The following is a 42,688-nucleotide window of genomic DNA, read 5'->3' as shown; positions in this document are numbered from 1 at the left end:
CAGACGGTGCTGCTATCCCTGGTATGGACCGGAGCCGCGGCCGGTATCGCCTTCCGCGTCTGGTGGATCAAGGCCCCACGCTGGCTCTACACCCTGTGCTACATCGCCCTGGGCTGGGCGGCGGTCTTCTACCTGCCCGACTTCGCCCGCACCGGCGGCACCACCACCGTCGCCCTCATCCTCGCCGGCGGCCTGCTCTACACCGCAGGTGCCCTCGTCTACGGACTCAAACGCCCCAACCCCTCACCGCGCTGCTTCGGCTTCCACGAGGTCTTCCACGCCCTCACCATCGCGGCCTTCACCACGCACTACACAGCCATCCTCCTGGCAGCCACCTAACGAGTGCCGCAGTCACTGAGCGCACGAGGGCCTTGAAGACCGGGCGACAGCTGTCGCCTCTACGTGCCGACCTTCCCGGCCCTCGCCCGCCGCCGCATCCGATGACGGTCGACGATCTGCTGTTCCGCATGGAGCCAGGGATGCTCCACTCCAGCTCCTTGCGATCGTCAGCTCGTGCCTGGGGCAGCCCAGCCGGAGCGGACCGCCTTCACTTGCCCTGGCTCTGGGACAACGCCAAGGCCGCATACGGCTGGTTGCTGAATCGGGCCCATGAGATGCCGTCGCACCTCATCGCACGGCTGATCGCGCAGGAGGTGGCAAGGATCGGTGGCCGGGAGGTGTCCGTGCTGCTTCAGGACAACGAGCAGCTGATACTCATGCCGCTGACCGGCCCGGGGCTGCTGACCGGGGCGCCGCAGCCGATCGGCGCATCCCCGGCCGGCGCCGCTTTCTTGGAGGCGCGGATCGTCGAAGTGGTGCAGGACGGCGGAACCCGGATGTTTCGACGAACGCGAGGTCGACCGGGAGCGCTGGGGGTACGAGGTCCCGCTCGCGCATCCGGATACGGAAGGCCCGAAGACCGGCACAGTCCTCGAAGGCGTGCTCCTCGTATGCTGCGGCGCGAGCCAGGAGGGTGGCTCTGTGGTCGCGGTCCAGGGTGGTGCTGGCCTCGCCCGTCGCTCCTTGGCCAGGGCGGTAGACGCGGTGGTGGCGGCGAGGTCACCCCAGTTGCGGAAGGCATCGAGCACTTCGCGCTGGGTGCCGCGCGCTGCTGGCTCGCCGAGGGAGGACTCGCCGGTAAACCAGGCGAGGGCGTCCCGGGAGGTAACCCGGTGGCCTGGTACCGGGAGCCGTGCACGGCACCCGGCGACCCGGGGGTGCCGCCCGGTGCGGTCATCGGGCTGGCCGTGTGCGGGAACCGCGCGGACGCCGCCCTGCTGCCCTCGGCGAAGGAACTGCCCGCCGACTGGCTACTGGAACGCACCCGATCCGAGCGCCCGCGGCATGTCCGCGTCGGCGCATTCCGGTTGCTCGACGCGTGCGGCGGCGTCGTGGCGCTACGGGCGGCGGTCGGTTTGTTCCAGGACCAAGACTTGAAGCTGCGCACCTGGGCCGCGCAATCAGCGCAGCGCTGGCATCCGTCACCGGACGCGGGGCGAGGCGACAAGGAGGTGGGTGAACTGCTCGACCGGGGCCGACACCCCTTCAGCGACCACGAGCTGCGCCGACGCAAGTGGGAAGCCGGGGTGGACAGCTGAGACTGCGCCGCGGTCCGGGACTCTGCTCAGAACTTGCCGTCCGGTGGCCTTGGCGGATTCGGCGGCCGCGTTCACTGGGAGCCCTGGGATCTCAGGGCTCTCGCGTGAGCGGCTGTGCGTGGCGTCAGCGTGCGAACTTTTCGATGGCCTCTGGGGTGACGGGGGTGAAGAAGTTGACGAGGTTGCCGTCGGGGTCACGGAACAGCAGTGAACGGTTACCCCAGGGCATGGTGGTGGGCTTGGTGACGAAGTCGGTGACGAAGCTGGTCAGGTTGTTGTAAGTGCTGTCCACGTCGTCGACGAGGAACTCGGTGATCACGCTGTGGTTGTCCGCCGGGCGGGCGGAGCCCGGGGCGAACAGTGGGACGGTGCGGGTGCTCCCGATCGCGAGGGTGGCGCCTGCGGTGTTGAGTTCGGCGAAGTCTTCGTTGGCCCACGTCGCCTGCGCCCCTGTGGCGCGCTCGTAGAACTCGACGAGGCGCGCTACGTCGCCGGTGATGATGCGGATCGAGATGAAGTCCATGGGATCTCCTTGGCTGTGCTGGAGGCGTACACGTCGCAGGTTAGAAGAAATACTGGACAGAATCGGTCCTGTATTCGCGTTAGGCTGTGAACATGCCTCGACCCACCGGCCGCGTGCTGACACTCCTGGAGCTGTTGCAGTCGGGCGGCACGCGGACTGTGGCCGAGCTCGCCGACCGTCTCGGCGTCGAAGGGCGCACGGTGCGGCGGTATGTGGACCAGCTGGTCGACCTGGACGTGCCCGTGGAGTCGGTGCGCGGTCGCTACGGCGGGTACCGGCTGGCTCCCGGGTACCGCTTGCCTCCGCTCATGCTCAGCGACGACGAAGCGCTGGCCGTGCTGCTCGGCCTGATCGCCGGCCGCCGGGCAGGGCTGACGACGACGGAGCGCACGGCAAACGAGACGGCGTCGGCGAAGATCCGGCGAGTGCTGCCCAAGCACATCGCCCGTCGTCTCGACCCACTCCTGGAATCTCTCGCCTTCACAGACCAGCCCGGCGAGTTCGACACCCCGGACGCCGGGGTCCTGCTTACCCTCGCCGATGCGGTGCGCCACCGGCGACCGGTCTCGATCCGCTACACCGACCGTGACGGACGGCCCAGCGAACGCACACTGCACGCATACGGGATCGTCGCCCATGCGGGCCGTTGGTACGTCACGGGCAAGGACGCCCGGATCGGCGAGGATCGAACCCTCCGGCTCGATCGCATCGCGGACGCGCGGACCCTGCCCGGCTCATTCGAAGCGCCAGTGGGTCCCGCTCCTGCACAGCGCGTGTTGTCAGGATTCGCCACGGCCGGGTACCGGCATGAGGTGACGTTGCGGATCCACGGGACGGTTGAGCAGATCCGCGCCCGCCTTCCCATCAGCGTCGCGAGCGTCGAGGAGCACGAGCCCGCGGCCGGCGAGGACCGAACGACCGAGCGCTGGCTGCGCGTCGAACTGCGGGCAGAGCGGCTCGACTGGTTGCCTCCAGTGCTCGCGGCACTCGACCGGCCGTTCGTCATCGACCGCCCCGATGAACTCCGCGAACTTGTCGTCGCGCTCGCCGATCGCCTCACGTCCTATGCTCGCCGAGTCTGACAGCGAGGAACCCATGTCATGGGATGGCACGCCTAGAGGCAGCCGGTGCTCAGAGCGGCTCCCAGCAGCGATCGACGCGACGGCTCAGCCGGCCAAGCGCACGACCGTGGCGACCAGGTATCTCCGGTAGGCGCCGGCCCGCCGCGGGCCCCGCTGCCGAGGGCCAACGAAACCGTCGCGGGCAGGGCTGCCCGTCGGCGGCCGGGCCGATCGGCTGGTGCCAAGTCACGGCACATCCTGTCCCGTTGCCCAGCCGGTGCCATCGTTCGCTCCGAGAACCGATAGCGAGAGTGCGACGAATCGCGGGAACGGTCTCGTGCCCTGTCTGCTGGCCCGAGACCGCGCCGGCCAGGGCACCGGTGGCGGCACTCGACGAGCTGCTCAGCTGTGCTACGCCGGCAACGTGACCACATGCGAGTCCAGCCGGGGTGCGGGCAGAAGGCTCTTCCAGAGCGGGTGGCCGGGCCATGCGGCCTCCTCGACGCTCCTGACGGTCAGGTCGGGAGGCAAAGGCGATGACCCGGGCCGTGGAGCGGTTGCTGTCGAGTCGGACGCCGAAGCCGTCTACCGCTCGCTCGCGGACCTTGCCCACCTCGACGACAGTGTCCTTTTGTCAGAGCGACTCGCGGAGAGCCGGCAGCAGCGTCTCCTGGGCCCATCGGAGGAACGGTTTCTGGTGGCCGCCGCCGACCTGGACCAGCGCTATCTCGTCGAAACCGGCGTCCGCATAGGGGCGCACCGCCGCGACGAAGTCGTTCACGTCCTTGCCGCAGGGAATGGACGCGGCGACGTCTTCCTGGCGGACGAACTGCGTGGCGCCGTCGAAGGCGTCCGTTCCAGGCAGGTCCGCGTTCACCCTCCGCGCGCGATCTTGGGAAGGTGACGGGTCAAGGGTTGGGGGTCGCGCGGCTCGACGTAGGGCTCTGCGTCGAGCGGTTGGCCGCCCTCGTGGGCCCGGGTGCGTTCGGCTTCCGCGCTGTACTCCAGGCCCAGGAGCAGGGCGATGTTGGAGATCCACAGCCAGATCAGGAAGACGATGATCCCGGCAAAGGTGCCGTAGGTCTTGTTGTAGCTGCTGAAGTTCGCGACGTAGACGGCGAAGAGGGCCGATGCGAGGACCCAGATGCCGACACTCAGCAGGCTGCCGCGGGTGATCCACGCGAAGCCGTGTCGGACGTTGGGGGCGGCCCAGTGCAGGACGGCGACGACCAGCGCGAACAGGATGATCATGACCGGCCATTTGGCGTAGTTCCAGACGGTCACGGCCGTGTCGCCGAGGCCCAGGATGCTGCCGGTCTTGCGCGCGAGGCTGCCGGTGAACACGATGCCGACCGAGATCGCGGCCATGGCGACGACGATGAAGACCGTGATCGAGAACCGGATGGGCAGTGTCTTCCACGCGGGGCGTCCTTCGCCGACGTCGTAGACGGCGTTGCCGGCCCGCATGAAGGCCGCCACGTATCCGGACGCCGACCGGAGGGCGACCGCGACTCCGATGATCAGGGGGATCACTGCCTTGTTGCCGCTGGCCTGCACCTGAGCGACGATGCTGGTCAGCGTGGAGCGGACGGCACCAGGTGCCACGCTGGTGATGTTGTCGGTAAGGGACTTGGCTGTCGACTTGCCCAGCAGGCGACGATCGAGACGAGAGCCAGCAGGGCCGGGAAGATCGCGAGAATCGCGTAGTAGGTGAGTGCCGCCGCCAGGTCGGGCAGGTTGTCGGCCTTGTACTCCCTGAACGTGCGTTTCAGGATCTCGCGTGACGATCCGCGGGGGAGATCCGACGGTTTCCCGGGTGCCTGCTCGGCCCGACTGGCTCCGTGAGCGGTGGCACCGCGCTCGGGTTCTCGTTCTGCCATCGTTGGTCTCCTCCGCTCATGAGGACGCAGGCCGTACGGCCCGTTCCGCGGATCCTTGCCAGTTCAGAACGCATTTTCGGCCGCCGCTCTGTATGCACCATATGCCGCAAATCGCTCAGCGTGTTCGAGGACTGCGCCGTTCGCTCAACCGCGCCCGGCCGCTACACGCCGTTCGACGAGCCAGGTTGAGGTGGTCACTGACAGTTACGGCGCGCAACCCCGCGCTCGGCTCCGTGGCGGGAATGGCTTCTCTGTGGCGGGGCAGGGGCCAAAGCGAGGGCCCGGATCCTGAGAGAAGGGAAACGGCCATGTCCACGGATGCCATCGTGCTGCTGAAGGAAGACCACAAGGCCGTACGCAAGCTCTTCCGCGACTTCGAGGCGGCCGGCGAGCGCGCCACGAAGACGAAGAGCAGGCTGGTCCGGCAGATCATCGAAGAGCTGACCGCACACACCTACATCGAGAACCAGGTCATGTACCCACGGGTGCGGGAACTGGTGCCCGAGGTGGACGGCGACGTCCTGGAGGGCTACGAGGAACACCACGTGGCGGACGTGCTCTGCGCCGAACTCGCGCTGATGAGTCCGCGGGACGAACGCTTCGACGCCAAGACCACGGTCCTGATCGAGTCGATGAACCATCACATGGGAGAGGAGGAAGGGGAGTGGTTCCCCAAAGTGCGCGCCGCCCTGGGACGCAAGGAACTACAGGAGATCGGCGAGGAGTTGCTGGAAGCCAAGCAGAAGGCGCCGCGCAATCCCGCCCATCCCCGCGCACTCAAGAAGGCGGCCGACGCGCTGTTCAGGTGAGCCGCTTCGCGGCAGCGGACACACGGGCGAAGGCGACCGGTGTTTCGGGCACATCCGCCGGTGCCGACGGGGCAGAGCTTCGCGAGGCGCTCGGCCGGTGACTCGGCCGGCTTGCGCGGCAGATGGGGCACTCCTGACGCCTATTGGTTGGCGAGCATGCCGCGGCGCAGACGGCTGAGTGTCCGGGAAAGCAGGCGGGAGATGTGCATCTGGGAGTAGCCGAGTTCGTCCCCGATCTCGGCCTGGGTCATGTCCTGGCCGAACCGCAGCTGCAGGATCAGGCGTTCCCGGTCGTCGAGCCCGGCCAGCAAAGGCGCGAGGGCTTGGAAGTCCTCCACCAGATCCAGGGTTGGGTCCGGGGCGCCGATGGTGTCGGCGTAGGAGCGGCCGGTGCCTTCGCCGTCGCTGCCCTCGGTGCCTGTGGGCAGGTCGATCGAACCGGCGGTGTAGCCGTTCGCGGCCACCAGGCCGTCGATGACCTCGTCCTCGGTGAGCTCCAGGTGTGCGGCGAGTTCGGCGACGGTGGGCGGGGCGTCCAGCACCGCCGTCAGACGTTCCTTCGCCTTGGCCAGTTGCACGCGCAACTCCTGCAGGCGGCGCGGCACATGTACCGCCCACGTGGTGTCACGGAAATGGCGTTTCATCTCTCCGACGATGTAGGGAATCGCGAAGGTGGTGAACTCCACCTCCCGGCTCAGGTCGAACCGGTCGATCGCCTTGATCAACCCGACAGCGCCGACCTGGAGTATGTCCTCCTGCTCCTCGGTGCCCCGTCCCTGGAACCGCCGCGCCGAGAATCGCACCAGCGACATGTTCATCTCGATCAGCGTGCCGCGCACGTACGAGTACTCCGCGGTGCCCTCGTCCAGGGACCGCAACCGATCGAGGAACAGCTTCGACAGCTGTCGGGCATCCCTCGCGGTGACCTTCCTCGCGTCTTCGACGACCGGAAGTCCGCCCACGGGTGGAACGATGTGGCCAGGCTGCGCCGGCGTCGTGGTGGTTCCTGTCCCGTGCGTCGGTACCGTCATGCGATCGCCCAACGTTCGCCGAGTGTGTCAACGTCGCCTACCCGACACGAGTCGTGGCACGCATCATCGAAGTCCCGTGCGTCAGTTCGCCGTTGGGGCTTCACCACTCGGTATCAGCCAGCAGAGGCCCGAGGGGGCCCAGGTCGAGGCCGAGGTCCGACCTGCTCAGACCATGGTGCTCGCACAGTTCGGTCATGGTGCGGTCGAGCATCATCAGGGCCGTGCCCAGCGCCTCCTCCTGGTCCTCGGTGAGGCCGCCCTCATCGATGCGCCGGATCGCCTGGCGCTCCATCAGCTGGCGAAGGAGCTCGACCAGGGTCAGCACGAGGGAGACCAGGTCACGAGCTGCGTGATCGGGATCGACGTTCACACGGGGCGCGTTCACAGCGGACCCCCGTCACTCCAGGGGGCCGGCACGCGTTCACTGACCGACGCGAGGAGGGCGTGCAGGGACAGACGGATCAACGGGACCTCGGCGATCGCGATCACCAGGTCGCCACTGATCACGACGCCCGTTCCCAGGACGCGGTCGAGGAGGTCGACGAGAGGAACGCCGATGGGCGCGCCGGCCTCCGGACCGGACCAGGCCACGACGCCGGAGCCGGCGGCGCTCACGTCCGGCTGCCGGCGCGCTCGGGGCTGTCGTCCGGTGCCTCTACTGGCTCGGTGAACGAGTAAGGCACCCAGGGACCGGAGACCTCGACCTCCACGTCTGCCGACGCCGCGTCGGCGCCCGCACGTTGCAGGACCGTGGCCAGGTCCAGCGCGCGCCCGCGGTCGACCAGGTAGGCGGCGTTCATCAGCTGAAGACGGTCCTTCCCGGTGATCTGCGGGCTGTGCGGGCGTCGTTGCACGGACTCGACGGCGAGGGCACTCGCCGCGCGGTGGACCCGTGCTGCCGCGGCGACCGCCTGCTCGTGCCGGGCCACGCGCTCGCGCTCGCGTCCACGGACGCGCGTGAGGTAGGCGCGCCCGGCCCCCGCCTGCCCACCCGGGGCGTCCTGGGGAGCCGACGGCGCACTCGCCGTCCCGGTCTGCCGTAGCGACACCTTGACCGCCCATTCCTCGCGTCCCCGCACGCGTGTCAGCGCCGCGTGGAAATGGGGCAGCCGGGCGCAGAGCGCGGCCCGTGCGCGGGCCTCGCCGTTGAACAACGTGGCCAGGGGCAGTGGCACCACGGGGCCGTGCTCCGCGGCGGCCGTCACCGTTCGATGATGGGTCCGAGCACAGCTCTCCAACTCGCCTGGGTCCGCCAGCCGTTGCTTCAGAACTTCCTCGCTGAATCGGCTCGACGGGACGTCCTGAACGACAGCCGACAGCAGGTCGTCGAGCCTGAGCAGCGTGACCGGACCGCCCTCGGGATGACCTGCGCCTGAGGGCAGTTCGGCGAAGGCGCCCGCGTGGCACACCGCGAAGACCCACAGTGCGGAGGCGACGTCGGAGCACGGCTGATCGGCGGACCTGCCCGGGGTCGTCCGGGGCAGCCCCGGCATCACGACCCCTCCCCGGTCTCGCCGCCGTCATCGTCCCCGGCGCCCTCTTCCAGCGCCGCGACGCGTTCCCGGAGCTCCCGGTTCTCCTGGGCGAGCGCGCTCTCGGCGGCACGCGACGAGAGCGCGGGGTCCGTCTCCCACCAGTCGATCCCTGCGCGTTTGGCCGTCTCCACCGACGAGACGAACAACCGGAGCCGAATGGTGAGCAGTTCGATGTCGAGGAGGTCGATCTTGATGTCTCCCGCGATGACGATGCCCTTGTCGAGCACGCGTTCGAGGATGTCGGCAAGGTTCGTGGTGGACGGGCCGGGAGTGTAGGCGGCCGACCCGGCAGGGGTGAAGTCCAGTTGCGTCATGGACCGCACCCACCCTTATACGTCGTCGCGCTCATTCTCGTCCTCGTCTTCGTCCTCGACCTCTTCGTCTTCGTCCCAGTCGTCCTCCTCCTGGGCGTCCTCGCCGTCCTCGTCCTCGTCCTCGTCCTCTTCCTCGTACTCGTCGTCTTCGCGCTCGTCGTCCTCGAGCCCCTCTTCATGGGTGCGGACGACCTCGCCGTCACGGATCTCGCCGCGCCAGCCCTCGACCTCCTCCTCGACGCCGAGCGTGACGTAGCGGCCGAAGTGCTTGAGGTCCAGGCGCAGTCGCCGGCCCTGCGCCCGCCACAGGTTTCCCGTCTTCTCGAAGAAGCCGGCGGGGAAGTACTCGACGACGACGAGGATCCGCGTCAGGTTCGGACCGAGTTCGTGGAAGCTGACCGCGCCGTGGGTGCTTCCCTTGGCGCCCTCGGACGTCCAGACGATGCGTTCGTCCGGCACCTGCTCCTGAATGGTGGCCTTCCAACTGCGGCTGGACGGGCCCACCTTGACGTTCCAGTCCGACTCCGTCTCGTCGTTCTGCGACACGCTGCGGACGCCCTTGGTGAAGCTGCTGAACTCCTCGAACTGGGTCCAGTGGTCGTACGCGGTGCGCACGGGGACGCCGACATCGAGGAACTCCACGATGTTCGTCGCCTTGATGGTGCTGCCCTTGCCCTTGCCGCCGCCCCCGCCTCCGGAGAACGTGTCCTTCACCTTGCCCACGACGCTGTCCTTGGTGTCCTTGACCTTCTGCGACATCAGCGCCTTGACCGGGTTCTCGCCGCGCAGCACGCGCGAACCCGCCTCGGCCAGGCCCCCTTCGCCCTCCGCCATGTCGTGGAGGCGGTCGGTGAGGTCCGTGATCACGTCGCCGGCCTTGTCGATCCAGCCTTGGGTCGCGCCGCTGAGGTACCGGTTGAGTTCCTGGCGAAGGTCATCCAGCCCGCTGGGGCCTTCGGCGTCCTCGTCCGCGGGCTTCTTCTTCGTCTGCTGTGCCATGGCCGGTCACCGCCCCTGTCGTGAGCCGCGGGCGCGGCTGCCCGAGGCGGTCTTCTTCGATGTGGCCTTCTTCGCCGCGGTCTTGCGCGCCGGGGCCTTGTCGGCTGACTTCTTCCGTGCCGGGGCGGTCTTCTTCGACGCCGCCTTCTTGGCGGGAGCCGCCTTCTTCGATGCCGCCTTCTTCGCCGCGGTCTTCTTGGCGGCCCGCGGTGGCCTCCTGCGTCTGCCGGTGCCGCGGTCCCGCTCTTCGCCGGAGGGACGCCGTCGCCGCGGCTTCTCCTCTTCCTCCTCGTCGGACGCTTCCTCGTCCTCCGGTGCCTCCTCCTCGCCCTCCTCGCCCTCCTCGGGCTCGTCGCCCTCTTCGGGCTCGTCCTCGGGCCATTCCTCGTCGACGGCACCGTTCCCTCGTGCGCGCAGCTTGTCGGCGAGGGAGGTGAAGTAGCGTTCGCTGGAGGAGGAGGCCGCGGACCGGGCCGCGGTCAGAAGCTCGCCGCGGATCTGCTCGCGCAGCGGCTCCAGCTTGGGATTCTCACGGAGCTGCCGGAGGCCCTCGTTGGCCAGTTGCTGCGGCGCGAGGCCGAACCGGCGCCCGGCCAGATAGGTGGCGATGGCGAAGGCCAGTTTCGCCTTCTGCGTACGCCCGAGGACGTATCCTCCGGCGATCGCCGCGGCCACAGCCGTCCTGCACGGTGTGTCCATCAGGGTGTCCCTCCGGGGTGGCGAGCGCGGGTGCGGCTCACTTGGTGGTCGAGCAGGTCCAGCAGCCGTTCCTCCGCCCGCTCGAAGTGTTCGGAGTCGATCTCGCCCTCATCGAAGGCCTTGTTGAGTGCGCCGAGCTGGGCTCGGATCACCGCCGGGTCGTACGCCTCCCGTTCGGCGGCGTCCAGGATCACGCCGGAGACCCAGCTCACGCCGTGAACGGGCGCCAAGGGCAGGAGCAGCAGCCCCTTGAGAAGGCCCATGTCACACCGGCTCCGGTACGACTGCGACTGCGAAGCTGTAGCAGGGGAGTGGGCCGGTGAGCTGCAGGACGGCGTGTGCCATGTGGCGGTTGGCCAGCCTGCCGGTCTCCGCGCGGAACTGCTCCACGGCGTCGGCCCGGATGAGGAACGACATGTTGAGCACGCACCCGGTCACCTCGGGCCCTTTGCGGACGTCGTCGGCCAGCGGGGTCAGTACGGCTGACACCTGGGCTGCGGCCTGCGCGGCGCGCCGTCCGATGGCCGTCGCGATGGCCTCCCCGAGGCGGAGGTTGATCTCGTATCCGGGTCGGCGCCGCGCCTGATGACGCAGCTGCTGCACCCGGGGATCCTGCTGCACGATCTCGGCGAGGTCGCCCTCCGCGGCGCTCACCTTGACGTTCATCTCCACACGGTCCGCCACGCGGTCCAGGGCCGCCTCGTACTCCTTGCCGCCCTCTTCCAGTCGGGCGCGGACCGCGTCCTCGTCGGCGACCACCACGCCGAAGCGCATCGGGAGCACCGGCCCCTGGTCGGCGAACGCCATGAGCACGTTCTGATGCGCCTGCAGGTCCCTGCGGTACGCGCGCAGATGGTCCGGGGCGGCGCTCACCACCGCGGTCACGCGGTTCGCCACGACGCGCCGAAGCGCGGCCGGTGGTTTGCCGACACCCCGCAGGCCGGCCGGGATACGCGGCGAAGCACCGGCCACGCCGTAGATGTACACGCCCACAGCTCAGTCCTCCTCGGTGCGTCGTCCTGAACGTGCCCTGCTGCTTCCGGCGCGTGAGCCGGAGCGGCGATGGGACGACCGCTTGCCGTCGTCCTCGTCGTCGCCGTCCACGCCGAGGACCTCCTTGGCCTTCTTGCCGACCGAACGCGCCGCCTTCTTCGCGCCCGCCTTGCCAGCGCTCTTGGCCGCACCGGAACTCGCGCCCCCGAAGAGCTCGGGAACCGTCCGGCTGCTGGCGTCGTGCTCCAGGTCGAGGCGGTTGCACGCCTCGGCGAACCGCAGATAGGTGTCGACGCTGGCCACGACTATTCGCGCGTCGATCTTGAGGATCTCGATGCCGACCAGGGAGACCCTCACGAACGCGTCGATGACGATGCCGCGATCGAGGATCAGGTCCAGGACGTCGTACAGGGTCCCCGCCCGGGGAGCGCAGACAACTTCGTCGGTGATGACGGTCACGGCGGCACGTTCCTTGGGTTGGCGTCAGAGGGGGAAGGTCAGTCGTCAGCTTCGGACCGGCGGTAGCGACGCGTCCGGTGATAGCTCCGCACCGTCCCGTCGGGACCCAGCTCCACCTCGTACGTGGCCATGAGACTGGTGGTGTCCGGGATGCGGGGAACCTCCACCACGTCGACTCCCACACGCCAGCCGTCGTCATCCGTCCGGGCCACGGACGAGGCGCCGTCCACCGGGTGACGGATCAGCCCGGCGAGGCTGTCGGCAGCGGACTCGGCAGCGTCGGCCGCGCTCGACACGCGGTGCGAGCGGGACGCTGGCCGGCGGTTCGCAGGCCGGCTACGGGCGGGACGCTGTTCTGCCATGCCTCAGAGTCTCCGGACTCTCCGACGACGCCGCACGCCGTGCTGACCCATCGGTGTGGGCCGTCATTGCCGGGTCGGGAAGGGCTGACGCGCACCCTGCGCCGGCCGGTGAGCGGGGCGGATCGGCGGCCGTCATCGGTTGATCCCGGAAGCAGGGTGACGCCGATCGTGCCAGGGGCTTCTGGCCCTGTCGGCATGGACGGCGAGCCCAGGGGCATGCGGGCTGCTACGGAAGTCCGTCAGCGGGGCCATGCGGGCGGCTCGCCGCTCGGCGACGCATAGGAGTGGAGCGGGCTGGCGTGTCCGCTCCGGCAGCGGCATCCGCCGCGGTGCTGCCGGTATACCGGTTCCCTGACCCGGCGGAGGGGGTGGCGAGGATGGCAGGCGTCATGGCGACGGTGCGGTGTCTGCTGGTCTGGTGGGCCCTGTTGTTCGTGCTCTTTCTCGTGTTCATCTCCACCGTCACCGAGGCGGAGTTGGGCCTCGGGGCCGCCGGGGCTCTGCTGGGTGCCGTCGGCGCGGACGCGGTGCGCCGGGCCGAGCACCCAGGACTGGGCGGCCTGCGCGCGCTGGCCCCCGCAGCGGCGTCCTTTCCTGCGGCGCTGCTCCAGGAGACGGGCCGGCTGGCGGTGGCGGTGATCCGGCGACTGCGCGGAGGGCAGAACGCGGGAGGGACGGTGCGGCTGAGTGTGGATCCCGGCGTAAGCCCGGCTGCCGCAGCGGCGCTTCTGTCGGCCAGCCCCGGCGCCTGCGTGATCGACATCAGACCGGCCGAAGGACCGCAGAAGGGTGCGGAGTTGACGATGCACCTGCTCGACTTCCCGGTGTCGCCGGTGGAGCGGGCCCTGCCTGGACGGCGGTTGACGTGAACGTCTGGCTGGTCGCCGCGTGCGTTCTGCTGGCCGCGGGCATGGGTCCGTGCCTGTGGCGCGCGTGCACCGGTGACCCGGCGCAGCGGCTCATGGGAATCACCCTGGGCGGCACGGTTGCCGTCGGCGTCTGCCTGCTGGTCGCGCGCGGCGTCCAGCGGACCTCGTACGTCGACGTGGCGCTGGTGCTCGCGGTGCTCTCCCCGGCCGGAACGCTGGTGTTCTGCCGGTGTCTCGCAGGCGGAGGCCGTCCCGAGGCCCGCAAAGCCCGCACCCGGAGGAGTTGACATGGAGGCACGGCACGCGGTCGTCCTCGTCCTGCTGTTCTGCGGGCTGGCGGCGTTCCTGATCTCGGCCGTCGCGCTGCTGGTACTGCCAGGGCCGTACCAGCGTCTGCACGCCTTGACGCCGGCGACCTCCTTGGGGCTGCCGCTGATGGCCGCCGCCTTGGCCGTGGACACCGGGCCGGGCCGGGCGGCGGTCAAGTTCCTGGTGATCGGCGCCTTGGTGGCGGTGACCGGCCCGGCCGTCGGCATCGCGATCGGCCGGACGGTCACGGAGACGTCGGCCGTGGACGCCACGGCTTCGGGCACCGGCAGCGAGCCGCCGGCATGACGGGGATCTCCGCGGGGGTCGACGCCCTGGTCGTGATCGCGCTGGTGCTGGTCACCGCCGCGGCCACCGCCGCCGTCCTCACGCGCGACCCCGTACGCCAGGCAGCCGTCCTGGCGGGCCTGGGGCTGTGTCTGACCGTGCTGTTCGTCGTGGTCCAGGCGCCCGACGTCGCCCTGTCCCAACTGGCCGTCGGCACCGCGCTGACCCCGCTGCTGATCCTGGTGGCGGTGCGGAAGGTCCGCAGGGCCGGCCGTCGCGACGATGCCGGGCGCGGTGACCGTCCCCGCAAGGGCGGGTGAACGGTGACCCGCCGAGTGCGCACCGCGTTCTTCCTGGCCGCCGCGGCGGTCTTCGCCGTCGCGTTCGTCTGGGCGTCCACCGGCCTTCCCGCGTTCGGCACCGCTCACCATCCCTATGGCAGCAGGGCTGTCGACGCCTCGGTCCGGCGGCACACCGCCAACGTGGTGTCCTCCATCAACTTCGACCAGCGGGCTCTGGACACCCTGGGGGAGGAGTCGATCCTGTTCGGCGCCGTGCTGGGCGCGGTTGTGCTGCTGCGCCAGGCCCGTGACGAGGACCGCGAGGACCCCGTGCCCGGGCGGGTCCTGCCCACCACACTGCTGCTCGGCGCGGGACTGCTGCCCGTGACGCTGCTCGTCGGCGTCTACGTCGTCGGACACGGCCAGCTCAGCCCCGGCGGCGGATTCCAGGGCGGAGTGGTGCTGGCCACCGGTCTGCACCTCGCCTATCTCGCCGCCGACTACCGGGTGCTGCGCCGCGTGCGGCCGCTGGCGGCTCTCGGCGCGGTCGACGCCGCCGCCGCGGGCGCCTTCACCGCACTCGGCCTGGCCGGCCTCGTCGCGGGTGCGGCGTACCTGCAGAACGTCCTGCCGCTGGGCACCTTCAACCAGCTCGCCTCGGGCGGACTGGTGCCTCTGGTGAACGCCGCCGTCGGCGTGGAGGTCGCCTCCGGCGTCGTGGTGCTCCTCGCCCAGTTCCTCGACCAGGCCGTGGAGATCGAGTCCCCGCAGGAGGACCGCCTCCCACCGGACGGCTCACAGGCGCCAGACGACCGTCACCCGCCGGAGGCGCCGTGAATCTGCTCCCCTTCCTCGCCGCCGGCTGGATCTTCCTCGTCGGCGTGTACGGCATGGTCACCAGCAGGAACCTCGTCCACGCCGTCGGCTGCCTCGCCGTGGCGCAGTCCTCCACCTACGTGCTGCTGCTCGGCGTCGGGTTCCGCAGGGCCGCCACCGCGCCGGTGTTCTCCGACGTCCCGGTGGGCACACCGGTCGTCGACCCCGTGGTCCAGGCCCTCGTCCTCACGGACGTCGTCGTCGGCGCGACGGTGACGGCGCTGCTGCTCAGCCTCGTCATCCAGGTCCGCAAACGCTACGGGACACTCGATCCCGAAGAGCTGACCGGGCTCAGGGGGTGAGCCGGCGGCCGTGATCCGCACCGTCGATCTGCTGCCGCTGACCGTGGCCGCGCCGCTCATCGGCGCGGCCGTGCTGGTCGTCGCGGGACGGCTGCTGCCGCGGGCCGTCACCGACGCGGTGGCCTGTGCCTTCGGCGTCCTCACGTGTGTGACGGCCACGGCGGCCTGGGCGCGGGCCGGGCACGGCAGGGTGGTGTCCTGGGCCGGCGGCTGGCACATCGCGCAAGGCCACAGCGTCGGCATCGTGCTCGTCGGCGACCGCCTGGGAATCGGTCTGGCCCTCCTCGCGGCGCTGCTCGTGCTCGCGGCCCTGGCCTACTCCTGGCGCTACTTCGACGAGCCTCCGGCCCGCCATCCGGGAGCCTTTCCGGCGCTCCTGCTGCTGTTCGACGCCGGCATGTGCGGATTCGCCCTCACCGGCGACCTGTTCAACGCCTTCGTCTTCTTCGAGCTGATGGGCGTCGTGGCCTACGCGCTCACCGGGTACAGGATCGAGGACCCCCGACCCCTGCACGGCGCGCTGACCTTCGGGATCGTCAACTCCCTCGCCGCTTATGCCTCGCTCCTGGGCATCGGACTGATCTACGCGCGCACCGGGGAGCTGGGCATGGCGCAGATCGGTGCCGAGCTTGCCCGGCACCGGCCCGACGCGCTCCTGGTCACCGCGTTCGTCCTGATCGTCACGAGCCTGCTCGTCAAGGCGGCGATCGTGCCGTTCCACTTCTGGTTGCCCGACGCGCACGCCGTGGCACCGACTCCCGTGTGCATGCTGCTATCCGGAGTGATGGTGGAGTTGGGCGTGTACGGCACGGCCCGCGTCTACACCACGATCTTCGCCGGCGCCCACGGCATCCCGCCGGGGGCGTTCCGGCACACCATGATCGCCGCGGGAGCGGTGACCGCGCTGCTCGGGGCCGTGGTGTGCTGGCAGCAGCGCCACATCAAGCGGCTCCTGGCGTTCTCCACCATCGGGCACACCGGTCTGTTCCTGCTCGGGCTCGGTCTTCTCAGCCCGGAAGGGGCCGCCGGCACCGCCCTGTACGTGGCGGGGCACGCCGGGGCCAAGGCGGCGCTGTTCGGTTTGGCCGGCGTGCTGCTCGACCGATACGGGTCGGTGGACGAGCACACCCTGTACGGCCGGGGCCGTGAACTGCGCGGCGCGGGAGTGCTGTTTCTGGTCGGAGGACTGGCTCTGGCCGGACTGCCGCCCTTCGGGATCGCGTTGGGCAAGGCGGTCGCCGAGCACGCGGCGGCCGAGCAGTCCCCGTGGCTGCCGGCCCTGTACGTCCTGGTGTCCGCGGTCACCGGCGGCGCGGTACTGCGAGTCGGCCTGCGGGTCTTCTTCGGGACGGGTCCCGCGCCCAGGCGCAGCCACGCCGACGTCGAGACCAGCGGTGAAGGTGAGGAGCCCGAACTGCGCGACCCCCAAAGGTCCGTTCCCCGCACCATGACCGCCGTTCCCGCCCTGCTGCTGGCCGGCTGCCTGTGCGTCGGGGCCGTGCCGGCGGTGGGCGCCGCCCTCGCCGCGGGGGCCGCGGCCTTCATCGACCACGCCGGGTACCTGGCGAACGTTCTGGCTCTGCCCGCGCCGCCCCCACCCGCCGTTCCCGACACCGGGTGGACCACGACGGGCGTACTGCTCGGCCTGCTGTCCACCGGGCTGGCCCTGGCGCTGGCCGCGACGGCCGTCCTGGCACCGGGCTCGCGACGGGCTCCCGTACGCCGGGCACGTACACTCGCGGAGCGCCTGGAGCGGCGGGCCGTGATGCCCGTGCGCCGCCTGCACTCCGGCTTGCTCGGCGACTACATCATGTGGCTGACGGCCGGGGTCGCGGTGCTTCTGGTGGCGATCGGCGCACAGATGTAGCTCCGCAGCGCGGTCGCTGACCACCTTGGGTCCGGTGGCCATCAGGGACGATACTGAGGGTCCAGGCCCGCGGGCTGGAGACCTCCGGCCACTGCGCGCCCCACGTGCACGGCCGCGTGTCCGGCAGGGCGCGAGCTCCCGCCGGACAGCCACACAGAGTGACGCATCGCAGCTCACCGTGCCTGGCCTGTGTTTCCGGATCGCCGGGCTGGGAAGTCGCCACCTATGGATCACTCGAAGGCGTCGAATCGCGTCGCGCCGGTCGCCCATGCCGACTGATCGACGGCATCGGCGCACCGGCCGCACGGTGCGCGGACAGGCGATCGCGCTGCCGCGCCACCGCCCCGGGAGGCCCGCATGACCGCCGCTGCCCTGCAGCCCAGCCCCTTTGCCGGCCTGTGGACGCTCCCCGGCGTGTATGCCCCGCAGGCCGACACGATCCTGCTCGCGCGGGCACTTCGGGCGGAAGGCGTGCGAACGGGCACGGACGTCCTGGACCTGGGCACGGGCAGCGGCGCCCTCGCCGTGCTCGCCGCCTCGATGGGCGCCCAGGTCTCCGCCACGGACATCTCCTGGCGGGCGGTGGTCACGGCGAAGGTCAACGCCGCACGCGCGGGGCAGCGCGTGCGGGTCCGGCACGGCGACCTGTCGCTGCCCTGGCCCGGCCGGAGCTTCGACGTCGTGGTCAGCAACCCGCCGTACGTGCCCGCCCCGGCGAAACGGCCCCCGCTGTCGGGCCCGGCCCGGGCCTGGGACGCAGGACACGACGGCCGGCACGTGGTGGACAGGATCTGCTCGCGGGCTCCCTCCCTCCTGAGCCCGAACGGTGTGCTGTTGCTCGTCCACTCCCAGCTGTGCGACAGCGAGACCACGTTGGAGCGGCTGACGGACGCGGGCCTGGCCTGCTCGGTCACCGACCGCGCCCGGGTGCCCCTCGGCCCGGTCCTCAGCCGGCGCCTGCCGTGGCTGCGGGACCAGGGCCTGATGGGCCCCGACGAGGACAAGGAAGAGCTGGTGATCATCCGTGCCGAACGCACCTGACCCGCGTATACCGCGGCGCGTGACCGTCGACCGCGACGGCCCGGTGCTGATCGAGGGGCCCGTGGAGGTCGTCGCCGAGGACGGCACCGCGGTCGTCTCCGACCGGTTCGTCGTCGCGATATGCACATGCCGCCGCAGCCGGACCTATCCGTGGTGCGACACCAGTCACCGCGCCCACCAGAAGGCAGCGCCCGACGCCGTGCACCACGCACCGGGGAAGCAGCAAGACGCATCGGGAGAGCGGCAAGGCGAAGGCGAACAGGGCCGCCCGCGATCGAGAGGCCACCGATGAACGTCGCCGCTCACCATCCCGTGCGGCCTCCGCAGCTGCCCGCCCCCCGCGGTGCGCTGTCCGCAGGTCTGGCGAACGCCCTGACCGACGCGCGGTGCGCCGCACCGGAGCCCGCCGCAGCGGCCGAGGCCGACGCGTACGGGGAAGATCTCCAACTCGCCCTCTACCTGCTGTACGAGCTGCACTACCGCGGTTTCGCCGACGTCGCGGAGGACCGGGAGTGGGACCCCGGGTTGATGCCGCTGCGGCAAGCTCTGGAAGAGCGTTTCCTGTCCGCGTTGCGTGCCGACGTGCCCCGCCGGACCGCCGACGAGGCGTTCGGCGATCTGCTGGTGGAGTCCACCGACCACAGCCGCAGCGTGGCGTATCACCTCGAACACCATGGTGAGCCCTGGCAGTTGCGCGAGTACGCGGTGCTGCGCTCGCTGTACCACCTCAAGGAGGCCGACCCGCACGCGTGGGTCATACCCCGGCTGCGGGGCCGGGCGAAGGCCGGGATGGTGGCCGTCGAGTACGACGAGTTCGGCGCCGGTAGGGCGGAGAACATCCACGCCCAGCTCTTCGCCGACCTCATGGCCGACCTCGAACTCCGCACGGACTACGGCCACTACCTCGCGGTGGCACCGGCCGCCGTGCTGGCAACGGTCAACGTCATGACGCTCTTCGGCCTGCGTCGGGAGCTGCGAGGGGCGCTGGTAGGGCATTTCGCGTCGGTGGAGGTCACCTCGTCGCCCGCGTCGCGCCGCCTCGCGGCGGCGATGCGGCGTACGCAGGCGGGACCTGCCGCGGAGCACTTCTACGCCGAACACGTCGAAGCGGACGCCGTGCACGAGCAGGTCGTGCGCCGTGAGGTGGTCGGCGGCCTGCTCGCCGACGAACCGGATCTCGACGCGGACGTGGCCTTCGGGGCGGACGTCACCGCCTTCCTCGACAACCGGGTGGCCGACCATCTGCTGGCCGCCTGGCGGGAGGGCAGCTCCGCCCTGGCGACCGGCCGTCTGTCGGTCCGGTCCGGTCCGGTCCGCGGATGAGCGGGCTAGGTGTATTGACCCGCAGGGTTGTTGACTCGAGTGATGGGTGGTTGGCCGCCGAGTGCGGTGTGGGCGCGGTGGTGGTTGTAGGTGTGGAGGAAGTCTGCCAGGGCGGCGGTTCGCTCGGTGGTGCTGGTGTAGGGCCGTAGGTAGGCCCATTCCTCGAGCAGGGTGCGGTTGAAGCGTTCGACCTTGCCGTTGGTCTGTGGCCGGTAGGGACGAATGTGCTGGTGGGCGATGCCGGCCGCGGTCAGGGCGCGGGTGAAGAGCTTGGATTTGTAGCAGGAGCCGTTGTCGGTCAGGACGCGTTCGACGGTGATGCCGAGGGCGGTGAAGAAGGCGTGGGCTCTGGTCCAGAAGGCAATCGCGGTGTGCTGGCGTTCGTCGGGGAGGATCTCGCTGTAGGCCAGGCGGGAGTGGTCGTCGACGGCGGAGTGGACGAAGCTGTAGCCGATCACCGGCTTGCTGCTTTTGCGTAGGTTGGTGGTGGCCTGCCGGTTGCGGGCACCGGCGCTTCTGCCGACAGTGCGCCAGCCGCCGCCGTCGGGGATGTTGCCGAGTTTCTTGATGTCGACGTGGACCAGTTCGCCCGGCCGCTCGCGTTCGTAGCGCCGTATCGGCTCGCCGGTGGGCCGGTCCAGCCAGGCGAGCCGGTTCAGGCCGTGACGGGCCAGGATCCGGTGCACGGTCGAGGCAGGCAGGCCCAGGATCGGGCCGATCCGAGCGGCGGCCTGTCCTACGTCGCGGGCCCTGACGGGTCGGTTTATCGGACGCGGACGGCATCACAGGACGAACCAGAGCTCGACAAGGTAGCCGACGACCTGCGGCATTTCCTGGAACTGCTGGAGGCATCCCTGACGCGGTTCATTGCCGACGGCGAGCCTGGAACTCTTTAGGTCAGCCCGCAGGGCGTTTGGCCTTCCCGCCTCGACGAGGGTGCACCGGGCGGTGGCGGCTGAGAACACGCTGCTCACTCACCCCGTGTGTCGGCCGGCGCCTGCGGTGCATCCAGTCGCCAAAGACGACAGCGCACGGCGGGGCTCCGGCCCTGCTTCCTCGATGGCGCCGGCGCGACACCTCGACGCTCTCGCGGTCGCCTGCCGCTGTCGCCTTCGAGGAGGGGGTGGCCCGGTGATGCCGGAGCCGAACGACGAGAACCGTTGCCGCCGCGAGCAGACCCGCGCCGAAGGCACCCACCAGCCCCGCGGTGTGCAACACCCTTTCCGCCGCAGCGCCGAGGAAGTAACCCGCGAGGACGTTTCCCACACCCCACACGAGTGAGGCAGCGGCGCTGAAGGCCAGAAACCGGCGGTAGCGCATGTCGGCCGCACCCGCTGCGAAAGGAAGGAAGGAACGCACGACTCCGACGAAGCGGCCGGTGAAGACGGCCACCCCGCCGTGGCGCAGCAGGAAGTCCCGGGCGTGGTCGATGCCACTGACGGGACGGAGGCGGCGGCGCAACCGGTCTGCGCTGCGCCGGTGTTTGTACCAGTGGCCCAGGGCGAAGCCGGCGCTGTCGCCTATGACTCCTCCGCCGACGACGGCGGCGGCCAGAGCGACCGGATCGAGTTCTCCCTGGCCGGCCAAGGCTCCGGCGAGCAAGATGAGGGTCTCGCCGGGGAGCACAACTCCTGTGAAGGCGCTGGTCTCCCCGACGGTGAGGGCGAACACGATGACGTAGGACCAGGGGCCGGCGGTCTCGACGAACGCGTTGAGGTTCATCGGGGGTGGTTCGCTGTCATGCGCTCGGTTCCTGGATCAGCCGCCCGGTGAAGGGCTTTTCCGGCGACGACGTCGTACAGCAGGCGCCGGACGCGGGTGACACAGAGTGCCGGGGAGTTCATCGTGGGTCACGGACAGTCGGAGGGACCGGACCGGGCCCGGCTGCCCCGCCGCTCGCGGGGGGCCAGCCGCCGACGTACACCTCTTGTTCTGCGCGGACGAGGTGCATCACGGCGTTGATCAGGGCCAGATGCGTGAGTGCCTGGGGGAAGTTGCCGAGGTGCCGGCCTGTCCCGGGGTCGAGCTCCTCCGCGTACAGGCCGAGCGGGCTGGATGCTGCGAGCAAGCGTTCGCACAGTGCTTGGGCGCGCCCGGTCTCGCCTATTTCGACCAGGGCGGAGACGAGCCAGAACGAGCAGGCGAGGAAGCTTCCCTCGGCTCCGTTCAAACCGTCGTCGGTGGTCTCGGTGCGGTACCGCAGGACGAGACCGTCCTCGGTGAGCTCGTCCGCGATGGCCAGGACCGTGCTGCGCAAACGGGGGTCGTCGCACGGCAGGAAACGGAAGAGGGGGAGGAGCAGCAGGGAGGCGTCCAACCCGTCGGCGCCGTAGTACTGGGTGAGGCGGCCTCGCTCGTCAACGGCGTTGGCGAGGACGTCGGCGTGGATCTCCGCGGCGGCCGCGTGCCAGCGCGCGGCGCGGTCGGTGTCCCCGCGTAGCGCGGCGAGCCGTGAGCCGCGGTCGGCGGCAACCCAGCACATGACCTTCGAGTGGGTGAAGTGACGCGGTTCGCCCCGCACTTCCCAGATGCCGCGATCGGGTTTGCGCCAGCGATCGAGAGCGGCCTCGACGGCGACCAGGACGAGACGCCAGGAGCGTTCGGACAGCGCGTCCCTGTTGCGGGTGTGTTGATAGACGCAATCAACCACCGCGCCATAGATGTCGTGCTGATCCTGGTCGTGGGCGGCGTTGCCTATGCGCACGGGCCGGGAGCCGTCGTAGCCGGAAAGATGACTCAGCAGCGACTCGGTCACTTCCCGGGCGCCGTCGACGCCGTAGAGCACCTGAAGTTCGCCCGGTGTGCCCTCGTGGCCGGGGGCCTCGAGGGTGTCGGCGAGGAAAGCGAGGAAGTCGTCGGCCTCAGAATCCAGACCCAGGCTGTGCAGGGCCCAGAGTGTGAAGGACGCGTCGCGGATCCAGGTGTAGCGGTAGTCCCAATTGCGCTCGCCGCCCGGCTGCTCGGGCAGAGAAGTGGTCGAGGCGGCCAGGAGAGCACCCGTGGGTGTGTAGGTGAGGGCTTTGAGTGTGAGGGCGCTGCGTTGCAGTGGTTCCCGCCAGGTGTGGTCCGGGAAGGCGGCCGCATCCAGCCATTCGCGCCAGAAGCGCTCGGTGTGTGCCAGCATCTCGCGCGCTTCAAGGAGGTCGGCCGGCAGCGGGCGAGTGCCCCAGCCCAGGGCGGCGAAGCACGATTCCCCGGCCTGCAGGCGGTGTCGGGCGTGCACGGCCCGGCCCTCATGCCCGAGCCGTAGGTCCCCGCTCATCCGCAGCCGAACGGGGTCCGAGATGGTGGTCGCGGCCTCCTCGTAGCCTGCTGCGGTGTACTCCCAGGTCGCGCCGGTCCGGCCGTAGTCAAAACTCGGTTCGCAAGCAAGAGCGGTCTCCACGCTGCCGTACACGCAGGTGGCGATCCTGATCAGGACGTGTTCGGCGTCGAAGTCGCCCGGTGTGCGGCGATGGACGATCGAGCGTTCCTGCCTGCGGTGCCAGGGGCCGACAGCGAGGAAATCGGTGACGACCAGCCAGCCTGTGCGCGTCTGCCAGGTGGTCTCCAGGACTTTGGTCCCGGGAAGATAGCGGCGACTGGCGGGGACCTGTGCATCGGCGGGACCCAGCCGGAAAGATCCAGCGGATCGGTCGAGTAGCGTGCCGAACACACTGGGATCGTGCGGGCGAGGAAGGCACAGCCACTCCACCGCTCCGCCCGGTGCCACGAGGCAGGTGTTCTCGCAGTCCGACAGAATCGCGTAATCGGCGATGGCGGGAAAGGAATGCGGGGCGGCGGCCGGACCGAAGGAGCCGTCGGCTGTCGGCATAGTCCCTGTCGACGGACGGTCCGCGGAGGCGACTCGTGGCAAGGGTATGACGGCGTAGCCCTTGTCCGAAGATGCTTCCCTCGATGCAGCGTCGGGAGACTGCATGCCGATCTCCTGTTCAGCCGGTGGCGTCGGCACGATGGGGCTGGCTGGAGTCCCTCGAGCCGGTTCAATTCATCGGGAAGAAACTGGAGGGTGTCCTCCGAATATTCCGGATGTGATCGGAGTCATGGCCGAGGGCTTCCCGGAGGTGCGACACGTGGTCCGGTTCGCCGCGGGGACCTTCTTCGGCCGGGGCGAAGGAGTCGAACCCCGCAAGTCCGCGGGACGGCGTGCCGCCCCTGCGGCGTCCGGCGCCCGCGGGTGCGGTCCGGGGCCCAGGAAGGGTCAGGCGCTGGGCGAGATACCACCCCATCCCCGCCAGGCCGATGCCTGCGGCGGCGCCGAGCAGGAGCCTGGTGGTCATCAGGAGCGTGGCAGACGCCTCCAGGCACAGTGCGGCGCCCAGAGCGAGCCGCCGTGCAATGGTGGCGCGGGCGCGAGATCCACGGCGCGCCTCTCCAGCGTCGCCGCCGCCCGTCGCAGGTGTTCTCCGCATGTTGTCCTCCCGGCACCAGCGATCGCCTCGCCAGTACATTCGCACTCCTGCGTTCGTAAAAGTGGAGAACGGCCTCCGTATTCCCCTGAGGGAGGTGCATCGCGCCACGCCCCGATTCCCTCGAGAGCCCAGCGGCGACCCTCCAGGTGCGGGCCTATCTGGAGGATCTCCTCCGGTCGTATGCTGGTTCCCGTGGTGGAACTGCAGCGAGAGAGGCATCGCGGCCGAGGCCTGCGCGCCGACGCGGAGCGCAACCGCGAACGCCTGGTGAAGGCGGCCCAGAGTGTCTTCGCCGAAGGCGGTCTCAACGTCGCGCTCGATGAGGTCGCGACCCGTGCCGGAGTGGGCATCGCCACCCTCTACCGCAGGTTTCCGACGCGGGAGGAACTGGTGGCCGCCGCGTTCGAGGCCAAGCTCACGGACTACGCCGTCGCTGCCGAGGAGGCCCTCACGCGGCGTGATCCGTGGGATTCGTTCGTCGAGCTCGTCGAACGAATCTGTGCCATGCAGGCCGACGACCGCGGATTCACCGACCTGATCACCATGTCGCTCCCCCCCGCGAAGCATTCGGCTGAACTGCGGGATCGGGGGCGCCGCGCCGCCATGAAGGTCATCGGCCGTGCGCAGGAAGCCGGGGCGCTGCGTGAGGACCTTGTCCTGGAGGACCTGGCGCTCTTGTTGATGGCCAACGCCGGCGTGGTGCGCGCCACCCGTGACGTCGCCCCCCACGCATGGCGGAGGTGGCTGGCTTTCATGCTTGACGGTCTGCGGGTGGCCCCGCGCGGGGCATTCCGGCCAGGACCGATGCCTGCTCCTCCCACCCCCGCGCAGATGGCCAGAATTCTCAACGGCAATGTCTTGACCCAGGGCGGGGCCGGTCCGGTCCACGAGTAGATCCACCCTCGTACCGGGCCTGGGCCGACGGCCGCGTCCCGGGTCGCGGTGGTGCGCCCTGACTCGGATGTCGTCGCCCCGGGCTGTCTCGGGCTGCGGGAACAGTGGTGGACCCTGGAGAGCGCGTTCCTGCCGTGGCTGTGGCCGTCTCGGCCGCCCTGGGGGTCGCCGCGATGTACGTGCCAGCGCTGCGCACCCTGCTCGAACGCAGCCGCTGAACGGCTGGGAGCTTCTCCCGCCAGTCGTCGCCTTCGTCGTGGGGCTGACCGCAGGGCACCGGAGCCTGCGCGCTAGAGCGAGCGACGGGATCCGCCAACGCTGCCTGTGGAGGAGCGAAGGCGGCTGTCAGCCGGGGGTCGGTCCGGGCCTGACCGACTCGCCGGCCGTGACCTTTGTCTAATGAGTTGTGCACGGTCGGCCACGACGAGCGTTCCCGGCGCCGACGTGTCCATCGGCCTCGGCGGCCTGGTGACCACCACTGGGGGCAGGCGTTTGGTCCCCTGAGCAGCTCGTTCTACGACTCCATGTCGTTCAGGTCGTACCGCCGCCTTGGCAGACTTCCTCCACACCTACAACCACCACCGCAGCCACACCGCACTCGCCGGCCAACCACCCATCACCCGAGTCAACAACCTCCCGGGTCAATACACCTAGACCTGCCGCAGCGGCAGGTGGGTAGCCGAGCTGCCGGCCCGCAGGCCGACGATCGAGCCGAGGTCGGACAGGAACTGGTCGCTGGCGAGCTCGACGAGCGGGGCAGAGCATCCAAGTGATGTTCCGCTACTACGCCAGGTTCCTCGTCGGTGCGCAGGAGTACGCCAACGACCGCATCGGCGACTCCATGCGCCGCTGGGCAGGGACGGCAGAACCCACCGAAGGCGTCCCGCGGCGAATCCGGCCCGGAAATGCCCCGGAATAGCCGGTCAGAGGTGGGACAGCGGTGGCAGATATCGGGAGAATACCGGGCGCCACGCTGCGGCGACGTTGACCGCAGCCACGGGGGCGCCCAACCTGCCTCGCGGTCAGGTCAGGCACCGCGTCGATGCGTTCTAGAAGAAGCCGAGCTTTCTTCGGGGAGTACGAGACGAGCAAGTTCTTGGTCTGCTGGCAGTACAGCGGTGGCACTCCGCTGACCTGCGCAAACGTGTGAGGCGGGCGCTTGAGTCCCGTCGCTGGCCCGGGAATGGTCCGGATCTTGAACGATGCTCTTCCTCGGAGCGGGGCTTTCCGCTCCCGAACCAGTCGACATCCGCTGTCGGAGGACGACCCTCCGACGGGATCAGCCAGGCGTCGAGGTATTGGGAAGCACGGCCTTCGCATCGGCCGCCCGATCACGGCCGCCACCTACGACTACCTGAACCCGGCGGCCCCCGAGTACAGCCGCTTCATGCTCCGGCAGATCTACTTCCGGCCGTTGACCAACCTGCTGGCCCGCACGGCCGCGGCACCCGACTGGTTCGGGGTGGCGAAATGCCAGATGCGCGGCAGGTGGCTGTCATGGCTGACGTTGCCGGCCATGACGGAGGACGACAACGAAGGCACCTTCGGCCTGACGCCCCTCACCGGCGGCTTCCTGCGCCTCGCTCCTGGCCTGAGCAGGGGTACCATCCGACCGCCCGCGCACGCGGCGGATGGAACACGGCGGACGACTCGCTGCGTGCCATCCTGCAGAAGGACGGACTCGCTCAAGTCCGGCCCTGGTCCGAGGACGTGGCCGGGACCGTCACGGCCCGTCCCATCGGCTCGGTGCGTATCGGTGACGACCCGGCCGGCAGCGCGCTGGGCGACTCGCACGAACTCCGCCGCCACAGGGGCCTGTTCGTCACCGACGGTTCGGCGGTTCCGGCATCGCTCACCGTCAACCCGTCGCTGACCATCGCGGCCCTCGCGGAACGGGCCGTCCCCGCGATCGTGTCCCGCGCCCGGGAAGCGGCCGCCGACGTCACCTACGGCGCGCCGCTGCCGCCCTCGGCCACCTGACCGCCGCCGGCGGACCGGAGCACCCGTGTGAGCGTACGGGTGCCCCGGTCCCTCTGCCGCGCTCAGTCCTACTGGGGCGTCAGGAGCCGCACGGTGGCCGCGCTCGCGTACAGGTCCACCGGCCCGGTGTCCGCGGTGCGCACTTGGAGGTGGGTGTCCGCCGCCGCGGGCACCGCTCCCTGGATGGTCAGCGTCTGCGGCGTGTCCGTCAGCTGGACGGTCTGACTGGACAGGTCCTGCTGGCCGTTCCAGAAGTCCAGGTAGACGGAGCCGGTGCCCTGGAGTGTGACGGAGGCCTGATAACTCTGGCCGGACGGCAACTGCGACGCCGGATCCACCCAGATCCAGGTGTTGGACGCCGCGGAGGACTGGGTCCAGCGCACCGCGCTCGCACCCGCAGGCGTGGTCGCGGCGGCCACGGTGCCGGGGACGGACCCCACCCCGTTCTGCACCGGTCCCTGCCAGCCGAGCTGACCGGTGGGCGTGTCGCCGAGCAGGTTCGGTCCGGTGGGCGCGAGGATCACGGGCTTGCGTCCCGGGGGGAACTCCAGAGGGCCGGCGGGGTAGGACGGCGGCGCGTCGGCGGCCGCCGAGGCCCATGAGGTGTCCGCGGTGGGCGTCAGGGTGAAAGCCAGCCGCGTGGTGGCTGGCCGGCCGGCGGGAGCGTCGCTGCCGGTGAGCAGGGACGCGGGCAGCCAGCCGCGCGACCAGGCCCTGCCGTTCACCGTCACGCCGTGCACGTAGGTGGTGGTCGACGCGCCCGGTGCGGACAGCTGCAGCCGATGCCCCCCGGGCAGGTCGAACTCGGCCTGGGAGAAGATCGGCGCCCCGAGCGCGAGCACCGGCGTCCCGGGGGTAGCCGGGTACAGGCCCAGGCTGCACCAGACGAACCACGAACTCATCGCACCGAGGTCGTCGTTGCCGGGTTCGCCGCCGGGCGTGTCCGCGTAGACCGAGGTGAGCAGCCGGTGCACGATCTCCTCGCTCTTGTAGGGCGCCCCCGCGTAGGAGTAGATCCACGGGGTGCCGAACGCCGGTTCGTTGCCGGCCCATTCGTAGGGCTGGTTGGGGCCGGCGTTGAGCTGCTGGAAGTAGGTGTCCAGCCGCTCGACGGCGGCTTGATCACCCCCCATCGCGGTGATCAGGCCCTGGATGTTCTGCGGGATCGACCAGGTGTACTGGGCGGCGTTGCCCTCCTGGAAGCCCGACTGGCCGAACGCGCCCATCCCGTCGGTCGTCGGATCGAACTGCGGGAACTGGCCGTCGCCGTCGCGCGGCTGGATGTAGCCGGTGGCGGTGTTGAAGATGTTCGTCCAGTTCTGGGACCGCTGCAGGAACGTCCGGTAGGTCGCGTCCTGCCCCAGGGACTTGGCGAGTTGCGCGATGCCGAAGTCCGCGGTCGCGTACTCGATGGTCTCCGAGGCGCCGTTGTCCGTCGGGGACAGGGAACTCTGCGTGGTGTTGGGCACGTAGCCCAGCGACTGGTAGGGCGCGAGCTGCGGCCGCTCGACGTACCAGCCCTGGCCCATCTCGGCCGGCGACGCCGGGACCTGCGTGGCACCCTTCACCATGGCGTCCAGTGCGGCGCGGGCGTCGAAGTCCCTCGCGCCCATGGCGTACGCCTCGGCCAGCATCGGGTCGGCGGCATCACCGTTCATGACGTCGGTGTAGTCGTTGGCGAAGCCCCACTTGGGCAACCAGCCGCCCTGCGCCTGGTCGTTGAGCAGCGAGGTCATCATCTGGCCGGTCTGCTCCGGGGCGATCACGGCGAGCAGCGGGATCTCCGATCGGTAGACGTCCCAGCCGGAGAAGTTGGCGTACTGAACGGCGCCGTGGGCGGTCCGGTGGACCTTGTCGTCGAACCCGAGGTAGTCCCCGTTGGCGTCGGAGAAGATGGTCGGCTCCAGCATCGTGTGGTAGAGCGCGGTGTAGAACTCCTGCCGCTGAGCGGCGGTTCCGCCACCGATGCGGATCCGGGACAGCATGCTCTTCCACTGCGCATACGTGCGGCCGGCCACGGCGTCGACGCTCCAGCCGGGGTCCTCCTGTGCCAGGTTGGCGGCCGCGTTGTCCTGGCTGACGTAGGAGAGGGCCACCTTCATCGTGACCTGCTGCCGGGAGGTGGTGTCGAAACTGACCCAGGCTCCCGAACCCAGTCCGTCCGTGCCCGCCACCTGCGTCCGCGACTGCGCACCCTTCGCCTCGACTCCGCGCGGCGCCACCGGCGTCCCCGTGCCGGCGCCGGCCGGCTTGCCGTCGGGTCCCGCGGGCACCCGCCCGCTTCCGGGGCCGCGTGTGCTCGCCTTGCTGGTGCCGGGCGACTTCACCACCTCGTCCTGGCGGATGGACGCGGCGGAGGCCAGCAGGTCCACCGGGCCCGTTCCCGCGGTGCGCACCTGGAACTGCGGTGCGCCGATGGAGCCGGTAGGGATGGTGGTGTCCACGGTCAGCGTGACCGGGGTAGACGTGAGGTTCACGGGCGTGCCGCCCACGTCCTGACGGCCGTTGTAGAAGTTCAGGTAGACATTGCCGGTTCCTTGCAGGGTGACGCTCGCCTGGTAGCCGGCGCCCTGGGTCAGGCCGGCCGGGGTCGCCTGGATCCAGGTGTTGGCCAGCGCGTTGCTCTGCTTCCAGGACACCGCGCTGCTGCCGTCGGGCGCGGTCGCGGGGCCGACGGCCGCCGCGGTGCCGCCACTGGCCACCTCGTGGTAGCTCCAGGAAAGGTCGCCGGTGGGCTGGGTGAAGACGTTGGGCCCGGCCGGGGCTGTGTGCCATGTGCCGTACGAGGAGAAGGGCTGGGAGAAAGTGGCGACGAAGTGCACCGGATACGTGCCGGGCGAGCCGCAGAACTGGCCGGCGGTCTCGGTGCCCGTCACCGTGCGGTCGCCCACGACCTGGATGTTGGCGCTCTGGTTGCCGGACTGGGCCTGACCCATCTTGAACAGCAGGTTGGCGGCCGTCGTCGCGGGATAGGTGAAGCGGCCGATGCCGGTGCGCTCGGTGGCGGCCAGGTCGGCCTGCACGGCCGCGGGTGTACCGGGGTCGAGAGTGACTCCGTAGGAGCCGGGCGCGGCGTGCTCGTGAGCGTGCTGGAAGGCCGAGGTCGTGGCCGCCGGGTCGGCGCCCAGCGGTCCGACGGTTGGCAGGACGGGGAAGTCGCCGTAGGCGCCGCAGCCGGGGCCCGACATGTGCGTGAGGGCGAAGCCCGTGGTCGACGAGTCGTCGTAGTTGTAGCCGCCGCCGTCCGGCCGTGACGGGGTGTCAGGACTGAATGACACCATGCCGAAAGGGGCGGTCGCCCCGGGGTAGCTGTCGACCTGTCCGACCGTGGCCCCGCCGGAGCCCGTGCCGATCAGAGGGTCGACCAGCGCCGCGGGATCGCCGACCAGAGGATCAACGGCGTGCGACGCGGCCAAGGGCAGCGGGCCGGCCGCGGCGGTTCCGGCACCGCCCGTGGCCAATGTCCCGGCCGCGGCCACGGCGACCACCAGGGCTTTCAGGCGGCGGTGTTGCGGTTGTCCGTGACGAAGGGGCATGCGAGGGGCCTTTCGCTCTGACAACGTTATCGAGCAGGTTGTATCCCCGTGCCGTGTCCCCCCACAACCCTCGTGCGGCCTCTGTTCACCTCAGCTCTCACCCGTGTGGGCCGAAAGCTGAGAACCCGTCACGGGGACGCCACGGCAGGGACGTTGATCGAGTGGCTCGGGCCGCGGGAGGACCGATCGCTCCGAAGGGCCGGTTGTTGAATTCTGTCCGATCTGTTGTGGAATCGCGTTGGGCGCTGTAGAAATCTGGGCGCCCAGGTGCGGAACAACTCCGCATCCCGCCAGTTCGGAGCGCCCATGCCCGTTCGACCCGACCACCGTGCCCGATTCAGCCGGTTCCGCCGGCTGGGTGGGGCGGCCCTCGCCTGTGCCGCGCTGCTGCTCTCGGGGACGGTGGTGGCCGGTGGCGCCGCCCCGGCCCGGGCCGCATCGGGCACGGACGTCACGATCGACGACGCGGTGCGCGGCACCGGGCCGGACCAGTTCGACTACCAGGGGTCCGGCTGGGGCCACGCGTCGGGGGAGGGCGCGCCTGCCGACCCGTACCAGGGAACGAACAGCTGGACCGACCACAGTGGAGACGCCGTCGCCTTCCGCTTCACCGGGACCCGGCTGACTTTCCGCGGAGTGACCGACCCGGGCCACGGAATCGGCGCCCTGTCCGTCGACGGCGGTACCCCCGTCGACGTCGACTTCTACAGCGCCGCCCGCACCGGCGACGTGGCCCTGTGGGCCAGTCCCGAACTGCCCGACGGCGCCCACACCTTCACGCTGACCTGGACCGGCCGCAAGAACCCTGCGTCCTCGGGGACCGCGGTGGTCGTGGACCGCGTCGACTTCGTCGGACAGGTACCGCCTCCGGGCGAGACCGACATCGCCGTGGACGGCACCGGCTCCGGCCGGACCTTCGACGGCATCGGCGCGATCAGCGGCGGCGGCGGCAACTCGCGCCTGCTCATCGACTATCCCGAGCCGCAGCGCAGCCGGATCCTGGACTACCTGTTCAAGCCCGGCTACGGCGCGTCCCTGCAGATGCTCAAGCTCGAGATCGGCGGCGACACCAATTCCACGGACGGCTCCGAGCCCAGCATCGAACACACCAAGGGCTCGGTGAACTGCACCAGCGGCTACGAGTGGTGGCTGATGGAGCAAGCCAGGCAGCGCAACCCGCACATCAAGCTGTACGGCCTGGCCTGGGGTGCGCCCGGATGGATCGGGAACACCACCGGCGCTCCCGGCGGCGGGAACTTCTGGTCCCAGGACATGATCGACTACCTGACGACCTGGCTGGGCTGTGCCAAGCAGCACGGGCTGGCCATCGACTACCTGGGCGGCTGGAACGAGCGCGGCTACGACACCGGCTGGTACGAGAAGCTGCACGCGGCGCTGGCCGCCGCGCACCTGCCGATCGACGTCGTCGGGGCCGACTCCGGCCTCGACGTCGCCGGCACCATGCTCGCGGACCCCGCGTTCGACCAGGCCGTCGACATCGTGGGCGCGCACTACCCGTGCGAGGGCGGGGACGGCGGCAGTGCCACCACCTGCGACAGTTCCGCCGACGCCAAGGCAACCGGCAAGCCGCTGTGGGCCAGTGAGAACGGCTCCCAGGACGACAACACCGGCTCCGGCGCGCTGATCCGCTCGATCACGCGCGGCTACCTCGACGGCAAGTTCACCGCCTACCTCAACTGGCCGCTGCTGGCGGCGATCTACCCGAACCTGCCGTACGACACCGTGGGCTTGGCGGTCGCCGCCCAGCCGTGGTCCGGGGCCTACAGTCTGGGCACGAGCCTGTGGGCGACCGCGCAGGTCACCCAGGTCACCCAGCCCGGCTGGTCGTTCATCGACTCGGCGAGCGGCTACCTCGGCGGCGACCGGGCGAACGGCAGCTTCGTCACCCTGAAGGCCCCGGACGCCTCGGCCTACAGCACGATCGTCGAGACGTCGACGGCCGGCGCCCCGCAGACCGCGCACTTCGACGTGTCGGGAGGCCTGCCGACCGGACCCGTGCACGTATGGGCGACGGATCTCAACTCGACCGACCAGGCGCGCCAGTTCGTCCACACCGGCGACATCACCCCGCAGGACGGCCACTTCTCGGTCACCTTCGAGCCGGGGTACGTCTACTCGCTGACGACCACCACCGGACAGGGCAAGGGCACGGCCGTCAGCCCGCAGGAGTCCAGGCTCGCGCTGCCGTACGCCGACTCCTTCGACCGGCCCACGCCCAACCAGGAAGCGCGCTACCTCTCGGACATGCAGGGCTCGTTCGAGACCGCGCGTTGCGACGGCGGCCGACCGGGCCTGTGCGTGCGGCAGATGGCGGCGCAGAAGCCCATCGAGTGGCAGGACGACAGCGACGCGTTCGCCCTGATCGGCGACACCTCGTGGACCGACTACACCGTCACCTCCGACGTGTACCTGGAGCAGCCCGGCACGGTCGAGTTGCTCGGCAGGGCGGGCCAGCAGCAGCGGCCGCAGTCCCACCAGGCCGGCTACTTCCTGAGGGTCGCCGACACCGGCCACTGGTCGATCGTGAAGAGCACCGCCGCGGGAGAGTTGACGACTCTTGCCGAAGGGAGTGGGAAGGTCCTGGGCACCCACCGCTGGCACACCCTGGGTCTGGGCTTCAGCGGCACCACCCTCACCGCCGCCGTCGACGGTCGCCGGGTGGGTTCCGTGGACGACGCCTCGTACGGCTCCGGGCAGGCGGGCCTGGGCGTCGTCGGCTACCAGACCGATGAGTTCGACAACCTGCGGATCACTCCCGTACAGCAGGCGGCGCCGACCCCTGCCACGGTGAAGGCGTCGGTGCCGGACCGGATCGAGCGCGGCGACTCGGCGACCGAACAGGTCACCTTCACCAACCCGGCCTCCGCGCCGGCCGTGCGGGGGCTGATACTGGCGTCCGGCGCGCCCGCCGGCTGGACCGCCACGCCCGCCGGGGTGACGACGTTCCCGCTGGTCGCGCCCGGCCGGTCGGTCACCGCGACCTGGACGGTGACCGCCCCCACGGCCGCCGACTCTCCGGTGTCCGTGACCTTCACGCCGCTCGCCCGCTACGCGCGCGGTGGCGTCCAGCACTGGACGTACGGCGCGGCCGCCACCACGGTGCCGATCCCGCCGCCCACGGGCAGCCCCAACCTGAGCGACCTGTCGTTCGTGTCCACCACCAACGGCTGGGGGCCGGTGGAACGCGACCTTTCCAACGGCGAGCAGGCGGCCGGCGACGGCCGGACAATCACCCTCCGCGGGACGGCGTACGCCAAGGGGCTCGGCGTCCACGCCGACAGTGACGTGGCGTTCTTCCTGGGTGGCAACTGCACGCGGTTCACCGCCACGGTGGGTGTCGACGACGAGGTCGCGCCCTATGGTTCGGTGGCCTTCCACGTCGTCGCCGACGGGAAAGCGATCGCCGGCACGTCCGTGGTCACGGGCGAGTCGCAGGCCGTCTCCCTTGACGCCGACGTGACAGGGGCCCGCCAACTCGACCTCGTCGTGGACGACGGCGGGGACGGCAACGCCCACGACCACGCGGACTGGGCCGAGCCACGCCTCAGCTGCGCGGCCAGCTGAGATCCGGCCGGGGGCGGCCCCCGGAACCGCAGGTTCCGGCGGCCGCCCCCGGCCCAGCCGCACTCGGAGGACAACCCCCGATCACCCGAGTCAACAACGCTGCGGGTCAATACAGCTAGCTGGCCGTGCGGGACGTCTTGCGGAACCTGCCGGGCGGAACGCCTCGTGCACGGCGGAAGGCACGGCTGAAGGCGTACGCCGAGGTATAGCCGACTTCCTGGGCGATCTGTTCGAGTGAGTCGTCGGAGTCGCGCAGTCGTCGTGCGGAAAGGTCGAGGCGGCGCCGGGTGAGGTAAGAGGCCGGTGTCTCGCCCAGGGCTGCCGGGAATCGGCGGGCGAGCGTGGCCCGTGAGACGCCGGCCGCGTGGGCGAGTTCCGTCGCCGTCCATGGGCGGCCGGGCTCCGCGTCGATCACTGCCATTACCGAAGATACGACGGGGTCGCGCAGTGCATGCAGGGGCGAGACCGCACTGTCGACACCGCGCTCGAGCCAGTCACGCAAGGCCTGCACCAGGAGGACGTCTACCAGGCGGGCGAGCACGACCTGGCTTCCCGGCCGTGGTGAGGTCAGTTCACGGCCCACTAGGCGGATTGTCTCGGCGAGTCCGCCGCCGTCGCCCTGTCCGCGCAGCAAGACGGCGTCGGGCAGCGCGGCGAGGAAGGATCCGGAGGCCGTGGAGTCGTGCGTGTAGTGGGCGCAGAGGATGTGCGTGTGCGCCTGCCCGTAGCCCATGCGGACTGTGCCGTCGGCCGCGAGCGTGTACCCGTCGGAGTGCTCCGGCGTCGTGCGGGCAAGCGCCTCGGGGTCGCTCGCCAGAGCGTGCCCACGGCCGCCGGGGAGCAACAGGACGTCGCCGGCGCGCAGTTGCAGCCGGTCGGAGCCCTCAGGGGCGATCCACACCGTGCCGGAGGTCACCGCATGGAACGCGGCCCCCGACTGCTGAGCCGACCACCATCCCCAGTCGTCGCCCGCGGCGATCCGCGCACCCAGTACGCCGCGCACCTGCTGCGCATCGATGAGTCCGGTCAAAGCATCCATACACTCAGCATGCCGGACGAGTGAGCATTACGGGTATCAAATTGAGCACATACGCCATTGAGAGTCGCACGCGACCGTTCTAGCGTTGCGATCATGGACATCAAGGGAAGCATTGCACTCGTCACCGGCTCCAACCGCGGCATCGGCCGGCACTTCGTTCAGCAACTCCTCGACCGGGGCGCCGCGAAGGTGTACGCCGCCGCCCGGAAGCCCGAGACTGTCGACGTCCCCGGCGCGATTCCGCTGGCGCTCGACATCACCGACCCCGACGCAGTGACGGTCGCTGCGGCCATCGCCTCCGACGTGACTCTGCTGGTCAACAACGCCGGCATCGTCACCGGCAGCGACCTGGTGACCGGCGACCTCGCCGCGATCCGGCAGGAGATCGACACCAATTTCTTCGGCCCGCTCGGCATGATCCGTACGTTCGCGCCGATCCTGGCCCGCAACGGCGGAGGCGCCATCCTGAACGTGAACTCGCGCATGTCCTGGCTCTCCCTCCCCGGCGTCAACGCCTACGCCGCCTCGAAAGCCGCCTCGTGGAGCATGACCAACGGAGTACGCCTGGAGCTGGCCGGTCAGGGCACCCAGGTCACCGGCCTCTACCTCAGCTCGACCGACACCGACATGATGGCCGGCTGGGACATCCCGAAGAATGCCCCCGCCGACGTCGTGACCGTTGCCCTCGACGGCCTGGCCGCCGGGGCACCGGAGGTGCTCGCGGACGAGGAGACCCGCGAAACCAAGGCGTCGCTCGCCAGCTGAGCCGCAACGCCCTACGGTCAGTCGACCGAATCCCGTCGGGCAAGGACGGCACTGCATACGCAACAGCGGCTTCCACGCGAAGGGCGGAAATGTCTGCCTCCCGACCCGTACTGCGCTGACGAGGACGCCCAGGACGAGCGACGGGGTGAGGGGGTGCAGCGCGCTCCAGCTTTGCGTTCGCTTCCGACGGCGTCCAGCCGCCGCGACGGAACCGTTCGGCTGGGGGGAGGGCCGCCCCGTCGAACGCCCCGGCTGACCTGCACACCCACGCTGCACACCACCCCCAGGTGTCGGGCCAGCGGGTCTCGCCTGGCGGCGCGGCCGACGGGGCCGGCCTGAGCGGCTCTGGCCGGCCACCCCATGGCGGAACCATCCCGCGTGTCCGCGAGGACCTTGCTGGGACCCGGCTTGCGGTGGGTGACGAAAACCGGCCCGCGCGTCGCGCCCGGAGACAGCAGACACTGATGTCTTAGCCAAGGCTGAAGCGTACGACCGGAACTCGTCGACTTCACCTATGCGGCGGGGTTCGTGGGCAGGAGCCGGGCGAGCCAGTCGGTGCGGGTTCGGCGGGCTGCGGCCGAGATGTGTGCCTGCGGGTACAGGGCGTCGAATCCGTGGAAGCCGCCTGCCCAGACGTGGAGTTCGGCCTGGCCGCCGGCCGCCCAGATGCGGGTGGCGTAGTCGGTGTCCTCGTCGCGGAAGACTTCGGCGGAGCCGGTGTCGATGTAGGTGGTCGGCAGCCCCGCGAGGTCGTCGGCCAGGGCGGGTGAGACGTATGCGGGTACCTCGTCGTCGGTGAGGTCGCCGAGGAGGCAGCGCCATCCGAATCCGTTCATCTCGCGGGTCCAGACGCCGGGCCCGTTCGAGTACTGGAGGCTGGAGGTGGTGGTGTTGCGGTGGTCGAGCATGGGGCCGATCAGGACTTGGGCGGCGATCGTCGGGGTGCCGAGGTCGCGGGCCAGCAGGGTGACGCCGGCGGCGAGGCCGCCGCCTGCGCTGGCGCCTGCGACGATGATCCGGGCGGGGTCGATGCCCAGTTCGGCGGCGTGGTCGGCGATCCAGAGCAGTCCCTGGTAGCAGTCGTCGACCGGGATGGTGCCGGTGGACTCGGGCGCGAGCCGGTAGTCGACGGAGACCACGACGGCGCCGAACTCGTCGAGCCACTCCAGCGGGATGTCGATCTGTGAGAAGCGGTCGCCCATGACCATCCCGCCGCCGTGCATCCAGTAGACGCAGGGTGCGGCAGCGGTGCGATCGCTGTTCGCGGGGCTGAAGACGGACAAGGGGATCGGGGTGCCGTCCGGACTCTCAACGGTGACCTCGCGCCGGTTGATAGCGCGGCCTTCGAGGAGGGGTTCGACGGGCATCGAGGAGAAGGGGCGTACCTGCGCCAGCACTTCCGGGCTGAGCTGGGACATCAGCGGCATGTCGGCCAGGAGTTCATGCAGTTCGGGGTCGAGGGAGGGGCGTGCTGTGGTCACGGTCGTTGCCTCTCGTGGGTGGTGGCGGGACGGTCGGGCGAGGACGGGGGGCACCTCGGTGGGCAGCGAGGCGGCAGAGGCAGGGGTGTGGGGTGTTCGGCGAGTCAGAGGGCGGATTTGCCGCGGACCGGAACGTAGTCGGTGTACTCGGAGTCCTTGGCGAGCAGCGGGTCGATCTGCGCCACGATGGCCTGGGCGGTCTGGCCGGCGAAGACGCGGTGGTGGTCCTCCTCGCTGGTCCAGCCTTCGGCGACGTGGACGACGTCGGGGTCGGACGCGGAGCGGGAGACGAGGTAGACGAGGCAGTATTCGCTGGCGCCGGGGCTGCCCTCGTTCAGTCCGGTCAGCAGCAGGTCGACGAGCTGGTCGCCCATACCGGGCCTTGCGGTCAGGGTGGCGCTGAAGCCGTAGTTGGCCATCATGGATTCCTTCTCTTCCTCTTCGATGGTGGAGTGCGGTGATTCCATTCAAGCGGGTTGACCTGCGCAAACGTTAGACCGATGCTCGTTCGTCCTTGCACGATCCTCGCGGCTTTGGGAACCGCGGCGCGGAATGGTGCTGCAATGGACGCATGTGCCTCGAAGAACTCCGCACCCTGCTGGCCCGCCATGCGCGGCCCGACTGGACCACCGCCGTCGACGGCGTCCTCATCTCGAAGGTCGACCGCCCTGATCCGCCGGCGCCTTCGATGTCCGGCACGCTCCTGGCGGTCATCGCGCAGGGCGCCAAACGCCTCGCCCTGGGTGAGAGGGTGTTCGAGTACGGACCCGGGCAGTACCTGGTCGCATCCGTCGATCTGCCTGTCACAGGGCAGTTCACCCAGGCCGACCCCAAGCAGCCGGCGCTGGGGTTCGGTCTCGTCCTGGAACCGTCCGCCGTTGCCGAGCTGCTGCTTGAGGCCGGGCCCCAAGGCGCCCCCCGGAGCAGCGGGGGCGCGCCGTCGGGGATCGCCGTCAGTGACGCTCCGGCCGCGCTGCTGGACGCGGTGGTCCGGCTGCTGCGCCTGCTCGACGAGCCCCGCGACCGGGCCGTACTGGCCCCGCTGGTCAAGCGCGAGATCCTGTGGCGTCTGATCACCGGCGAGCAGGGTGCGACGGTTCGCCAGCTCGGCCTGGCCGACAGCAGCCTCAGCCACATCTCGCGGGCCGTGCGCTGGATCCGCGAGCACTACGCGCAGCCCTTCCGGGTCGAGGACGTGGCGCGGCAGTCCGGCATGGGCGTCTCCGCCTTCTACCGCAACTTCCAAGCGGTGACCGCGATGAGCCCCATCCAGTTCCAGAAGCAGATCCGGCTCCAGGAGGCCCGGCTGCTGCTGGCCACCCACCCCGGAGACGTCACCGGAGTCGGCCACCGCGTCGGCTACGACAACCCGTCGCAGTTCAGCCGGGAGTACCGCCGCCAGTTCGGCGCGCCCCCCAGCCAGGACGCCGCCCGTCTGCGGCAGGCCGTGCGTGCGCCAGCAGGTCTCCTGCCCTGAGCTGGGTGGGCTTTACTGGAGGATCGTGCAAGGAGTAGCGAGGATAGTTCTACTATCTCCGCAGGTCAGGGCGATTAAATGGGATCACCGGTTCTCCCGTGGAGCAGGAAAGTGCCTGCCCACCCGTATGGATCCCACCACATCGCAAAGGGGCACACCATGAAGACCGTTCTGATCACTGGTACCTCATCCGGGTACGGGCGGGAGACCGCCCTCCACTTCCACTCGCAGGGGTGGAACGTCATCGCCACGATGCGGACGCCGCGTCCAGGCGTCCTTCCTGAGTCGGACCGGCTCCGCGTCATCGAGCTCGACGTGACCAGGCCCGAGAGCATCACCGCCGCGTTCGAGGCAGCCGGGCCCATCGACGTCCTGGTCAACAACGCGGGCGTCCCATCGATCAGCGTGTTCGAGGGCACCCCCATGGCCCGGGTGCGGGAGGTCTTCGAGACCAACACGTTCGGCGTGATGGCGATGACGCAGGCGGTGCTGCCCCAGTTCCGCGAGCGCGGCTCCGGCGTGGTGGTCAACGTGACATCCAGCGTGGTGCTGGGCCACATGCCGCTCTCGGCCCTCTACAAGGCGAGCAAGATGGCCATCGAGGGGTTCACCGCATCCCTCGCGCTCGAGCTCGCGCCCTTCGGTGTACAGGCGAAGACGGTCCAGCCGGGCGCCTGCCTGACGACGAACTTCGCGGCCAACGCGACGAAGGGCGCCTCGGTGGACGAGTTGGTCCCGGCGCCCTACGCACCATGGGCGAAGAAGGTCATGGGCGACTTCACGGGCCAGGACCTGTTCACCAAGGAGAGCGACGTCGCCGAGACAGTGTGGCGAGCCGTGCACGACACGACGGGCCAGCTGCGATTCCCCGCCGGCCCCGACGCGGTCTCGCTCTCCCAGGCGAAGTGATCAGCCAGCAGGCAACGTCACGCCGCACTGACACCAGGAGCCGGCCCCGCGCCCACGCACCGGGCCGGTTCGCCGTCGGGCGCTCACCCAGGACACGTTGGTGTCGCCGCCGGCCTCCAGCGCCATGGAAGAGCGTCTTGTCCCAGCAGGGGTGTTTGGTAACTCGGGCACAGACTCGATGGTGTGGGGCCAGCGGCCGGCTTGCTGTGTGCGGCCGCCGGCCCGTCCCGCAACGGAAGTTGGCTCTCACCTCAGGTGTGCGGCGATCTCCTCGGGCGAGGGGCTGCTCAGCCAGGCGGCCTTGCCCAGCAACGGCATCAGGCGCGCGTCGAGGCTCCAGGTGGTGCCCGCGTAGGCGTAGAGAAGGGCGAGCGGGGCGAAGACGTAGCCGGCCATCACGCCGGTGTCGGTGATGCCGGACTCCGTCCACGGAAGGCCGAACGCCTCGGCAGCCGACCAGACGCCGAGCGCGTACACGGCGCTGCCGACGAACACCAGGTTGCCGAGCAGTCCGAAGATCAGGCCGACGGCGATGCAGGTCTCCACCACGGCCGTACCGACCGCGAACGCACCCGGGTGGGAGTCCGCGACCGAGTGCCACAGGCTGATCCACTGGTGCAGGACCGGGGTGTGTACCGTCTTGGCGGCGCCCATCTCGTCGTCGAGCGTCTTGCCGTGGATGAAGCCCGGAAGCCACTTGAACGAGGCGTCGACGGCCCAGACGAGGCCGAAGGCGATACGGACGGCAGCGGCGCCGTGTAAGCGGCGCAGCAGCGGTCCGGAAGGTGCCGTCGTGCTTCGGTCGGCGTCGAGAGCCGAGTTGGTGTAGGTGGCCATGGGTGACCAGTCCTTTCTGGGTCACGCTCGCACTTTCCGCAGATCCCGGCGCGGGGCATGCCGGATACGGACCCGCCGGCGAGAGAGCGGTCGCCCAGGACACCGGTGTCCTGGGCGAAGGAGCTGAACGCACCACTCTTAGTGATGGGGGATAGGGATACGTCCCATTGCCGGGTGGTCCCTTGGTGATGGGGCGATCTCACGATGTCCCAGTTATGCATGCTGATAGAGGCTCTCGGGTTAATGACAGGTTCCGGAGAGCTCAGAGTTTCTTCTGAGTATTCGGAGGAAACGCTGGAGCAGCGGCTACTGGCCTTCAAGGGTGGTGTCGTGGGGGCTGACGTCGCTTGGTCCCCGCGGTATGCCGGTTGTATGAGGTACGCGCAGGGAGGCGGGCTGACCGACGAGCGGCGCGCCTTTCGGGAGAAGCTGAGGATGGGGGCAGCCGAGCGGTCCGCCCGGGGCGAGGAGAGCGCGGCCGTCGCGCGGGATCTGCGGGTCAACGTCCGGTTGGTGCAGCGCTGGCGTAACGCCTGGTCGCAGGGCGGGCCGAGGGCACTTGCCTCGAAGGGGCCGGCGTCGTTGCCGCTGCTGAGCGACGACCTGTTCGCCGTCCTGGAGCAGGAGCTGGCCAAGGGTCCGGTGGCGCACGGCTGGCCGGACCGGACGTGGACGCTGTCGCGTATCAGGACGCGGCTGACCGCAGGCGGTTCGACAGCCCACCCGTCGATCAGTTCCCCATCCGTGGGGGTCCCGATCGCGGGGCCCGGTCGGCGTTCCTCGACCACGTCGATGAGCTACTGGTACCAGTCGTCGCCGCCCTCGGCGAGTGAACGGCCCAGGTAGTCCCGCAGGTCTCCCGCGACCCACCGGCGGCTGTCGGTCTCGTGCTCCCACACGAAGACATCTGGTCGCTGGGGTGTCTGCACGAAGGCGAACTGGTCCCCGCCTCCGTTGTCTCCGAAGAAGAGCAGAGCGTCGAAGGGCATGTACAGCTGGGCGAAAGAGCTGTCGGTACGGAAGAGGAGATTCTGCTCGACGATCTGCTCGACTGACCAGACCGTGTCCACCGCTGAGTGCCCGAGGACGCCATTGCACTCCAGGAGCAACTGCCTCAGATCGGTCGGCAGCCCCCGTCCGAGACGCTGCTCCGCGTCAACGAGGGCCTCCGCCTGTGCCGGGCTCCGGAACTCTGCCCCAGGAAAGACTTCGAGAACCGCTTCTCTCCACCCGGCCCGAAGATTACTCAGCGGTCGGCCTGGCCCCGACCAAGGGTTCGCCCCGGGACGGCTGGGCGGCAAGACTCCCAGCGAACGCACCGCTCAGACCTACCGACATCACGCTTTCAAGTTCAGTAGCGCCTGACGTCGGGCGGTGCGGGCCTCCGCGAGGTCATATTGCCGGTACCGTGCGGTGTCTACGGCGTCAAATGGCGGGCGCCAAAATCAGGAGGCACCACTTCATGCTGATTGCTCAGCGTCCCTCGTTGACCGAAGAGGTCGTCGACGAGTTCCGCTCCCGGTTCGTGATCGAGCCGCTGGAGCCGGGCTTCGGCTACACCCTCGGCAACTCGCTGCGTCGTACGCTCCTGTCCTCGATCCCGGGTGCGGCGGTCACGTCCATCCGCGTCGACGGTGTCCTGCACGAGTTCACCACCGTGCCGGGCGTCAAGGAGGACGTGATCGACGTCATTCTCAACATCAAGCAGCTGGTTGTGTCCTCGGAGCATGACGAGCCGGTCGTGATGTACCTGCGCAGGCAGGGCCCGGGTGTCGTCACCGCCGCCGACATCGCGCCGCCGGCCGGTGTCGAGGTGCACAACCCCGACCTCGTTCTGGCCACCCTGAACGCCAAGGGCAAGCTGGAGATGGAGCTGACCGTCGAGCGCGGTCGCGGCTACGTCTCCGCGGTCCAGAACAAGCAGCAGGGCCAGGAGATCGGCCGCATCCCGGTCGACTCCATCTACAGCCCGGTGCTCAAGGTCACCTACAAGGTCGAGGCGACCCGTGTCGAGCAGCGCACCGACTTCGACAAGCTGATCGTCGACGTCGAGACCAAGCAGGCCATGCGGCCGCGTGACGCGATGGCGTCGGCCGGCAAGACCCTGGTCGAGCTGTTCGGCCTGGCCCGCGAGCTGAACGTCGACGCCGAGGGCATCGACATGGGTCCGTCCCCGACGGACGCCGCTCTGGCCGCGGACCTCGCCCTGCCGATCGAGGAGCTGGAACTCACCGTCCGCTCCTACAACTGCCTCAAGCGCGAGGGCATCCACTCCGTGGGTGAGCTCGTCGCCCGTTCCGAGGCCGACCTGCTCGACATCCGCAACTTCGGTGCGAAGTCGATCGACGAGGTCAAGG

The 42,688-nt window shown here is 69.9% G+C and carries 45 protein-coding genes and 4 pseudogenes; 24 read left to right on the top strand and 25 right to left on the bottom strand.

The window, feature by feature from the left end; translation table 11 throughout:
- Together BMW99_RS34730 and BMW99_RS34725 are read left to right on the top strand one after the other, a co-directional pair.
- The coding region (locus BMW99_RS34730) for a hemolysin III family protein (protein WP_245791755.1) at positions 1-339 on the top strand (339 nt) is incomplete at its 5' end.
- 833 nt (positions 340-1,172) lie between these two features.
- Entirely contained in the window at positions 1,173-1,598 is a 426-nt protein-coding gene (locus BMW99_RS34725; protein WP_069462862.1) for a hypothetical protein, read from the top strand.
- Positions 1,599-1,722: 124 nt separating this feature from the next.
- Here the strand turns inward: BMW99_RS34725 and BMW99_RS34720 are convergent, their stop codons facing one another.
- On the bottom strand, positions 1,723-2,121 hold the full coding sequence (locus BMW99_RS34720; RefSeq protein WP_069462863.1) for a VOC family protein: 399 nt from the start codon (positions 2,119-2,121) through the stop codon (positions 1,723-1,725).
- Between the two features lie 92 nt (positions 2,122-2,213).
- On the opposite strand from BMW99_RS34720, the gene BMW99_RS34715 reads away from it, so the two are divergent.
- A complete protein-coding gene (locus tag BMW99_RS34715) occupies positions 2,214-3,203 on the top strand; it encodes a helix-turn-helix transcriptional regulator (protein WP_069462893.1) in 990 nt (329 codons plus the stop codon).
- A 613-nt stretch (positions 3,204-3,816) separates the two neighbouring features.
- Here BMW99_RS34715 and BMW99_RS34710 read toward each other — a convergent pair.
- The 3 genes and pseudogenes from BMW99_RS34710 to BMW99_RS42420 form a co-directional block, all read right to left on the bottom strand.
- Positions 3,817-4,059 (bottom strand): annotated as a pseudogene (locus BMW99_RS34710) (LLM class F420-dependent oxidoreductase); the annotation flags it as partial.
- On the bottom strand, positions 4,056-4,787 hold the full coding sequence (locus BMW99_RS34705) for a YihY/virulence factor BrkB family protein (protein ID WP_245791754.1): 732 nt from the start codon (positions 4,785-4,787) through the stop codon (positions 4,056-4,058). The gene BMW99_RS34705 and the pseudogene BMW99_RS34710, both read right to left, overlap by 4 nt.
- Positions 4,757-5,062, bottom strand: a complete 306-nt coding sequence (locus BMW99_RS42420) for a YhjD/YihY/BrkB family envelope integrity protein (protein ID WP_245791753.1) — start codon at positions 5,060-5,062, stop codon at positions 4,757-4,759. The genes BMW99_RS34705 and BMW99_RS42420 overlap by 31 nt, the downstream gene beginning before the upstream one ends.
- Before the next feature lie 308 nt (positions 5,063-5,370).
- Between BMW99_RS42420 and BMW99_RS34700 the strand changes: the two genes are divergently transcribed.
- The gene (locus BMW99_RS34700; protein WP_069462865.1) at positions 5,371-5,871 is read left to right on the top strand and encodes a hemerythrin domain-containing protein; all 501 of its coding nucleotides are present in this window, start codon (positions 5,371-5,373) and stop codon (positions 5,869-5,871) included.
- Positions 5,872-6,011: 140 nt separating this feature from the next.
- Here the strand turns inward: BMW99_RS34700 and BMW99_RS34695 are convergent, their stop codons facing one another.
- The 11 genes from BMW99_RS34695 to BMW99_RS34645 form a co-directional block, all read right to left on the bottom strand.
- Positions 6,012-6,902 carry a SigB/SigF/SigG family RNA polymerase sigma factor gene (locus BMW99_RS34695; RefSeq protein ID WP_075018186.1) on the bottom strand — a complete coding sequence of 297 codons (891 nt, stop codon included), beginning with the start codon at positions 6,900-6,902 and terminating at the stop codon, positions 6,012-6,014.
- Between the two features lie 100 nt (positions 6,903-7,002).
- Entirely contained in the window at positions 7,003-7,287 is a 285-nt protein-coding gene (locus BMW99_RS34690) for a gas vesicle protein K (protein ID WP_069462866.1), read from the bottom strand.
- Complete coding sequence (locus BMW99_RS34685; RefSeq protein ID WP_456049154.1) at positions 7,284-7,493, bottom strand: gas vesicle protein; 210 nt, start codon at positions 7,491-7,493, stop codon at positions 7,284-7,286. The genes BMW99_RS34690 and BMW99_RS34685 overlap by 4 nt, the downstream gene beginning before the upstream one ends.
- Before the next feature lie 20 nt (positions 7,494-7,513).
- Positions 7,514-8,395, bottom strand: a complete 882-nt coding sequence (locus BMW99_RS34680) for a GvpL/GvpF family gas vesicle protein (RefSeq protein ID WP_141726065.1) — start codon at positions 8,393-8,395, stop codon at positions 7,514-7,516.
- Positions 8,395-8,751 carry a gas vesicle protein gene (locus BMW99_RS34675; protein ID WP_069462868.1) on the bottom strand — a complete coding sequence of 119 codons (357 nt, stop codon included), beginning with the start codon at positions 8,749-8,751 and terminating at the stop codon, positions 8,395-8,397. The genes BMW99_RS34680 and BMW99_RS34675 overlap by 1 nt, the downstream gene beginning before the upstream one ends.
- Before the next feature lie 15 nt (positions 8,752-8,766).
- The gene (locus BMW99_RS34670) at positions 8,767-9,750 is read right to left on the bottom strand and encodes an SRPBCC family protein (RefSeq protein WP_075018185.1); all 984 of its coding nucleotides are present in this window, start codon (positions 9,748-9,750) and stop codon (positions 8,767-8,769) included.
- Between the two features lie 6 nt (positions 9,751-9,756).
- Positions 9,757-10,449 (bottom strand): histone protein, encoded by a 693-nt coding sequence (locus tag BMW99_RS41620; protein ID WP_176735444.1) that lies wholly within the window; start codon positions 10,447-10,449, stop codon positions 9,757-9,759.
- Positions 10,449-10,712, bottom strand: coding sequence for a gas vesicle protein GvpG (locus tag BMW99_RS34660; protein ID WP_069462870.1), 264 nt, complete (start codon positions 10,710-10,712; stop codon positions 10,449-10,451). The genes BMW99_RS41620 and BMW99_RS34660 overlap by 1 nt, the downstream gene beginning before the upstream one ends.
- A gap of 1 nt (position 10,713) precedes the next feature.
- Positions 10,714-11,442, bottom strand: coding sequence for a GvpL/GvpF family gas vesicle protein (locus tag BMW99_RS34655; RefSeq protein WP_069462871.1), 729 nt, complete (start codon positions 11,440-11,442; stop codon positions 10,714-10,716).
- 3 nt (positions 11,443-11,445) lie between these two features.
- Entirely contained in the window at positions 11,446-11,901 is a 456-nt protein-coding gene (gvpJ, locus tag BMW99_RS34650; protein ID WP_069462872.1) for a gas vesicle protein GvpJ, read from the bottom strand.
- Between the two features lie 38 nt (positions 11,902-11,939).
- Positions 11,940-12,263 (bottom strand): gas vesicle protein GvpO, encoded by a 324-nt coding sequence (locus tag BMW99_RS34645; RefSeq protein ID WP_069462873.1) that lies wholly within the window; start codon positions 12,261-12,263, stop codon positions 11,940-11,942.
- A 389-nt stretch (positions 12,264-12,652) separates the two neighbouring features.
- Here BMW99_RS34645 and BMW99_RS34640 point away from each other — a divergent pair, with 389 nt between their 5' ends.
- The 10 genes from BMW99_RS34640 (at position 12,653) to BMW99_RS34595 (ending at position 19,416) form a co-directional block, all read left to right on the top strand.
- Positions 12,653-13,132: a hypothetical protein gene (locus BMW99_RS34640; protein ID WP_177226138.1), complete on the top strand. Its 480-nt coding sequence runs from the start codon at positions 12,653-12,655 to the stop codon at positions 13,130-13,132.
- Positions 13,129-13,419 carry a monovalent cation/H+ antiporter complex subunit F gene (locus BMW99_RS34635; protein WP_069462875.1) on the top strand — a complete coding sequence of 97 codons (291 nt, stop codon included), beginning with the start codon at positions 13,129-13,131 and terminating at the stop codon, positions 13,417-13,419. Before BMW99_RS34640 ends, BMW99_RS34635 begins: the two co-directional genes overlap by 4 nt.
- Position 13,420: 1 nt before the next feature.
- The gene (locus tag BMW99_RS34630; RefSeq protein ID WP_069462876.1) at positions 13,421-13,747 is read left to right on the top strand and encodes a cation:proton antiporter; all 327 of its coding nucleotides are present in this window, start codon (positions 13,421-13,423) and stop codon (positions 13,745-13,747) included.
- Entirely contained in the window at positions 13,744-14,046 is a 303-nt protein-coding gene (locus BMW99_RS34625; RefSeq protein WP_069462877.1) for a Na(+)/H(+) antiporter subunit B, read from the top strand. Before BMW99_RS34630 ends, BMW99_RS34625 begins: the two co-directional genes overlap by 4 nt.
- Before the next feature lie 3 nt (positions 14,047-14,049).
- A complete protein-coding gene (locus BMW99_RS34620) occupies positions 14,050-14,844 on the top strand; it encodes an MnhB domain-containing protein (protein ID WP_069462878.1) in 795 nt (264 codons plus the stop codon).
- On the top strand, positions 14,841-15,185 hold the full coding sequence (locus tag BMW99_RS34615) for a sodium:proton antiporter (RefSeq protein WP_069462879.1): 345 nt from the start codon (positions 14,841-14,843) through the stop codon (positions 15,183-15,185). The genes BMW99_RS34620 and BMW99_RS34615 overlap by 4 nt, the downstream gene beginning before the upstream one ends.
- 13 nt (positions 15,186-15,198) lie before the next feature.
- The gene (locus tag BMW99_RS34610) at positions 15,199-17,052 is read left to right on the top strand and encodes a complex I subunit 5 family protein (protein WP_069462896.1); all 1,854 of its coding nucleotides are present in this window, start codon (positions 15,199-15,201) and stop codon (positions 17,050-17,052) included.
- A 357-nt stretch (positions 17,053-17,409) separates the two neighbouring features.
- Positions 17,410-18,093, top strand: a complete 684-nt coding sequence (locus tag BMW99_RS34605) for a HemK2/MTQ2 family protein methyltransferase (protein ID WP_069462880.1) — start codon at positions 17,410-17,412, stop codon at positions 18,091-18,093.
- A gap of 19 nt (positions 18,094-18,112) precedes the next feature.
- Positions 18,113-18,385, top strand: a complete 273-nt coding sequence (locus BMW99_RS34600) for a CDGSH iron-sulfur domain-containing protein (protein ID WP_069462881.1) — start codon at positions 18,113-18,115, stop codon at positions 18,383-18,385.
- Positions 18,382-19,416: an iron-containing redox enzyme family protein gene (locus BMW99_RS34595; protein WP_069462882.1), complete on the top strand. Its 1,035-nt coding sequence runs from the start codon at positions 18,382-18,384 to the stop codon at positions 19,414-19,416. Before BMW99_RS34600 ends, BMW99_RS34595 begins: the two co-directional genes overlap by 4 nt.
- Positions 19,417-19,421: 5 nt before the next feature.
- Here BMW99_RS34595 and BMW99_RS34590 read toward each other — a convergent pair.
- The 3 genes and pseudogenes from BMW99_RS34590 to BMW99_RS34575 form a co-directional block, all read right to left on the bottom strand.
- Positions 19,422-20,141 (bottom strand): annotated as a pseudogene (locus BMW99_RS34590) (IS481 family transposase); the annotation flags it as partial.
- 172 nt (positions 20,142-20,313) lie between these two features.
- On the bottom strand, positions 20,314-21,138 hold the full coding sequence (locus BMW99_RS34580; RefSeq protein WP_069462884.1) for a DedA family protein: 825 nt from the start codon (positions 21,136-21,138) through the stop codon (positions 20,314-20,316).
- 118 nt (positions 21,139-21,256) lie between these two features.
- Positions 21,257-23,230, bottom strand: a complete 1,974-nt coding sequence (locus BMW99_RS34575; protein ID WP_069462885.1) for a glycoside hydrolase family 15 protein — start codon at positions 23,228-23,230, stop codon at positions 21,257-21,259.
- Positions 23,231-24,020: 790 nt separating this feature from the next.
- Here BMW99_RS34575 and BMW99_RS34570 point away from each other — a divergent pair.
- The 3 genes and pseudogenes from BMW99_RS34570 to BMW99_RS41615 all read left to right on the top strand — a co-directional run bounded on the left by BMW99_RS34570 (position 24,021) and on the right by BMW99_RS41615 (position 25,641).
- Positions 24,021-24,722, top strand: a complete 702-nt coding sequence (locus BMW99_RS34570) for a TetR/AcrR family transcriptional regulator (RefSeq protein ID WP_218108401.1) — start codon at positions 24,021-24,023, stop codon at positions 24,720-24,722.
- Positions 24,723-25,259: 537 nt separating this feature from the next.
- Positions 25,260-25,376, top strand: a pseudogene (locus BMW99_RS43240) (IS481 family transposase); the annotation flags it as partial.
- 118 nt (positions 25,377-25,494) lie between these two features.
- On the top strand, positions 25,495-25,641 hold the full coding sequence (locus BMW99_RS41615) for a hypothetical protein (RefSeq protein WP_176735445.1): 147 nt from the start codon (positions 25,495-25,497) through the stop codon (positions 25,639-25,641).
- Between the two features lie 482 nt (positions 25,642-26,123).
- On the opposite strand, the gene BMW99_RS42795 is transcribed toward BMW99_RS41615, so the two are convergent.
- On the bottom strand, positions 26,124-26,255 hold the full coding sequence (locus tag BMW99_RS42795; protein WP_256090249.1) for a hypothetical protein: 132 nt from the start codon (positions 26,253-26,255) through the stop codon (positions 26,124-26,126).
- A 213-nt stretch (positions 26,256-26,468) separates the two neighbouring features.
- On the opposite strand from BMW99_RS42795, the gene BMW99_RS41610 reads away from it, so the two are divergent.
- A complete protein-coding gene (locus BMW99_RS41610; RefSeq protein WP_176735446.1) occupies positions 26,469-26,702 on the top strand; it encodes a GMC oxidoreductase in 234 nt (77 codons plus the stop codon).
- A gap of 68 nt (positions 26,703-26,770) precedes the next feature.
- Here the strand turns inward: BMW99_RS41610 and BMW99_RS34555 are convergent, their stop codons facing one another.
- Positions 26,771-30,238 (bottom strand): GH92 family glycosyl hydrolase, encoded by a 3,468-nt coding sequence (locus BMW99_RS34555; RefSeq protein WP_079138304.1) that lies wholly within the window; start codon positions 30,236-30,238, stop codon positions 26,771-26,773.
- Positions 30,239-30,544: 306 nt separating this feature from the next.
- Here BMW99_RS34555 and BMW99_RS40475 point away from each other — a divergent pair, with 306 nt between their 5' ends.
- Entirely contained in the window at positions 30,545-33,823 is a 3,279-nt protein-coding gene (locus BMW99_RS40475; RefSeq protein WP_176735447.1) for an NPCBM/NEW2 domain-containing protein, read from the top strand.
- 115 nt (positions 33,824-33,938) lie between these two features.
- Here the strand turns inward: BMW99_RS40475 and BMW99_RS34545 are convergent, their stop codons facing one another.
- On the bottom strand, positions 33,939-34,862 hold the full coding sequence (locus tag BMW99_RS34545) for an AraC family transcriptional regulator (protein ID WP_069462890.1): 924 nt from the start codon (positions 34,860-34,862) through the stop codon (positions 33,939-33,941).
- A 93-nt stretch (positions 34,863-34,955) separates the two neighbouring features.
- On the opposite strand from BMW99_RS34545, the gene BMW99_RS34540 reads away from it, so the two are divergent.
- Positions 34,956-35,627, top strand: a complete 672-nt coding sequence (locus tag BMW99_RS34540; protein ID WP_069462891.1) for an SDR family oxidoreductase — start codon at positions 34,956-34,958, stop codon at positions 35,625-35,627.
- A 512-nt stretch (positions 35,628-36,139) separates the two neighbouring features.
- On the opposite strand, the gene BMW99_RS34535 is transcribed toward BMW99_RS34540, so the two are convergent.
- The gene (locus BMW99_RS34535) at positions 36,140-37,108 is read right to left on the bottom strand and encodes an alpha/beta hydrolase (RefSeq protein ID WP_069462449.1); all 969 of its coding nucleotides are present in this window, start codon (positions 37,106-37,108) and stop codon (positions 36,140-36,142) included.
- Between the two features lie 104 nt (positions 37,109-37,212).
- On the bottom strand, positions 37,213-37,530 hold the full coding sequence (locus BMW99_RS34530) for a putative quinol monooxygenase (RefSeq protein ID WP_069462450.1): 318 nt from the start codon (positions 37,528-37,530) through the stop codon (positions 37,213-37,215).
- A gap of 149 nt (positions 37,531-37,679) precedes the next feature.
- Here BMW99_RS34530 and BMW99_RS34525 point away from each other — a divergent pair, with 149 nt between their 5' ends.
- Entirely contained in the window at positions 37,680-38,585 is a 906-nt protein-coding gene (locus BMW99_RS34525; protein ID WP_069462451.1) for an AraC family transcriptional regulator, read from the top strand.
- A gap of 159 nt (positions 38,586-38,744) precedes the next feature.
- Complete coding sequence (locus tag BMW99_RS34520; RefSeq protein ID WP_069462452.1) at positions 38,745-39,494, top strand: SDR family oxidoreductase; 750 nt, start codon at positions 38,745-38,747, stop codon at positions 39,492-39,494.
- Between the two features lie 246 nt (positions 39,495-39,740).
- On the opposite strand, the gene BMW99_RS34515 is transcribed toward BMW99_RS34520, so the two are convergent.
- The gene (locus BMW99_RS34515) at positions 39,741-40,331 is read right to left on the bottom strand and encodes a hypothetical protein (protein WP_069462453.1); all 591 of its coding nucleotides are present in this window, start codon (positions 40,329-40,331) and stop codon (positions 39,741-39,743) included.
- A gap of 372 nt (positions 40,332-40,703) precedes the next feature.
- Between BMW99_RS34515 and BMW99_RS42415 the strand changes: the two are divergent.
- Positions 40,704-41,024: pseudogene (locus BMW99_RS42415) on the top strand (helix-turn-helix domain-containing protein); the annotation flags it as partial.
- A gap of 104 nt (positions 41,025-41,128) precedes the next feature.
- Here BMW99_RS42415 and BMW99_RS34505 read toward each other — a convergent pair.
- Complete coding sequence (locus BMW99_RS34505; RefSeq protein WP_245791750.1) at positions 41,129-41,650, bottom strand: SMI1/KNR4 family protein; 522 nt, start codon at positions 41,648-41,650, stop codon at positions 41,129-41,131.
- A 143-nt stretch (positions 41,651-41,793) separates the two neighbouring features.
- On the opposite strand from BMW99_RS34505, the gene BMW99_RS34500 reads away from it, so the two are divergent.
- Positions 41,794-42,688 (top strand): DNA-directed RNA polymerase subunit alpha (locus tag BMW99_RS34500; protein ID WP_075018187.1); only part of this gene is annotated, 895 nt, incomplete at its 3' end.

Source organism: Actinacidiphila rubida (assembly GCF_900110255.1).
Taxonomy (GTDB): Bacteria; Actinomycetota; Actinomycetes; order Streptomycetales; family Streptomycetaceae; genus Actinacidiphila; species Actinacidiphila rubida.
Note: the sequence above shows the minus strand (reverse complement) of the source record. Positions and strands in the feature narration are given on the sequence as shown.

Coding starts and splice junctions, on each gene's coding strand:
- BMW99_RS34630 (WP_069462876.1), top strand. CDS start 13,421: ATGGAGGCACGGCACGCGGTCGTCCTCGTCCTGCTGTTCTGCGGGCTG.
- BMW99_RS34625 (WP_069462877.1), top strand. CDS start 13,744: ATGACGGGGATCTCCGCGGGGGTCGACGCCCTGGTCGTGATCGCGCTG.
- BMW99_RS34670 (WP_075018185.1), bottom strand. CDS start 9,750: ATGGCACAGCAGACGAAGAAGAAGCCCGCGGACGAGGACGCCGAAGGC.
- BMW99_RS34540 (WP_069462891.1), top strand. CDS start 34,956: ATGGACATCAAGGGAAGCATTGCACTCGTCACCGGCTCCAACCGCGGC.
- BMW99_RS34530 (WP_069462450.1), bottom strand. CDS start 37,530: ATGATGGCCAACTACGGCTTCAGCGCCACCCTGACCGCAAGGCCCGGT.
- BMW99_RS34555 (WP_079138304.1), bottom strand. CDS start 30,238: ATGCCCCTTCGTCACGGACAACCGCAACACCGCCGCCTGAAAGCCCTG.
- BMW99_RS34580 (WP_069462884.1), bottom strand. CDS start 21,138: ATGAACCTCAACGCGTTCGTCGAGACCGCCGGCCCCTGGTCCTACGTC.
- BMW99_RS34680 (WP_141726065.1), bottom strand. CDS start 8,395: ATGCCGGGGCTGCCCCGGACGACCCCGGGCAGGTCCGCCGATCAGCCG.
- BMW99_RS34715 (WP_069462893.1), top strand. CDS start 2,214: ATGCCTCGACCCACCGGCCGCGTGCTGACACTCCTGGAGCTGTTGCAG.
- BMW99_RS34520 (WP_069462452.1), top strand. CDS start 38,745: ATGAAGACCGTTCTGATCACTGGTACCTCATCCGGGTACGGGCGGGAG.
- BMW99_RS34645 (WP_069462873.1), bottom strand. CDS start 12,263: ATGGCAGAACAGCGTCCCGCCCGTAGCCGGCCTGCGAACCGCCGGCCA.
- BMW99_RS34515 (WP_069462453.1), bottom strand. CDS start 40,331: ATGGCCACCTACACCAACTCGGCTCTCGACGCCGACCGAAGCACGACG.
- BMW99_RS42420 (WP_245791753.1), bottom strand. CDS start 5,062: ATGGCAGAACGAGAACCCGAGCGCGGTGCCACCGCTCACGGAGCCAGT.
- BMW99_RS34595 (WP_069462882.1), top strand. CDS start 18,382: ATGAACGTCGCCGCTCACCATCCCGTGCGGCCTCCGCAGCTGCCCGCC.
- BMW99_RS34675 (WP_069462868.1), bottom strand. CDS start 8,751: ATGACGCAACTGGACTTCACCCCTGCCGGGTCGGCCGCCTACACTCCC.
- BMW99_RS41615 (WP_176735445.1), top strand. CDS start 25,495: ATGTTCCGCTACTACGCCAGGTTCCTCGTCGGTGCGCAGGAGTACGCC.
- BMW99_RS34720 (WP_069462863.1), bottom strand. CDS start 2,121: ATGGACTTCATCTCGATCCGCATCATCACCGGCGACGTAGCGCGCCTC.
- BMW99_RS34545 (WP_069462890.1), bottom strand. CDS start 34,862: ATGGATGCTTTGACCGGACTCATCGATGCGCAGCAGGTGCGCGGCGTA.
- BMW99_RS41620 (WP_176735444.1), bottom strand. CDS start 10,449: ATGGACACACCGTGCAGGACGGCTGTGGCCGCGGCGATCGCCGGAGGA.
- BMW99_RS40475 (WP_176735447.1), top strand. CDS start 30,545: ATGCCCGTTCGACCCGACCACCGTGCCCGATTCAGCCGGTTCCGCCGG.
- BMW99_RS34695 (WP_075018186.1), bottom strand. CDS start 6,902: ATGACGGTACCGACGCACGGGACAGGAACCACCACGACGCCGGCGCAG.
- BMW99_RS34660 (WP_069462870.1), bottom strand. CDS start 10,712: ATGGGCCTTCTCAAGGGGCTGCTGCTCCTGCCCTTGGCGCCCGTTCAC.
- BMW99_RS34605 (WP_069462880.1), top strand. CDS start 17,410: ATGACCGCCGCTGCCCTGCAGCCCAGCCCCTTTGCCGGCCTGTGGACG.
- BMW99_RS34700 (WP_069462865.1), top strand. CDS start 5,371: ATGTCCACGGATGCCATCGTGCTGCTGAAGGAAGACCACAAGGCCGTA.
- BMW99_RS34525 (WP_069462451.1), top strand. CDS start 37,680: ATGTGCCTCGAAGAACTCCGCACCCTGCTGGCCCGCCATGCGCGGCCC.
- BMW99_RS34640 (WP_177226138.1), top strand. CDS start 12,653: ATGGCGACGGTGCGGTGTCTGCTGGTCTGGTGGGCCCTGTTGTTCGTG.
- BMW99_RS34575 (WP_069462885.1), bottom strand. CDS start 23,230: ATGCCGACAGCCGACGGCTCCTTCGGTCCGGCCGCCGCCCCGCATTCC.